This window comes from Kitasatospora sp. NPDC056184 (assembly GCF_042268405.1).
GTDB lineage: Bacteria > Actinomycetota > Actinomycetes > Streptomycetales > Streptomycetaceae > Kitasatospora.
Map to the genome: position 1 here is coordinate 151585 of NZ_JBHJUI010000012.1, position 54745 is coordinate 206329.

General features: G+C 73.0%; 56 protein-coding genes and 1 tRNA gene (2 of these 57 running past the window's edge). 22 read left to right on the top strand and 35 right to left on the bottom strand.

What is annotated here, in order from left to right:
* Positions 1-359, top strand: partial view of a carotenoid oxygenase family protein gene (locus ACFC0B_RS24205; RefSeq protein WP_376089377.1) — the 3' portion only. Its footprint begins 1024 nt before the window's first position; 359 of the gene's 1383 nt are visible here — the last part of the coding sequence; the start codon falls outside the window, past its left edge; its stop codon occupies positions 357-359.
* On the opposite strand, the gene ACFC0B_RS24210 is transcribed toward ACFC0B_RS24205, so the two are convergent.
* Both ACFC0B_RS24210 and ACFC0B_RS24215 read right to left on the bottom strand, forming a co-directional pair.
* The gene (locus tag ACFC0B_RS24210; RefSeq protein WP_376089380.1) at positions 345-776 is read right to left on the bottom strand and encodes a hypothetical protein; all 432 of its coding nucleotides are present in this window, start codon (positions 774-776) and stop codon (positions 345-347) included. The two genes, ACFC0B_RS24205 and ACFC0B_RS24210, sit on opposite strands and share 15 nt — an antisense overlap.
* A gap of 353 nt (positions 777-1129) precedes the next feature.
* Entirely contained in the window at positions 1130-1492 is a 363-nt protein-coding gene (locus ACFC0B_RS24215; RefSeq protein WP_376089383.1) for an ATP-binding protein, read from the bottom strand.
* Between the two features lie 215 nt (positions 1493-1707).
* Here ACFC0B_RS24215 and ACFC0B_RS24220 point away from each other — a divergent pair, with 215 nt between their 5' ends.
* Complete coding sequence (locus ACFC0B_RS24220) at positions 1708-2559, top strand: helix-turn-helix domain-containing protein (RefSeq protein ID WP_376089386.1); 852 nt, start codon at positions 1708-1710, stop codon at positions 2557-2559.
* Between the two features lie 3 nt (positions 2560-2562).
* The gene (locus ACFC0B_RS24225) at positions 2563-2748 is read left to right on the top strand and encodes a DUF397 domain-containing protein (protein ID WP_376089389.1); all 186 of its coding nucleotides are present in this window, start codon (positions 2563-2565) and stop codon (positions 2746-2748) included.
* Between the two features lie 89 nt (positions 2749-2837).
* Here ACFC0B_RS24225 and ACFC0B_RS24230 read toward each other — a convergent pair whose 3' ends face one another.
* Together ACFC0B_RS24230 and ACFC0B_RS24235 are read right to left on the bottom strand one after the other, a co-directional pair.
* Positions 2838-5591 (bottom strand): tetratricopeptide repeat protein, encoded by a 2754-nt coding sequence (locus ACFC0B_RS24230; protein ID WP_376089392.1) that lies wholly within the window; start codon positions 5589-5591, stop codon positions 2838-2840.
* A complete protein-coding gene (locus tag ACFC0B_RS24235) occupies positions 5588-5980 on the bottom strand; it encodes a hypothetical protein (RefSeq protein WP_376089395.1) in 393 nt (130 codons plus the stop codon). Before ACFC0B_RS24235 ends, ACFC0B_RS24230 begins: the two co-directional genes overlap by 4 nt.
* Positions 5981-6135: 155 nt before the next feature.
* Here ACFC0B_RS24235 and ACFC0B_RS24240 point away from each other — a divergent pair, with 155 nt between their 5' ends.
* The 3 genes from ACFC0B_RS24240 (at position 6136) to ACFC0B_RS24250 (ending at position 8595) form a co-directional block, all read left to right on the top strand.
* A complete protein-coding gene (locus ACFC0B_RS24240) occupies positions 6136-6765 on the top strand; it encodes an RNA polymerase sigma factor (RefSeq protein WP_376089398.1) in 630 nt (209 codons plus the stop codon).
* Complete coding sequence (locus tag ACFC0B_RS24245; RefSeq protein ID WP_376089401.1) at positions 6762-7814, top strand: CU044_5270 family protein; 1053 nt, start codon at positions 6762-6764, stop codon at positions 7812-7814. Before ACFC0B_RS24240 ends, ACFC0B_RS24245 begins: the two co-directional genes overlap by 4 nt.
* Positions 7815-7929: 115 nt before the next feature.
* Positions 7930-8595, top strand: coding sequence for a peptidase inhibitor family I36 protein (locus tag ACFC0B_RS24250; RefSeq protein WP_376089404.1), 666 nt, complete (start codon positions 7930-7932; stop codon positions 8593-8595).
* 123 nt (positions 8596-8718) lie between these two features.
* On the opposite strand, the gene ACFC0B_RS24255 is transcribed toward ACFC0B_RS24250, so the two are convergent.
* Entirely contained in the window at positions 8719-10236 is a 1518-nt protein-coding gene (locus ACFC0B_RS24255) for an MFS transporter (RefSeq protein ID WP_376089407.1), read from the bottom strand.
* 162 nt (positions 10237-10398) lie between these two features.
* Here ACFC0B_RS24255 and ACFC0B_RS24260 point away from each other — a divergent pair, with 162 nt between their 5' ends.
* The gene (locus ACFC0B_RS24260; protein WP_376089410.1) at positions 10399-11127 is read left to right on the top strand and encodes a TetR/AcrR family transcriptional regulator; all 729 of its coding nucleotides are present in this window, start codon (positions 10399-10401) and stop codon (positions 11125-11127) included.
* 95 nt (positions 11128-11222) lie between these two features.
* Here the strand turns inward: ACFC0B_RS24260 and ACFC0B_RS24265 are convergent, their stop codons facing one another.
* The 9 genes from ACFC0B_RS24265 to ACFC0B_RS24305 all read right to left on the bottom strand — a co-directional run bounded on the left by ACFC0B_RS24265 (position 11223) and on the right by ACFC0B_RS24305 (position 20977).
* The gene (locus tag ACFC0B_RS24265) at positions 11223-12059 is read right to left on the bottom strand and encodes a DUF4097 domain-containing protein (RefSeq protein WP_376089413.1); all 837 of its coding nucleotides are present in this window, start codon (positions 12057-12059) and stop codon (positions 11223-11225) included.
* Positions 12060-12148: 89 nt separating this feature from the next.
* The gene (locus tag ACFC0B_RS24270) at positions 12149-12715 is read right to left on the bottom strand and encodes a hypothetical protein (protein ID WP_376089416.1); all 567 of its coding nucleotides are present in this window, start codon (positions 12713-12715) and stop codon (positions 12149-12151) included.
* 146 nt (positions 12716-12861) lie between these two features.
* Positions 12862-13929 (bottom strand): adenosine deaminase, encoded by a 1068-nt coding sequence (locus ACFC0B_RS24275; protein WP_376089729.1) that lies wholly within the window; start codon positions 13927-13929, stop codon positions 12862-12864.
* Between the two features lie 90 nt (positions 13930-14019).
* Entirely contained in the window at positions 14020-15315 is a 1296-nt protein-coding gene (locus ACFC0B_RS24280; RefSeq protein WP_376089419.1) for a DUF445 domain-containing protein, read from the bottom strand.
* 123 nt (positions 15316-15438) lie between these two features.
* The gene (locus ACFC0B_RS24285; RefSeq protein ID WP_376089422.1) at positions 15439-16785 is read right to left on the bottom strand and encodes a nucleotide sugar dehydrogenase; all 1347 of its coding nucleotides are present in this window, start codon (positions 16783-16785) and stop codon (positions 15439-15441) included.
* Complete coding sequence (locus tag ACFC0B_RS24290) at positions 16782-18149, bottom strand: glycosyltransferase family 2 protein (RefSeq protein ID WP_376089425.1); 1368 nt, start codon at positions 18147-18149, stop codon at positions 16782-16784. Before ACFC0B_RS24290 ends, ACFC0B_RS24285 begins: the two co-directional genes overlap by 4 nt.
* A 180-nt stretch (positions 18150-18329) precedes the next feature.
* Entirely contained in the window at positions 18330-19289 is a 960-nt protein-coding gene (locus tag ACFC0B_RS24295; protein ID WP_376089428.1) for an ATP-binding cassette domain-containing protein, read from the bottom strand.
* A gap of 31 nt (positions 19290-19320) precedes the next feature.
* Positions 19321-20184 (bottom strand): ABC transporter permease, encoded by an 864-nt coding sequence (locus tag ACFC0B_RS24300; RefSeq protein WP_376089431.1) that lies wholly within the window; start codon positions 20182-20184, stop codon positions 19321-19323.
* Positions 20177-20977 (bottom strand): ABC transporter permease, encoded by an 801-nt coding sequence (locus ACFC0B_RS24305; protein ID WP_376089732.1) that lies wholly within the window; start codon positions 20975-20977, stop codon positions 20177-20179. The genes ACFC0B_RS24300 and ACFC0B_RS24305 overlap by 8 nt, the downstream gene beginning before the upstream one ends.
* Positions 20978-21302: 325 nt before the next feature.
* Here ACFC0B_RS24305 and ACFC0B_RS24310 point away from each other — a divergent pair, with 325 nt between their 5' ends.
* A complete protein-coding gene (locus ACFC0B_RS24310; RefSeq protein ID WP_376089434.1) occupies positions 21303-23726 on the top strand; it encodes a transglycosylase domain-containing protein in 2424 nt (807 codons plus the stop codon).
* Positions 23727-23745: 19 nt separating this feature from the next.
* Here the strand turns inward: ACFC0B_RS24310 and ACFC0B_RS24315 are convergent, their stop codons facing one another.
* From ACFC0B_RS24315 to ACFC0B_RS24325, 3 genes are all read right to left on the bottom strand, one after another.
* Positions 23746-24924 (bottom strand): winged helix DNA-binding domain-containing protein, encoded by a 1179-nt coding sequence (locus tag ACFC0B_RS24315; RefSeq protein WP_376089437.1) that lies wholly within the window; start codon positions 24922-24924, stop codon positions 23746-23748.
* A gap of 203 nt (positions 24925-25127) precedes the next feature.
* On the bottom strand, positions 25128-25430 hold the full coding sequence (locus ACFC0B_RS24320) for a co-chaperone GroES (protein WP_078881937.1): 303 nt from the start codon (positions 25428-25430) through the stop codon (positions 25128-25130).
* Between the two features lie 203 nt (positions 25431-25633).
* The gene (locus ACFC0B_RS24325; protein ID WP_376089440.1) at positions 25634-25984 is read right to left on the bottom strand and encodes a DUF3618 domain-containing protein; all 351 of its coding nucleotides are present in this window, start codon (positions 25982-25984) and stop codon (positions 25634-25636) included.
* Between the two features lie 131 nt (positions 25985-26115).
* Between ACFC0B_RS24325 and bcp the strand changes: the two genes are divergently transcribed.
* Together bcp and ACFC0B_RS24335 are read left to right on the top strand one after the other, a co-directional pair.
* Positions 26116-26592, top strand: coding sequence for a thioredoxin-dependent thiol peroxidase (gene bcp / locus ACFC0B_RS24330; protein ID WP_376089443.1), 477 nt, complete (start codon positions 26116-26118; stop codon positions 26590-26592).
* A gap of 183 nt (positions 26593-26775) precedes the next feature.
* Entirely contained in the window at positions 26776-27447 is a 672-nt protein-coding gene (locus ACFC0B_RS24335) for a hypothetical protein (protein ID WP_376089446.1), read from the top strand.
* An 86-nt stretch (positions 27448-27533) separates the two neighbouring features.
* Here ACFC0B_RS24335 and ACFC0B_RS24340 read toward each other — a convergent pair whose 3' ends face one another.
* On the bottom strand, positions 27534-29897 hold the full coding sequence (locus ACFC0B_RS24340) for a chitinase C-terminal domain-containing protein (protein ID WP_376089735.1): 2364 nt from the start codon (positions 29895-29897) through the stop codon (positions 27534-27536).
* A 362-nt stretch (positions 29898-30259) separates the two neighbouring features.
* On the opposite strand from ACFC0B_RS24340, the gene ACFC0B_RS24345 reads away from it, so the two are divergent.
* Positions 30260-30346 (top strand) — tRNA-Leu (locus ACFC0B_RS24345).
* Between the two features lie 69 nt (positions 30347-30415).
* Here the strand turns inward: ACFC0B_RS24345 and rdgB are convergent.
* The 4 genes from rdgB to ACFC0B_RS24365 form a co-directional block, all read right to left on the bottom strand.
* On the bottom strand, positions 30416-31021 hold the full coding sequence (gene rdgB, locus ACFC0B_RS24350; RefSeq protein ID WP_376089448.1) for an RdgB/HAM1 family non-canonical purine NTP pyrophosphatase: 606 nt from the start codon (positions 31019-31021) through the stop codon (positions 30416-30418).
* A gap of 38 nt (positions 31022-31059) precedes the next feature.
* Positions 31060-31449 (bottom strand): hypothetical protein, encoded by a 390-nt coding sequence (locus ACFC0B_RS24355; protein ID WP_376089450.1) that lies wholly within the window; start codon positions 31447-31449, stop codon positions 31060-31062.
* Between the two features lie 194 nt (positions 31450-31643).
* Complete coding sequence (gene rph / locus ACFC0B_RS24360) at positions 31644-32378, bottom strand: ribonuclease PH (RefSeq protein WP_376089452.1); 735 nt, start codon at positions 32376-32378, stop codon at positions 31644-31646.
* A gap of 167 nt (positions 32379-32545) precedes the next feature.
* Positions 32546-32779 (bottom strand): glucose PTS transporter subunit EIIB, encoded by a 234-nt coding sequence (locus tag ACFC0B_RS24365; RefSeq protein ID WP_063349220.1) that lies wholly within the window; start codon positions 32777-32779, stop codon positions 32546-32548.
* 404 nt (positions 32780-33183) lie between these two features.
* On the opposite strand from ACFC0B_RS24365, the gene ACFC0B_RS24370 reads away from it, so the two are divergent.
* From ACFC0B_RS24370 to ACFC0B_RS24385, 4 genes are all read left to right on the top strand, one after another.
* Positions 33184-34473 (top strand): PTS transporter subunit EIIC, encoded by a 1290-nt coding sequence (locus ACFC0B_RS24370; protein ID WP_376089455.1) that lies wholly within the window; start codon positions 33184-33186, stop codon positions 34471-34473.
* Between the two features lie 408 nt (positions 34474-34881).
* Positions 34882-36159, top strand: a complete 1278-nt coding sequence (locus ACFC0B_RS24375) for a PTS transporter subunit EIIC (protein ID WP_376089458.1) — start codon at positions 34882-34884, stop codon at positions 36157-36159.
* 456 nt (positions 36160-36615) lie between these two features.
* A complete protein-coding gene (locus ACFC0B_RS24380) occupies positions 36616-37674 on the top strand; it encodes an LLM class flavin-dependent oxidoreductase (RefSeq protein WP_376089461.1) in 1059 nt (352 codons plus the stop codon).
* Complete coding sequence (locus ACFC0B_RS24385) at positions 37671-38960, top strand: LLM class flavin-dependent oxidoreductase (RefSeq protein WP_376089464.1); 1290 nt, start codon at positions 37671-37673, stop codon at positions 38958-38960. Before ACFC0B_RS24380 ends, ACFC0B_RS24385 begins: the two co-directional genes overlap by 4 nt.
* Before the next feature lie 18 nt (positions 38961-38978).
* On the opposite strand, the gene ACFC0B_RS24390 is transcribed toward ACFC0B_RS24385, so the two are convergent.
* Complete coding sequence (locus ACFC0B_RS24390) at positions 38979-40025, bottom strand: LuxR C-terminal-related transcriptional regulator (protein WP_376089467.1); 1047 nt, start codon at positions 40023-40025, stop codon at positions 38979-38981.
* A 142-nt stretch (positions 40026-40167) separates the two neighbouring features.
* On the opposite strand from ACFC0B_RS24390, the gene ACFC0B_RS24395 reads away from it, so the two are divergent.
* Complete coding sequence (locus ACFC0B_RS24395) at positions 40168-41085, top strand: branched-chain amino acid transaminase (RefSeq protein WP_376089470.1); 918 nt, start codon at positions 40168-40170, stop codon at positions 41083-41085.
* A gap of 31 nt (positions 41086-41116) precedes the next feature.
* Here the strand turns inward: ACFC0B_RS24395 and ACFC0B_RS24400 are convergent, their stop codons facing one another.
* From ACFC0B_RS24400 to clpS, 9 genes are all read right to left on the bottom strand, one after another.
* Positions 41117-41863 (bottom strand): MBL fold metallo-hydrolase, encoded by a 747-nt coding sequence (locus tag ACFC0B_RS24400; protein ID WP_376089473.1) that lies wholly within the window; start codon positions 41861-41863, stop codon positions 41117-41119.
* Between the two features lie 186 nt (positions 41864-42049).
* Positions 42050-42241 (bottom strand): MerR family transcriptional regulator, encoded by a 192-nt coding sequence (locus ACFC0B_RS24405; protein ID WP_376089476.1) that lies wholly within the window; start codon positions 42239-42241, stop codon positions 42050-42052.
* Positions 42242-42400: 159 nt separating this feature from the next.
* Positions 42401-43369, bottom strand: coding sequence for a PLP-dependent cysteine synthase family protein (locus ACFC0B_RS24410; protein ID WP_376089479.1), 969 nt, complete (start codon positions 43367-43369; stop codon positions 42401-42403).
* Between the two features lie 96 nt (positions 43370-43465).
* Entirely contained in the window at positions 43466-43744 is a 279-nt protein-coding gene (locus ACFC0B_RS24415) for a MoaD/ThiS family protein (protein WP_350544771.1), read from the bottom strand.
* A gap of 104 nt (positions 43745-43848) precedes the next feature.
* Entirely contained in the window at positions 43849-43968 is a 120-nt protein-coding gene (locus tag ACFC0B_RS24420; RefSeq protein ID WP_376089482.1) for a putative leader peptide, read from the bottom strand.
* 149 nt (positions 43969-44117) lie between these two features.
* On the bottom strand, positions 44118-44549 hold the full coding sequence (locus ACFC0B_RS24425) for a Mov34/MPN/PAD-1 family protein (protein WP_376089485.1): 432 nt from the start codon (positions 44547-44549) through the stop codon (positions 44118-44120).
* Between the two features lie 54 nt (positions 44550-44603).
* A complete protein-coding gene (locus ACFC0B_RS24430) occupies positions 44604-46061 on the bottom strand; it encodes an amino acid permease (RefSeq protein ID WP_376089488.1) in 1458 nt (485 codons plus the stop codon).
* A gap of 245 nt (positions 46062-46306) precedes the next feature.
* Entirely contained in the window at positions 46307-46891 is a 585-nt protein-coding gene (locus ACFC0B_RS24435) for a DUF2017 domain-containing protein (protein WP_376089491.1), read from the bottom strand.
* 100 nt (positions 46892-46991) lie between these two features.
* The gene (gene clpS, locus ACFC0B_RS24440) at positions 46992-47285 is read right to left on the bottom strand and encodes an ATP-dependent Clp protease adapter ClpS (RefSeq protein WP_376089494.1); all 294 of its coding nucleotides are present in this window, start codon (positions 47283-47285) and stop codon (positions 46992-46994) included.
* A 200-nt stretch (positions 47286-47485) separates the two neighbouring features.
* On the opposite strand from clpS, the gene ACFC0B_RS24445 reads away from it, so the two are divergent.
* Positions 47486-48802 (top strand): nicotinate phosphoribosyltransferase, encoded by a 1317-nt coding sequence (locus ACFC0B_RS24445; protein ID WP_376089497.1) that lies wholly within the window; start codon positions 47486-47488, stop codon positions 48800-48802.
* 257 nt (positions 48803-49059) lie between these two features.
* Positions 49060-49650 (top strand): isochorismatase family protein, encoded by a 591-nt coding sequence (locus tag ACFC0B_RS24450; protein ID WP_376089500.1) that lies wholly within the window; start codon positions 49060-49062, stop codon positions 49648-49650.
* A gap of 48 nt (positions 49651-49698) precedes the next feature.
* Here ACFC0B_RS24450 and ACFC0B_RS24455 read toward each other — a convergent pair whose 3' ends face one another.
* Positions 49699-50766, bottom strand: a complete 1068-nt coding sequence (locus ACFC0B_RS24455) for a hypothetical protein (protein WP_376089503.1) — start codon at positions 50764-50766, stop codon at positions 49699-49701.
* Between the two features lie 256 nt (positions 50767-51022).
* Between ACFC0B_RS24455 and ACFC0B_RS24460 the strand changes: the two genes are divergently transcribed.
* A complete protein-coding gene (locus tag ACFC0B_RS24460) occupies positions 51023-51760 on the top strand; it encodes a hypothetical protein (RefSeq protein WP_376089506.1) in 738 nt (245 codons plus the stop codon).
* A 555-nt stretch (positions 51761-52315) separates the two neighbouring features.
* Positions 52316-52798 carry an RNA polymerase sigma factor gene (locus ACFC0B_RS24465; protein WP_376089509.1) on the top strand — a complete coding sequence of 161 codons (483 nt, stop codon included), beginning with the start codon at positions 52316-52318 and terminating at the stop codon, positions 52796-52798.
* Positions 52799-52847: 49 nt separating this feature from the next.
* Here ACFC0B_RS24465 and ACFC0B_RS24470 read toward each other — a convergent pair whose 3' ends face one another.
* Both ACFC0B_RS24470 and ACFC0B_RS24475 read right to left on the bottom strand, forming a co-directional pair.
* Entirely contained in the window at positions 52848-53420 is a 573-nt protein-coding gene (locus tag ACFC0B_RS24470; RefSeq protein WP_376089512.1) for a DinB family protein, read from the bottom strand.
* Entirely contained in the window at positions 53417-53893 is a 477-nt protein-coding gene (locus ACFC0B_RS24475; protein ID WP_376089515.1) for a winged helix-turn-helix transcriptional regulator, read from the bottom strand. The genes ACFC0B_RS24470 and ACFC0B_RS24475 overlap by 4 nt, the downstream gene beginning before the upstream one ends.
* A gap of 137 nt (positions 53894-54030) precedes the next feature.
* Here ACFC0B_RS24475 and ACFC0B_RS24480 point away from each other — a divergent pair, with 137 nt between their 5' ends.
* Positions 54031-54678 carry an NAD(P)-dependent oxidoreductase gene (locus ACFC0B_RS24480; RefSeq protein WP_376089518.1) on the top strand — a complete coding sequence of 216 codons (648 nt, stop codon included), beginning with the start codon at positions 54031-54033 and terminating at the stop codon, positions 54676-54678.
* Between the two features lie 58 nt (positions 54679-54736).
* A protein-coding gene (locus ACFC0B_RS24485; RefSeq protein WP_376089521.1) for a GNAT family N-acetyltransferase crosses the window boundary here: on the top strand, positions 54737-54745 show its 5' portion. The gene runs 561 nt beyond the window's last position; 9 of the gene's 570 nt are visible here — the first part of the coding sequence; its start codon is at positions 54737-54739; the stop codon falls past the right edge of the window.

Here is a 54745-nt window from a genome sequence, read left to right on the forward strand (position 1 = left end):
CCGCCGCCGTCGAGCTGTACGCGCCGCCCGCCGGGCCGGAGGACAACCGCCCGGACGAGGGCTTCAGCAGCGCGCTGCTGAAGCACGACCTGCTGCGCGGCACCACCGAGGCGCACGAGTTCGGGCGCTTCGGGGCCGTCGGCGAGGGGGTGTTCGTGGCCGCCGAGAACCCGGTCGCGGAGGACGACGGGTACGTGATGGCCTACGTCCACGATCCGGAGCGCGGCGCGGCCGACCTGGTGATCCTCGCCGCCCAGGACTTCACCGGCGAGCCGGTCGCCCGCATCCACCTGCCAGCCCGGGTGCCGCTCGGCCTGCACGGCAACTGGGTGCCGGACGGCGGGTCAGGGCCGCACTAGCGTCCACTCGGTGGCGAGACGGCCGTACCGGAGGGTGTGCTTTCCGCCCTTCTGGACCGTGTTTGCCAGCATGATGTGACACTTCGTCGGACCGACGAAGTCGATGTGCACCTGGTATCCGGCATCCGTCTCCCTGGAAGCCTCCCAAGTGCCGTTCGTGATCTCCCAGAGGTCGTCGATCGCCGGCGAGGTCGAATCCTCCCGGCAGACGGAGGCCGGTATCACGGAAGGACCGAGCCGCCCGCCGTCCACCAGTTCCAGGCGGGTGCTGCTGGGCCCCTGGCCCACCCGCCACTGACCGACCACGCTCGGCGGCGGGTGGGGGGTGAGGAGAGCCTGGAGGCCGAAGAAGGCCGCGAATACGAGCAGGAACGCCAGGGCGACGGCTGGGATGGCGTACTTCGCGGCGCTTTCCACGGCGGGACCGTAGCACCAGGGTGATCACCGGAGCCAGGGCTGCGCTCACAGGAGGAGCGGCGACCCGCCGATCGGCAGATGGACGGCGGCAGTTCGGCACCGGGACGATGATCGGGCCGGGGTCCTCGCCGCCCCTGCCCGCCCCTGCGGCGGCGATGGCGGGGCAACGTCCACGGCACTGGCGTCCGACCTGGCCGACCGGGCAGCCGGTCAGGTCGGTCGCGCGCCCCGGGCCTACTCGGGTATGTGGTGGTCACGGTCGCGGTGGCGATCGCGGAGGGAGTCCGAGCGGAGCCGGCAGACGGCGCCGACGACGGCTGCCGTGATGATGAGGGCCAGGAGACCGAGCGCGGTCACGCGGCGGCGTCGAGCTCGAACCAGACCAGCTTGCCGCGCTTCTGCGGGTCGGCGCCCCAGCGGTGGGTGAGGCCCTGGACGAGCTGGAGGCCCCGGCCGGATTCGGCGAGTTCGGCGGGGGCGCAGGGGGCGGGGAGGTCGGAGGAGTCGTCGGCGACCGAGACGCGGAGCGTCCGGTCGGCGATGAGGACCACGACGACGGGCGCGGCCGTTCGGCCGTGTCGCCAGGCGTTGACGATGAGTTCGACGAGGGCGAGTTCGGCGTCCGCGATGGCGTCGGGCGGGAAGCCGGCGTGGTCCATGGAGGAGCGGAGGGCCTCGCGGGCGACGGTGAGGGAGGGGGTGTTGCGGTTACACATGGGGACACTCCCAGCGGTGCAGGTGGGGCGCACCGGATGGAGGCATGAGGGCGCCAACTGCCCGAGTGAGGGACGTTGATGACGATCCGTCCGGTGAGCGGTGCATCACAGACTGTAGAGCAGAGGTGGCACATGTGCGGGCACTCTTCCCACCTTTGTCACTCGATAGAGGTGCTGCTGGACCCGCCGATGAATCAAGGTGGATGCTTGAGGGCATGCCACCACGAACCACCCCGACGGTCAGGCAGGAACGGGTCGGTATCGAACTGCGGAAGATGCGCGACAGCGCCAGCCGCACGACTGCTCAAGCCGCTGCCCTGTTCGGCCTCGACAGAACAAAGATCACGCAGATCGAGAAGGGCTACTATCCCGTCACGCCAGATCGTGTTCGGGCCCTCGCCGCCGAGTACGAAGAGAGCGATGCCGACTACATCGATGCGCTCGCGCGGATGGCCGGCGAGCGACACAGGGGATGGTGGGAGGAGTATCGAGGGTCCGTCCCCGCCGGCTTCCTTGACACTTCGGAGCTTGAGTTCTTCGCCCAAGGCATGATGACCTACCAGATCTGCCACCCGCCTGGGGCGATGCAGACCGAGGAGTACAGCAGGGCGGTCTTCCAGGAGGCCTATCCGCCACTGAGGCCAAGGCTCTTGGAATCGCGCGTGGAGAACCGACTGCGTCGCTCGGAGATCCTCATGGAGCAGGGCGTCCATCCCTACACGGCCGTGGTCCATGAAGCAGCTCTCAGAATGCGCTTCGGCGGGCCCGAAGTCAGTCGAAGGCAGCTTGAGAAGATTCTGGAGTTCACCCAACTGCCGCACGTGACCGTCCATGTCGTCACCTTCGAGGCGGATGGCTTCAAAGGCGCAGGGCAAGCAATCGTCCACGCAAAGGGACCGGTCCCGCGGCTCGACACCGTCCAACTCGACGCGGTCGGCGGCCCGGTGTTTCTCCATGAACGCAACCAGGTGGACAACTATCGGAAGATCATAGACCGAATGATCGAGCGATCACTCTCTCCGAAGCATTCACGCGATCTGATCAACCGCATCAAGAAGGGAATCTGAGTCATGGAACCGCTGGTCTGGACCCGGCCGTCTGCGTGCGCCGACTCCACCAACTGCCCGGAGGTGGCCATCACCAATGACACCGTCTATGTCCGGAGTAGCCTTCAGCCCTTGTCCATAGCCCAGCTGACCATCAAGGAATGGCGCGACCTCGTGGCCGGCATCCAGAACGGCGAATTCAACACCTGACACGCATCCCCCAACCGCGCCCTTCGCCGAACCGCGAAGGGCGCGACCCAGATGCAGCAGCCGCTGCCCCGCTCGTGCCGACAGCACGACTACTCGTCGGCCTTGCTCAACGCCTCCTCGGCTTCCTCCACGGCGCCGCATGCCCGATATGCCGCCGCCGAGACCTCTCGCATGGCCCGCACCTCAGCAGCGGGCCGGTGGGCGGCGAGGAGGGTGTCGGCGAGTTCGTCAGAGGCCTCCCCCAGCCGACGTCCGTCGTCCAGGCTCTCAAACAAGCCGATGGCCCGCTCACCAGCGTCAATCGCCTCAACCATCTTCCCTCGAATCCGCAGGGCGGTGCCGAGGTTGTTCCAAGCAATGGCTTCGTCGTAATGATCGCCAAGTTCCTGGAATTGGACGAGGGCGGCACGGTGAGCCGCCTCAGCCTCGTCGAACCGCCGCAGATCCCGCAGTGTGCCGCCCAGGCCACTCAAGGCGACGGCTTCGCCGTGGTGGTCGCCGAGTTCCTGGTACTGGGTGAGGGCGGTGCGGTGAGCTGCCTCAGCCTCGTCGAACCGCCGCAGATCCCGCAGTGTGCGGCCGAGGCTGCTCCAGGCGATGGCTTCCCTGTTGTGGTCGCCGAGTTCCTGGTACTGGGTGAGGGCGGTGCGGTGAGCCGCCTCAGCCTCGTCGAACCGCCGCAAAGCCCACAGTGTGCTGCCCAGGTTGTTCCAGGCGATGGCTTCGTTGTGGTGGTCGCCGAGTTCCTGGTACTGGGTGAGGGCGGTGCGGTGAGCCGCCTCAGCCTCGTCGAACCGCCGCAGATCCCGCAGTGTGCGGCCGAGGCTGCTCCAGGCGATGGCTTCGCCGTGGCGGTCTCCCAGTTTCTGATGCTGGGTGAGGGCGGTGCGGTGAGCCGCCTCAGCCTCGTCGAACCGCCGCAAAGCCTGCAGTGTGCGGCCGATCTCGTTCCAGGCGATGGCTTCCCTGTTGTGGTCGCCGAGTTCCTGGTACTGGGTGAGGGCGGTGCGGTGAGCTGCCTCAGCCTCGTCGAACCGCCGCAAAGCCCACAGTGTGCTGCCCAGGTTGTTCCAGGCAACGGCTTGGTTGTGATGGTTGCCGAGACGCTGGTGCTGGGTGAGGGCGGTGCGGTGAGCCGCTTCAGCCTCGTCGAACCGCCGCAAAGCCCGCAGTGCGATGCCCAGTTCGTTCCAGGCGGTGGCCTCCCCGGCAGGGGTGTGGCTGTCGCGCGCTGCATCCAGGGCGATTCTCGCGATGTCCAGATGGTCTTCGAGTCGGCGGCGCAGGTTGAGGTAGGAGCCGAGGTGGGAAGTGAGATGCCGGGCAGCTTCGTGGTGACCAGCCGTGTAGGCGGCATGGACAGAAGCGACGAGGTTGGCGCGCTCGACGTCCAGCCATGCCAGCGCCTCGGCCCGGCCATTGAATTGCTTTCCCACGCCGATTTTGTGTTCGACCGGATTCATACGCGCCTCTGCCTCGTGGGTGGTGAAGGCGTAGTGGTCCAGAAGTCGCTGCAGAGCTGCGGCGGCATGGACGGGGTGTCGGGCCGCTTGTTCGCCGGCGTAGGCGCGCACCAGGTCGTGCATGTGCCAGCGCTCGGTGTCGGGGTCCTGGCGAATCAGGCTGGCCCTGGACAGTGCGACGAGTCGGGCCCGGACGTCCTTGAGCTTGCTGACGCTGGTAACCGCGGCGGCGGTCTCGGTGGCCAAGTCCGGTCCCGGGTTGACTGCGAGAAGGCGGAACAACTCGGCGTGGGGTAGAGACAGCCGCTGGTAGGAGCGTTCCAGCACAGTGCGAACGGCCCGCGGCCCGTCCTCCAGGACATCGAGGCGCTCACCCAGGTCCTGCATGTCGTCGGCGAGTCGACTCAGTTTGAGGCCGCGCTCGGCAACCAACTGGGCGGCAGCGATCTGCAGGGCGAGGGGCAAGTGGCCGCACAGCTTGGCGACCCTGGCGGCGCCGTCGGGCTCATCGGCGATCCGCCGGTCCTTGGGCAAGGTGCGGCGCAGGGCGGTGGCCATGAGAGCGACCGACTGCTCGGGGTCCAGGACGTCCAGGTCCACCAACCGGGCGCCGAGAGCGGCAGTGAAGTCGTCACGGGAGGTGACAAGGAGCCGGTGGGGACCGGCACCGGGGACAAGGTGCTGGACCTGTTCGAAGGCATTGGCGTTGTCCGCGAGGACGAGGACGCGTTCCCCGATCTGCGCCCGCGCGGCCAGCTGGATTCGGTAGAGGGCCGCGCGTTGGTCGGCCCCCGGCGGAATCCGCTCGGGGTCGGTTCCCAGCGCGCGCAGGGCGGCATCGAGCGCCTGGTCGGCGTCGAGGGTGGTGTCGTCGTAGCCGTGCAGGTCCAGGAACAGCACGCCGGTGAACAGGCCACGCCCGATCGCCTCTCTGGCAACCGCGAGGGCGAGGGTGGTCTTGCCCATCCCGCCCATCCCCAGCACCGACGCCACCACCACGGGATCCGCCGACGCGTCGTCGGAGCCGGCAGCGGGGTGCAGCAGATCGAGGAGGCCGTCCATCTCCTCGGTCCGACCGGTGAAACCCGCCGGGACGGCCGGAGGAGGAGCCAACGCCGCCGGCGCCGACTGTGCAGGAGAAGGCGTCGGTGCGTGGTGGTGCTCGTGGTAGTGGAGGTCCCGGCCCGCCTGGTGGATCCTTCCCCTGCTGCCGCCGCTGTCGGCCCGCAACTCGGTGTGCTCGACACGGCTCTGCTCACCGAGTGCGGAATGGGCGATGTCACCACCTGCGCCGACCGCGCCCTCGCCGGAGGCCGCGACCTCCCTGCTGGTGATCGGCTTCCCGGTACGCGGCTTCTTCCACGGTAGTTCACGGGTCACGAGCGCCGCCCGTTCAGGTCGATGCCGACGATGTCCCCGCCCGCGGCGATCGAACCGGGCCCGGTGGCGCGCACCTCACGCTTGTCGACCCCGTCCACGGCGCCGCCCCCGGGAGCAGAACCGCCGGCGGTGATGCTGCCGGCCGCGGCGATGCCGCCCTGCGCGGCCCGCACCCGCACCTCCCGCACGTTCCCGTCCGGAGCGGCAGACCCGGCAGACCGCCGCAGTCCGAGCAGGGTCAGCGGAACGCCGACCAGCGCGACGACGGCACCAGTCACGCTCGCGATCTTGTCCGCGCTGTCCAGACCCCCCAGCACCGCGACCGCCACCAGGCCGATCCCCACCGCCGCGCAGACCGCGGCCGCGGCCCACCACACCCACCGGCGCACCCGCGCCACCCCCAACTCACCGCATCCGGCAATTCTTGTGACCGAATATCATCCCACCCTCAGCGCCGGCCTTCTCCTCTTCCTCTCCCGCCCCTCCTCAAACTTCTTTGGAACCACCCCCGCCTTGCGGACACCAGTTCTGCGTGGAGTCCTCCTTGTCCAGTAAGCAGACGCAGGCCGGCGAGCGGCAGCTCTTCGCCGAGCTCTACGATCAGCACGCTCGCACGGTCTTCGCGCACGCGTACAGATCCACCGGGGACCGCGACCTCGCGGACGACATCGTCTCCCTCACCTTCCTCGAAGCCTGGCGGCTCCGCAGGAAGCTCCGCGACGAGGTCCTGCACCCCCGCGCCTGGCTGCTGGCCATCGCCACCAACGTGCTCCGCAACACCGCCCGCACCGCGCGCCGGCACCGGGACGCGATGTCCCGGCTCCCCCGCCGCGATCCGATCCCCGACTTCGCCGACGAAGTGGTCAGCCGGATCACCGACGCCAGCACGGCCGCGGCCGCCGTCCGCGCGCTCGACCAGCTCGGCGGCCCGGAGCGGGAGGTCTTCACGCTCGTCGTCTGGTCCGGGCTCGGCTACGCCGAGGCCGCCCAGGCCCTGGGCATACCCGTCGGCACCGTCCGCTCCCGGCTCTCGCGGGTCCGGGACAAGCTCCGCCGGATCGTCGACGCCGAGGATCCGCCCGCACCACGCCGGCCTCCCTGCGCCTCCTCCGCTCCCGCCGGCCTCGCCATCAGCCATCAGTCCGTGGGCCACCACCAGGAAAGGCGGCCATGAGCAACACACGCACCGACCACTCCGAGTGGAACGAACACAGCGAGCGCCGTGAACTCGCCCGGCTGCTCCCCCCGCCACCCCACCCGGAGCCCTCCCCCTCCCAGCTGGCCGCCCGCCGTGACGTGCTGCTCGCCGAGTTCGGCCGGCCCCGCTCCTTCTCCTCCCTCACCGCCCTCACCGCCCGCTGGCGCGGCCTGGTCGTCGTGGCCGCCGTCGCCACGGCCGCCGCCGTCACCGCCGTCACCCTCACGCCGGACGCCTCCTCCACGCAGGACCCGCCGACCCCCGCCACCGCCGCCTCCGTCGAACTCCTCGACCGGATCGCCAAGGTCGCCTACGGGCAGCCGCAGGTCCCCGCCCAGGACAGCCAGTTCACCTACCTCAGGACGGTCGCCCACACCACCACCCTGTCCGAGGCCTCCGACGGCGCCATGGCACCCACCGCCACCACCGCCACCACCGAGCGCTGGACCGCCGTGGACGGCGGTCGCGCCGGTCTCCAGCGCCGCGACGGCGCCGAGGCCCGGCTCCCCGCCGTCGACCGCGGCTCGCTGAACTCCCCGACCTACCGCCTGCTGTCCACCCTGCCGACCGACCCCGACGCCCTGCTGAAACTGGTCTACGCCGACGCCCGGCCGAACCACGGTTCCGGTTCGGCGTCGACCGCCGGCGCGGACCACGAGGCCTTCATCGCCATCGGCGACATCCTGCGCGACTCGGTCGTCCCGCCCCAGGTGGGCTCGGCGCTCTACCGCGCCGCCGCCCGGATCCCCGGGGTGGTGGCCATGGACGACGCGGTCGACGCCGCCGGGCGGCACGGGGTGGCGGTGGCCCGGGTGAACGACGGCCGGCGCTTCGAGTGGATCTTCGACCGGGCGACCCTGCGACTGCTCGGCACCCGCACCGTCCTGGTCCGGGACAGCGCGTGGGGCAAGGTCGGGGACGACGTGGAGTCCACCGCCGTCCTCGCCCAGGGCATCGTCGACGCCCCCGGCGAGGCGGCTCCCGGGAAGGCGGCTCCCGGGGAGGCCGCGGAATCAAGCCACTGAGCCAATTCGGCCAGCCATTGACCGGTCCTCGTCGGAACTATTGTGCGATCGGCCGATCCGGCGTTGGGTCGTGGCAGCACAGTCCTGCCACGACTCATCAGGGGAGAACTTGACCGTGCGTTCCTTCCGCATGCTCGCCGTCGTCACCGCGGCCGCCGGCGCGCTCGCGCTGGCGGCCCCGGCGGCCACGGCGACACCCGCGCCGACGGCTCCGTCCGCCGACGCCCAGCAGGCCGCCGGCTCGACGAAGGCAACGCCGTCCAAGCCGGTGATCGCCACCTACAAGGGCCGGCAGATCGACCTGGCCAAGGGCTGGGACGGCGCCCGCGTCTGCACCGAGGTGACCGGCGGCGCCGTCTACTGCCACGACAGCGTCGCCGAGGCCGACAAGGCGCTCGCCACCATCGACCCGGCGCTCGCCCAGGCCACGAAGGCCGCGAAGGCCGCACCGGCCGCGGCCTCCGGCGTCGTGCTGTCCCCGCAGGCGACCTCCGACTGCGGCTCCGGCTGGGCCTGCCTCTGGGAGCACACCAACTACTCCGGCTCCCTGCTCCGCTGGTCGCAGCCGGGCACCAAGTACCTCTCCGACTGGTCGTTCCGCGACATGGCCAGCTCCGCCTGCGTGTTCCGCTCCAGCGGCGACCTGACGGTCTACGACGACCGCACCCTGCAGCCGGACCCCTCGGTCTACCTGTGGAACGGCAACTGCTACGACTTCACCAGCCTCGGCTACCCGTACGGCGGCAACTGGAACGACAAGGCGGACTACGTCGTCCTGTAGCCGCGCCCGGCGCCCGCGCCGACGCCCGAAGGCCGGCCCCCTCCCCGGGGTGCCGGCCTTCGTCGCGGTCTCCCGCCGCTGTCACCACAGCGCTACCACAACGGCGCTGTCACAACGGCGCTGTCACACCGCCAGCTCGGCGACGTCCTCCTTCGGCGCCTCCGGGGCCTGCGCGCCGCCCACCTTCTTGTTCCGCAGCACCACCGCCGCCAGCAGGGCCGCCGCCACGACGCCCGCCGCGCTGAACGTGAGGGTGGTGGACATCGCCGAGGTGAACGCCTCCCGGGCCTCGTGGGCCAGGCCCGCGTCGCCCTTGGCACCGGCCTCGGTCAGCGCGCCGAGGATCGACGCCTTGGCCTGCTCGGAGGAGCCGGCCGGCATCTCGTCGGCGTAGCCGCTGGCCAGCAGCGAGCCGAGGATCGCGATGCCGAGCGCGGTGCCCGCCTGCTGGATGGTGTCGTTCAGGGCCGAGCCGACGCCCGCCTTCTCCGGCGGGATCTCCCCCATCAGCGCGCCGACCGCGGCCGGCATCGCGAGGCCGGCGCCCAGGCCGAGCAGGGCCAGCGCCACCGCCGGGACGGTGAAGCCGGTGTCCGCGTCGACCGTGCTGAGCAGGACGAACGAACCGGCCATCAGCCCCATGCCGACCAGCACCAGCGGCCGGAATCCGATCTTGGCCGTCAGCCCGGCGCCGGCGCCGTTGCCGATCAGCGCGGCGACCGCCATCGGCACGAAGGCCAGGCCCGCCTTGAGCGGCGAGTAGTCCAGCACGAACTGCAGGTACTGGGTGAGCACCAGCAGCAGGCCGCCGTTGCCGATCTGGACCAGGGTCAGCGAGAGCGAGCCGCCGCTGAAGTTGCGCTTCTTGAACAGCGCCAGCGGGACCATCGGCTCCGCCGCCACGTTCTGCCAGACCACGAAGCCGCCGAGCGCGAGGACCGCCGCCACCAGGGAGATCAGCGAGTTGCCGCCGAACGCGCCGTGCTTCGGGATCTCGATGATCCACCAGATCAACGCGGTCATGCCGACCGCCGAGAGGACCGCGCCCAGCGGGTCCGGCTTCTGCCACGGGCCCTTGGACTCGGGCATCAGGACCAGCGCGGCGGTGATCGCCAGCACCACCACCGGCACGTTGATGAAGAAGATCGAGTGCCAGGAGAAGTGGTCGATCAGCACGCCGCCGAGCACCGGGCTGCCGACCAGGCCGAGCATCGAGACCGAGCCCCAGGCCGCCATGGCCTTGCCCCGCTCGTCCTCCTCGAAGACGGTGATGAGGATCGACAGGGTCGAGGGCATGATCAGCGCGCCGCCGACGCCCATCGCCACCCGGCTCGCGATGACCTCACCGGGGTCGGTGCAGACCGTCGCCGCCAGCGAGGCCGCTCCGAAGAGCAGCAGGCCGAGGATCATGATCTTCCGCCGGCCGAACCGGTCGCCGAGGCTTCCGGAGGTCAGCAGCAGGCCGGCGAAGACCAGGATGTAGGAGTCGAGGATCCACTGCGTGTCCTGTGCGGTGGCCTTCAGGTCCTCCGTCATCGACGGCACCGCCACGGTGAGCGCCATGCTGTCGACCACCAGGACGAGCGTGCTGAGGCACAGCACGATCAGGATCCACCAGCGCCGCGGGTTACGGCCTTCCATGATTTCTTCCCCTCCGAAGTACGACGCTGCGTACGCTGTTCCGTCGATGCGCACACTGTACGCAGCGAGGAACAGTGTGCGCAATCCTGTTTCCTGTACGCTTCCTGCGAACGGTGTACGCAGGGATGTCCTGAGCCGATTCCAGCAAGGGAGGACCGGCCGATGGCCGCCGAGACGAATCCGATCCCGTCCGTGTGGGCCCGCCGGCAGCGCGAGCCCGAACAGCCCGCGCTCAACCGGGGCGCGATCGTCCGCGAGGCGATCGCCATGCTCGACTCCGACGGGGTCGAGGCGCTCTCGATGCGCAAGCTGGGCGCCCGCCTGCACGCCGGCGCGACCTCCCTCTACCGGCACGTCGCCACCAAGGACGAGCTGATCGAGCTCGCGCTGGACGAGGTCTTCGGCGAGATCCCCGTCCCGGACCCGCGCGCCTCCGACTGGCGGGCCGACATCATCGCGACCTGCGAGGCCTTCCGGGCCACCACGCTGCGCCACCGCTGGCTGGGGTCCGTCATCGGCCAGGCCGGGCTCGTCTACCTGGGCCCCAACCTGGTCACCGTCTCCGAGCGGATGGCCGCGCTGTTCTCGGCCGCCGGCTTCCCGGAGCCGTCACGGGCCATCGACACCGTGCTCTCCTACGTGCTCGGGATGAGCACCACCGAGGCCGCCTTCCTCACCACCGTCATGCGGAGCGGCCAGACCGAGGCCGAGTTCATCGCCCGCCTGATGCCCTCCGCCCGGGAGGCGGTGGCCGGGCACGAGTTCCTCTCCGAGGCCTTCGCCGACGCGGTGGCCAGTGCCGTCACGGACCCGGCCGCCCTGCGGCACCAGAAGTTCGCCTACGGCCTGAACGTCATCCTCGACGGCCTGGCCCTCCGACTCCCCCGCTAGCCCCCGCCGGCCCCCGTTCGGGCGCATCCGGGGTCCGCGGCCGCCGCCCGTCCCGGCGGCCGCCGACCCCGGACGGCCGGTCGTGCCGACGGCCGTCAGGCGCGCCGGATCACGACGTCTCCGAGCTGCGTCCGGGCCCGCACCTCGACCGTCTCCCCCGACCCGCCCGGCGCGTCCGAGGCCTCCAGCGCGGAGCGGACGCCGCCGACCTTGGTGTGCACGTCCAGCCAGGCGGCGGTGCCCTCCCGGATGCCGACCTCCAGGTCCCCGACGGAGGTCTGCAGGACGGTGCGGCCGCGGACCACCTCGCCGATCCGGATGCTGCCGTGGGCGGACTTGGCGTCGACCCCCGCCTGCGCGATGCCGACGGTGATGGAGCCGTTGGAGGAGTTGGCGCGCAGCTCCCCGCCGACCTCCCCGACGACGGTCTCGCCGTTGAGGTTCTTGACCGTCACCGAACCGGCGACGGTGCCGAGTTCGATCCGCCCGGAGGCCGACGCCTCGGCGTCGCCGTCGGCCCGCCCCAGCCGGACGTCCCCGTGGTCGGTCCGCAGCCGGACGGTGGCCGCCTCGTCGACCTGGATCCGGCCGACCGAGGTCTTCAGCCGGCAGTCGCCGAAGACGCCCTCCAGCAGGAAGTCGCCCATCGGCGCGTCACCCCGGACCTCCGAGCCGGCCGGAAGCTCGACGGTGACGTCGATGGACCCCGTCCGGCCGAAGATCGAGCGCTTCTTCGGGGCCTTGACCACCAGGACGCCATTGGCGCAGGTGATCCTGGTCTGCTCGGCGAGCCGCACGTCCAGCTCGGCGCCCGGGTCGGTCGGGCGCACCTCGACCACCGTGTCGGTGCGCTTGGACGCGGCGATCCGCACCGAGCCGATGTCGAACTCCAGGGTGGCGCTGATCGGGTTGGGGGTGTCGAAAGAAGGCATGACTGTCCCGTCCTCGTGGCTCTGCCGTGCGTTTCCGCAGGTGGAAGAAGGTGAGAGTAGGCGGATGGATGGTGCGGTGAGCGGACGGACTAGCGGACCCAGCCCGTGAAGCCCTGGCCGAGGCCGCGCCGGGGCCGCGGCTCGGACCGGGCGGGCGCGCCCGGGTCCAGCGCGGCGGCGACGGCCCGGACCAGCCAGGCGTTGACCGAGAGGCCCTCCAGCCCGGCGGCCTCCTCGACCCGGGCCTTGAGGTGGGCGGGCAGCCGGAAGTTGATCCGGGCGGTGTTGCCGTCGTCGGCCGGCTCTCCGGCACCGGACGGCACGGCGGACGGAGCGACGGATGGCGCCACGGACGGCGCCGGTGGCGCCATCGCGGGGCCACCCGGCTCCACGTCGTGGAACGCGTCCGCGCCCGGCGGCACCTGGACCACGAACTCCGGCTCCAGCCCGCGCAGCCGGACGTCCACCGAGCCCGGCGCCAGCTCCCGCGTCACCTCCCCCATGGCATCGGAGAGCGCGTTCAGCAGCGTGAGCCGGGCGGCCGATTCCAGGGGCAGGGTCAGGCGCTCGGCCAGGGCGCGGGCCTCGTCCCCGCCCGCGCCCGCGGCCACCGCGAGCTCGTGCCGGAGGTTGTCGACGTACGGCGTGAGATCCATGGCTAGAGGATGGCACACCGATGGCGCCATGTCGAGCCTTTTTGGCACCACAACATGGCGCCACTCGAACGAGTGAGCGGCACCATGGACGCCGAAGGCCCCGCCGGCATCCGCCGACGGGGCCCGGAGGCGCGCGGAAGCGCGGCTCAGACCTGGCGCCACCGCGCCAGGTGGGCGTCGATCTCGCCCGCCAGCCGGGCCTTGCCCGGCGCGTCGAGGAAGGACGCCTCGACCGCGTTCTTCGCCAGCGCGGCCACCCCGGCCTCGTCCAGGCCGAGCAGCCGGGCCGCCACCGCGTACTCGGTGTTGAGGTCTGTGCCGAACATCGGCGGGTCGTCGCTGTTGACGGTCACCAGCAGCCCGGCGTCGACCATCCGCTTGATCGGGTGGTCCTCGATCCGCTCCACCGCGCGGGTGGCGATGTTGGAGGTCGGGCAGACCTCCAGCGGGATCCGGTGCTCGCCCAGGTGGTCGAGCAGCGCCGGGTCGTCGACCGCCCGGGTGCCGTGGCCGATGCGCTCGGCGCCGAGCACCCGCAGCGCGTCCCAGACCGTCTCCGGCCCGGTGGTCTCGCCCGCGTGCGGGACGCTGCGCAGGCCGGCCGCCCGGGCCCGGTCGAAGTAGGGCTTGAACTGCGGGCGCGGGACGCCGATCTCCGGGCCGCCGAGGCCGAAGCTGACCAGGCCCTCGGGGGCGAGGTCGACGGCGAGCCGGGCGGTCTCCTCGGCGGCCGCCAGTCCGGCCTCCCCGGGGATGTCGAAGCACCAGCGGAGCACCACCCCGAGGTCCTTCTCGGCGCGCAGCCGGGCGTCCTCGATGGCCTCCATGAAGGCGACGTCCGGGATGCCCCGGCTGACCGAGGAGTAGGGGGTGACGGTCAGCTCGGCGTAGCGGATGTTCTGCCGGGCCATGTCCTCGGCGACGCCGTAGGTCAGGGCGCGGACGTCCTCGGCGTCGCGGACCAGGTCCACGACGCTCAGGTAGACCTCGATGAAGTGCGCGAAGTCGGTGAAGGTGAAGTACTCGGCGAGGGCCTGCGGGTCGGCGGGCACCCTGGCCCGGCCCTGGTGGCGGGCGGCCAGCTCGGCCACCACGCGCGGCGAGGCCGACCCGACGTGGTGGACGTGCAGTTCCGCCTTGGGCATCGCGGCGATGAACGCCTCGATGGAGCGGTCCGCGGGGGCCGCGGGGGTGCTGGCGCTGGGGGTTCCGATCCGACTTCCGTCCGGCTGGACCACGGGGGTGCCCTTCTCTGGGTTCTACGCGCGTTTCGAGCGGTGTTCGCAAGGATAAGCAGACCGGGCTCAGCCGCCGAGGGCGACGGCCGCGGTGTGGATCAGCAGACCGGCCAGCGCGCCGACCACGGTGCCGTTGATCCGGATGAACTGGAGGTCCCGGCCGACGTTGGCCTCGATCTTGCGCGAGGCGTCCTCGGCGTCCCAGCCCGCCACCGTCTCGGAGATCAGCGAGGTGATCTCGGCCCGGTAGGTGTCCACCAGGTACTGGGCGGCGTCCTGGAGCCAGCCGTCGACCTTGGCCTGGAGCTTGGCGTCGGTGGCCAGGCGCGCGCCGAAGCCGTGCACGCCCTCGCGGATGCGCCGGCGCAGCTCGCTCTCCTCGTCCTCGGCGGCGTTCAGCACCAGCGAGCGGACGGCGGCCCAGGTGGAGGCGATGAGGTCCTGCACCTCGGGCCGGGCGAGCAGTTCGCCCTTGGCCCGCTCGACCCGGGCGATGGTCTCCGGGTCGGTCTGCAGCTCGGTGGCGAAGTCGGCGAGGAACTTGTCGATCGCACCGCGCGCCGGGTGCTCCCGGTCGTCCCGTATGTCGGTGACGAACCGCATCAGCTCCTTGTAGACCCGCTCGCCGACTTGGTGGTCGATGAACTTCGGGGTCCAACCGGGGGTCTTCTGGGTGACCCGCTGGACCACCTCGGCGTGGTTCTCGGTGAGCCAGACGTGCGCCCGGACGGTGATCAGGTCGACCACCCCGTGGTGGCCGCCGTCCGCGACCACCTTGCCGAGCATCCGGCCGGCCGGCTCGGCGACCGAGGTGGCGGCGGCCCGGCGGGTGACCGCCTCGGCGACCACCGCCTGCACGTCGTCGTCGCGCAGCACCGCGAGCACCCCGCGCAGCGCCGCCGAGGCCTCCTTGGTGACCCGCTCGGCGCTGCCGGGCGCGGCCAGCCACTCGCCGAGCCGCCGGGCGATGCCGAGCGCGGCGAGCCGGCCGCGCACCACCTGGCCGGAGAGGAAGTTCTCGCCGACGAAGTCCCCCAGCGAACGGCCGAAGGCGTCCTTCTTGGTCGGGATGATCGCGGTGTGCGGGATGGGCAGGCCGAAGGGGCGGCGGAACAGCGCGGTCACCGCGAACCAGTCGGCCAGCGCGCCGACCATGCCGGCCTCGGCGGCGGCGGCCAGATAGCCCGCCCAGGCACCGGCGCCGGCCGCCTTCGCCCAGGTGGCCAGGGCGAAGACCAGGGTCGCGAGGGCCAGCAGGCCCGTCGCGATGGTCTTCATCCGGCGGACGCCGCGTCTCTTCTCCTCGTCGGCCGCGGTGAACCGCATCCCGGGGCCGGTCCCGCTGAAGGCTTCGTCGCTCACCCCGCAAGTCTGCCCGCTGCCCGGCGTGAACGGACGGCGCGCCCGGTTGTCGCGCGCCGGTCCGCTGTCGTGCCCGCCCGCGCGGCCCGTTCCCGGAGGCGGGGAACCCGCGCGGACGCGGCGTCACGCGCCCCCGAGCACGATCCGGCGCACCCCGTCCGCGCCCGCCCACCGGGCCGGATCGGTGCACCGCCGCCCGTCCAGCAGCACCCGGACGCCCGGCAGGTCGGCGGGCGCCAGCTCCCGGTACTCCGGGTGGTCCGCCTGGAGCACCGCCGCCGCCACCGGCTCGCCGCCGTACGCGGGCAGGCCGAGCGCCCTCAGCTCCCCGGCCGGGTAGAGCGGGTCGGCCACGTACGGCCGCGCCCCCGCCGTCCGCAGCGCCTCGACCAGCGGGAACACCCCCGAGTAGGCGGTCTCCTTGACCCCGCCCCGGTACGAGGCCCCCAGCACCAGCACGCCCTGCCCGGCGAGTCCGCCGTCCAGCGCGCCGTCCAGCACCCCGACCGCGTACGCCGGCATCTCCAGGTTGGCCGACCGGGCCGCGCGGACCACCGTCGCCGAGGGGTCGTTCCACAGGTAGAGCCGCGGGTAGACCGGGATGCAGTGGCCTCCGACGGCGATGCCCGGCCGGTGCAGGTGGCTGAACGGCTGCGAGTTGCAGGCGTCCGCGACGGCCGCGAAGTCCACCCCGATCCGGTCCGCGTACCGGGCGAACTGGTTGGCCAGCGCGATGTTGACGTCCCGGTAGGTGGTCTCGGCGAGCTTGGCGAACTCGGCGGCCTCGGCGGACTCCAGCTCCCAGACGCCGTTGGGCCGGCCCAGTGCGGCCAGCTCGGGGCGCGGGTCGAAGTCCAGCACGGCCCGGTAGAACTCGGCGCCGCGCCGGGTGGAGGCCGGGTCGATCCCGCCGACCAGCTTGGGGTACCGGCGCAGGTCGGCGAAGACCCGGCCGGTGCGGACCCGTTCGGGGCTGAAGACCAGCGCGAAGTCCCGCCCGGGGGCGAGGCCGGAGCCGGCCGCCAGCCGCGGCGCCCAGCGGCCCCGGGTGACGCCGACCGGCAGGGTGGTCTCGTAGCTGACCAGCGTGCCCCGGCGCAGCCCGGCCGCGACGGCGTCGGTGGCGGCGTCGAGCAGGGTGAAGTCGGGCGTGCCGTCGGCGGTGGTGACCAGCGGGACGACCAGGACGACGGCCTCGGCCCCGGCGACGGCCGCCGCGGTGTCGGTGGTGGCGCGCAGCCGCCCGTCGGCGACCACCCGCTTGAGCGCCTCGTCCAAGCCCGCCTCCCGGGGGAACGGGGGCCGGCCCCCGTTGACGGACTCGACGACCGGCGGGGCGACGTCGGCGCCGGTCACCCGGTGGCCCATGGCGGCGAACTGGACGGCGAGCGGCAGGCCGAGCTTGCCGAGGCCCACCACGCAGATGTCGAGCGGGCGGTCGGCGGGCGGCCGGACGGCGAGCGGGTTCACCGGCGGCCCCCGTTCGCGGCGGCACCGGTGCCGGAGCCCGTGCCGGAGCCGGAGCCGATGCCGGAGCCAGAACCGGTGCCGGAGCCCGTGCCGGAACCGGAGCGGGCCACCGCGTTCGCCAGCCGGCGCCAGGCCGGATAGCGGCGCAGCCTGCGGCGCACCTGGACGGGCACCACGCCTCGCCACAGCTGCTGCACCAGCGTGGGCGCCACCGCCGCCCCCGCCGACGCGGGCTCGACCGCCCCGGACGGCACGGGCGCCGCCTCCTCCCCCAGCAGGAACAGCTCGTCCGCCAGCCCCACCGCCCCGTCCCGGAACGCGGGGTACCCCGCGTACCGCCGCCGCACCCCGTCCGCCCCGTCCTCGGTCACCACCGGCGGCGCGCCGTGCTCCGCATCGTGGGCGATCAGCTCGCACAGCGCGTCGTACTTGCCGCCGGCGGCCAGCTCCAGCCGGACCCGGTCCGCCGCCGCGAGCCGGTGGTACACCTCGTGCGCCGCGAACCGCCGGACGAGCTCGCCGACCCCGGCGCAGACCTCCTCGCGCAGCCGCGCGTCGAGCGCCAGGAAGTCGGCCCGCAGCAGTTGCGGCACCTCCCACCCGAAGTGCCGCGCCTTGATCGCGTCCAGCTGCCCGCCGGGCGCGGCCAGCTCGGCGGCCACCCGCTGCACCGCCGCGACGCCCCGGATCCGGTCCAGCGCCCCGGCCCGCTGGGTGACGTTGCCGCGGTCCTCGCGCAGCACCAGGAAGTAGTGGTCGTAGTCGGCGAGCACCGAGATCCGGCGGGCCCGCAGGCAGGCCGCGAGGGTGAAGGGCTGGTCGGAGTAGACCTTCAGCTCCTCCTCGCGGGCCAGGTCGTGCCGCCGGATCAGGTCCAGCCGGAACAGCTTGGTGTCGGCGAGCGCCCAGGCCAGCGCAGAGTCCTCGAAGCCGACCGAGGCCGCGGTGGTGTCGAAGATGCCCTGCGGGACCAACCGCCCGTTCACCCCGACCTGCTTGGGGATCAGCACGTCGGAGTCCCAGGCGTCGGCGGAGCCCACCATCCGCTCCAGCGCCTCGTCGCCGAGCCAGTCGTCGGCGCCGAGGAAGAGCACGTACCGGCCGCGGGCCAGCGCCAGGCCGCGGTTGGTCGGGGCGGCCGGGCCGCCGGAGTTGGCCTGGTGGACCACCCGGAACAGCCCGGGGTGGCGGGCCGCGTAGGTGTCCAGCAGCGCGCCGCCGCCGTCCGTGGAGCCGTCGTCGACCGCGACCACCTCCATGCGGGCGTGCCCGATGCTCTGCCGGACCAGGGAGTCCAGGCAGGCGGTCAGGTACGACATGGTGTTGTAGACCGCGATCACCACGGTCACATCGGGTACGGTCATCGGGCGCTGCCCTCCGGTGCGCGGGTCGGCCGGGACGGTGCCCGGCGCACGCCGCCCGCGGAACGGGGCGGGGCGGCGTGCGCCGGGCGATGCAACGGTCAACTAGGCAGCGCGGCACGGGGTCACGTCCGCCACCCGCACGAGCGAGCGGCTCCGGACACCCGCGTCCCGGTCGAACGCTCAGCCGATGGCGACCTCCGCGTACATCCGGGCGATCACGTCCTCGATGGCGGGCTCGCGCACCGAGAGGTCGACCAGGGGGTAGCGGGCCGCGACGGCCGCCACCACCGGCGCGGCGCTCTGCTCGGCGGGGAAGGCCAGCCACTGGCGCGGGCCCTCGACCCGGACCACCCGCGCGCCGGGCACCTCGATCGGCGGGCGCTCCTCGGCCAGGTCGACGACCAGGGTCCGCTCGCTGTCGCCGACCGCGTGCAGGCCGTCGAGACCGCCGTCGTAGACGACCCGGCCGTGGTCGATCACCATGACCCGGTCGCAGAGCTGCTCGATGTCGGTGAGGTCGTGCGTGGTGAGCAGCACCGTGGTGCCCTGGTCGCGGTTGACCTCGCGCAGGAACTCGCGCACCTTGCCCTTGCTGACCACGTCCAGGCCGATGGTCGGCTCGTCCAGGTAGAGCACGGCGGGGTCGTGCAGCAGGGCGGCGGCGAGGTCGCCGCGCATCCGCTGGCCGAGCGAGAGCTGGCGCACGGGCGTGTCGAGCAGCGCGCCGAGGTCGAGCAGCTCGACGCAGCGTTCCAGGTTGGCGCGATATCGGTGGTCGGGGATCCGGTAGAGCCGGCGGGCGAGTTCGTAGGAGTCGCGCAGCGGGAGGTCCCACCAGAGGGTGGTGCGCTGTCCGAAGACGACGCCGATCCGGCGGGCCAGCGCCACCCGTTCGCGGGCCGGGTCGACGCCGGCCACGCGCAGCCGTCCGGAGGTGGGGACGAGGATTCCGGTGAGCATCTTGATGGTGGTGGACTTGCCGGCGCCGTTGGGGCCGATGTAGCCGACGCACTCGCCGGCCCGGACGGTGAAGGTCAGTCCGTCGACGGCGCGCACCTCGCGCTTCTCCCGCTTCAGCCGGCCGGCCTTGGTGCGGACGGTGAAGGTGCGGCGGACGTCGTCGAGTTCGATCAGTGCCATGGGTCTTCCTCAGAACGGTGGGAAAGGAGGGTCAGCTGCCGGCGCCGCGGTAGGCGCGCAGTCCGGCGCGCCAGACCAGTCCGGCGGCGGACAGCGCGAGGACGGCGGCCAGCGGCGAGGCGAACTGGAAGGCGGCGGGCAGGCCCAGCGGGTCGGGCTTGTCGAGGATCCTCAGCGCGGGCAGCCAGTTGACGAAGGCCAGCGGCACGCCGAAGACGACACCCGCGACCAGCTCCTTGGCGAACACGGTCGGCGGGTACTGCAGCACGGTCGCGCCGCCGTAGGTGAAGGAGTGGTGCAGTTGCCCGGACTCGCCCCACCAGAACTGCAGGCTGGCGAAGGCGATGAAGACCGCCGCGAAGATGAGGCTGCCGCAGAGCAGCAGCACGGGAACCAGCAGCACCCGGTCCCAGGTCCAGTGGACGTCCAGCACGAACAGCGACCAGCCCAGCACGGCCACCGCCTGCGCGGGCCGTCCGATCCGGCGCAGCGAGAACCGCTCGGCGCAGACCTGGGCGAGCGCGGGCGCCGGCCGCACCAGCATGGTGTCCAGGGTGCCGCTGCGGATCCGCTCGCCGAGGGCGTCGATGGAGCCGACGAACAGGTTGGCCGTGCCGAGGGCGAAGGCGGAGGTGCCGTAGAGGAAGCCGAGTTCGGGCAGGTCCCAGTCGCCGAGGCTGTCGGTGTGCTGGAACATCAAGATGATCACGACGAAGTCGAGGAAGGTGATGACCACGTTGGCGAAGGTCATCAGGGCGAACGACGCCCGGTAGGACATCAGCGCCCTGGTCCACATGGCGGCGGTGAGCCACCAGGAGCGCAGCGCCCACGCCGTCCGGGCGGCCAGCGGCTCCCGGGGAGCCAGCGGTTCGCGGGAAGCGAGCAGCTCAGCCACCCTGGACCACCACCTTGCGGGTGGCGAGCAGCTGGACCAGCCGCCCCGCCGCGAGCAGCACCAGCGCCCAGGCCAGCTGGAAGGCCAGCGCGCCGAGCAGCCCGGTGCCGGTGACGCGCTCCAGGAAGACGTCGGTCGGCACCTTCACCAGCGCCGCCCAGGGCAGCACCGGGGCGAGTTCGCCGAGCCAGCCGGGGAAGAGCGCGAGCGGCAGCAGCATCCCGGAGAGGAAGATCGACAGCATCACCACCAGGGTCCGCACCCCCTCCGTGTCGTGCAGCCAGAAGCCGGTGAGCGAGACGAGGAACCGCACACCGTAGCTGACCACCACCGCGAGCAGCACCGACAGCAGGAAGAACACCCAGGTCAGAGGGTGTTCGGGCATCCTGGTGCGGAAGGCCAGGGCGCCGACCAGCACGGGCGGCACGCCCCGGGCGAACAGGTCGAAGGCGGCCCGGCCGAGGTCGGTGGCCAGCCACCAGCCCTGGAAGTCCACCGGGCGGTAGAGGTCGATGGCGATGTCGCCGCTGCGGAACCGCTCCTGGACGTCGTCCTGGAAGCCGCCGCCCATCACGGCCACCGTCATCAGCAGGGCCTGGCTGATCCAGATGTAGGTGACGGCGGCGCTCTCGTCGTAGCCGCCGAGGCCGGGGCGGGCCCGCCAGAGGGCGAGGAAGGTGTAGGCGAGGATGAAGCCGAAGACGGTGTTGGTGAAGGCGCCGGCCAGGGTGGCGGCCCGGTAGGTGGAGAAGCGGCGGAAGGCGCCGCCGACGACGGCGGCGTAGAGGCGCAGGGCGGCGCGCGCGCCGCCGGGATCGGGGGGACGGAGCTCGGCCTGCAACGGCCCAAGCTTCTGCATATTGTCTCCTTATCGACAAATGGCGGCACAGGGAGACCCTGTCCGCGTGTGCGCATGCCGGACCGGCCCCGACCGTCCCCTCCCCGGGGGTCCCGGGCCGGGCGGGCGGAGCTCGACGGGCCGAGCCCGAAGTGGCTGCGCTATGTGGTGTGCACCTTTCACCGTACTGCGGCGGATCCCCGCCCGCACCCGGTTTTCCCACCACCCGACCGGAGCCGTGCCGACCCTGATCCACGGTCAAATAGCACATAATCTCCGCATGACCCTGCGCACCAGCCGCCAGGCCAGACGGGCCGCCCGCCGCGAGGCGCGCCGCGCCCTGCCGCTCCGGCGACGGCTGCTGCCCACCTGGCGGGTCCTCCTCGGCGCCGTCCTCACCGCGCTGCTGCTCGCCGTCGGCGCCTTCGCCGTGCTCTACGTCGTCGTGCCGCTGCCCGACCCCAACGCCCAGGCGGTCGCCCAGAGCAACATCTACCTCTACGCCGACGGCGTCACCGAGATCGCCCGCACCGGCGCCGTCAACCGCACCGACGTCACCATCGACAAGGTCCCGATCAGCACCCGGCAGGCCGTCGTCTCCGCCGAGGACCGCACCTTCTACCAGAACCGCGGCATCGACCTGAAGGGCATGGTCCGGGCCGGCTGGAACAGCCTGACCGGCCAGGGCATGCAGGGCGGCTCCACCATCACCCAGCAGTACGTCAAGAACTACTACCTCACCCAGAGCCGGACCATCGAGCGCAAGGGCCGCGAACTCCTCATCGCCCTCAAGGTCGACCAGCGGCGCGACAAGGACGAGATCCTCGCCGGCTACCTCAACACCAGCTACTTCGGCCGCGGCGCCTACGGCATCCAGAGCGCCGCCCGCGCCTACTACGGCGTCGACGTCTCCGAACTGACCCTCCCGCAGAGCGCCTACCTCGCCGCCCTGCTCCAGGCCCCCAGCGCCTACGACGTGAAGACCGCCACCCCCGCCAACCGCGAACGGGCCGTCGCCCGGTGGCACTACACCCTCGACGGCATGGTCCAGCTCGGCTTCCTCGGCGCCACCGAACGCGCCGCCCTCGCCTTCCCCGACCCGATCGACCCGCAGCCCGCCACCGGCCTGGCCGGCCAGGCCGGCTACCTGGTCGGCGTCGCCGACGACTACCTGGTCGGCAGCGGCATCCTCGACAGCGCCACCCTCAAGGCCGGCGGCTGGCGCATCACCACCACCTTCGACCAGCGGAAGCAGGACGCCTTCACCCGCGCCGTCCACGACGAGCTCACCGAGGAACTCGACCCCGCCGCGCGGCCCGACACCGACACCGACGTCCGGGTCGCCGGCGCCTCCGTCGAACCCGCCACCGGCCGCGTCGTCGCCGTCCACGGCGGCCCCGACTACGCCCAGCAGCCCTACAACGACGCGCTGCGCCAGGACAACCAGATCGGCTCCACCTTCAAGCCCGTCGACCTCGCCGCCGCCCTCACCTCCAACCACAGCAGCGGCGACGGCCGCCCGATCACCACCGAGACCCGCTACGACGGCACCAGCGAACGCCCCGTCACCGACGGCCCCACCCCGTACGCGCCGCCCAACGAGGACGACATCGACTACGGCCCGGTCACCCTGCGCCAGGCCATGGTCAAGTCCGTCAACTCGGTGTACGCGCAGCTCGGCGTGGACGCCGGGCTCGACCACGTCCGGGAGACCGCCCTCCGGCTCGGCATCCCCGCCGACGTCTCCGGCATGGACCCGGCCAACACCTCGATGACCCTCGGCACCGCCACCCCCAGCGCCCTCGACCTGGCCGCCGTCTACGCCGCCCTCGCCAACCACGGCGGGGCCCACCGCCCCTGGTCGGTGGCCGGGCTGGAACGCATCACCCCCGGCACCGGCCCCGTCGACGCACCGGACCTGCCCGGACACGAGGCCGCCGCCGCCCTCGACCGGGGCACCGCCGACGCCGTCACCGACGTCCTGCGCGAGGTCATCAGCCCCCGCGGCACCGGCGCCGCCGCCCTGGGCCTCGGCCGGCCCGCCGCCGGCAAGACCGGCACCACCGACGCCAACCTCTCCGCCTGGTTCGCCGGCTACACCCCCGAACTCGCCACCACCGTCGGCCTCTTCCGGGAGAACCCGAAGACCCACGCCAAGGAACCGCTGGCCGGCACCGCCGGCTACGCCCGGATCAACGGCGGCGCCTTCCCCACCCGGATCTGGACCGCCTACATGGGCGACGTCCTGGAGGGCACCGCCGTCCAGTCCTTCGATCTCGAACCCGCCGAGGGCAACGGCCGGCCCGCCGGCGGCGGCCCGGTCGGCACCCCGGCCACCACCGCCCCGGCCTCCGCGAGCGCCACCCCCGCCGCCCCCTCCCCCGCCCCGGACGGCACCGTGCAGGCCCCTGCGGCCCCGGCCGCCCCGGCCGCCCCGGCCGTCCCCCGGCAGCCCACCGTCCCGGCGCCGGAACCCGGCCGCACCACCACCGCCCCCGAGCCGACCGGCCCCGTGGCGCCCACCCCGCAGGAACCCGCGCCGCCGCAGCCCACCCCCAGCACCCGGCCCACCGCCGACCGGCCCACCCCCGGCCCGCCGACCACCGCCCCCGGCAGGACCCCGGACCCGACCCGCACCCCGGTCCAGCCGCCCGCCACCAAGCCCCCGGCGACCGCCCAGCCCGGCACCCCGCCGCCGGCCTGAGGCGTGCCCTGAGGGTCTCTCAGGCCACCAGCTCGCGCTCCAGCGGTGTCCGGAACCGCGGCGTCACCCGGACCGCCCCCAGCCAGAGCGCCAACCGCCGCGCCTCCTCCGCGACCGCCGCCCGCGCCTCGGCCCCGGCGTCCCCGAACAGCCGCCACACCACCTCGCCGTCCGCCCGCTGCGCCCAGCCGCCGACCACCCGGCCGCACCACCACACCGTCGGCCCCGCGTTCCCCGCCCGGTCGAACAGCGCCGGCACGTCCTCGGGCCGCAGGTACCAGTCCCGGCCCCGCCAGCCCATCACCGCCGGATCCAGCGCCGGCAGCAGCGCCGCCCACGGCTCCGGCTCCGCCACCGGCCCCTCGTCCCCCGGCAGCACCAGACCCGCCGCCCCGCCGTCCAGCGCCGCCTCCACCGCGCCCGCGTCGGCGAGCGCCCTGCGGACGTCCCCCAGCGTCCAGCCGGTCCACCACTTCACGTCCTCGACGGTGCCCGGCCCGTACCGCGCCAGCCAGCGCCGCACCACCTCCGCCTTGGCCTCCCGCACCGGGACGTCCGGCCATGGCGGCACCAGCGCCCACGGATAGCTGCTGCTCAGCCACGAGCCGCGCGGCCGGCAGCGCCGCACGTGCCCGTCCGAGGCCAGCAGCCGCAGCAGCCGGCTCCCCACGCTCTGCTTCGCCTCGTAGGGCTTGCCCGCCGACATCAGCATCGTCTCGCGCAGCGCCGGTACGTCCGCGCCCAGCTCGGCCGTGGTCGCCTCGCCGCGCACCGCCAGCGCCGCCAGCACCGCCCGCTCGGTCTCCGCCAGCCGCGCCCCGCTCCACCCCTCGGCGAACTCCGCGAGGTGCTTCAGCAGCGTCGCCCGCTCCTTGGCCGCGATCTGCCGCGCCGCCGCCGCGCTCACGTACGGCGCGAACTCCTCGGTCACCGCGAAGATCGTCCGCCGCATCGACAGCAGCTTCACCAGCGAGACGTCCTCGTACAGCGCCCGCTCCACCTCGGCCGCGGACGGCTCGCCCAGCCGCGCGCACGCCGACAGGTACACCGTCGCGGCATCGCTGGCGTGCAGCCCGACGACCGCGTCGGCCACCTCCTCCGCCCGCGCCGCCCGCGCGGACGGCGCCAGCAGCAGTCGCCGCCCCAACCGCGCCCGCCGCTGCCCGTCGTCGATCGCGACCGCCCCGTTGATCACCATGGGACGGATCCTAGGGCGCCGCTCCGTCAGACGTCGGGCGACAGGATGAAGAGCGGGAACACCCGGCGCCGCGGGACGTCCCCCAGCTCCTCCATCCCCGCGTGGTGCCCCGGCGCCGCCGGGCCCTCCGGCACCGGCCCCCGGAGACACCGGTGGGCCGCCGCGCCCACGGCACGGCGGCCCACCGGAAGGGTCCGGTTCGACTACAGGTAGAGGCCCGTCGAGCCCTCGGTGTCGCCGAAGCGCATCGCGGCCACGGCGTGCAGGTCGCGCTCGCGCAGCAGCACGTAGGTGGCGCCGCGGACCTCGACCTCCAGCTTGTCCTCGGGGTCGTACAGCACCCGGTCGCCGGGCTCCACCGAGCGCACGCTCTGGCCGACGGCGACCGCCTCGGCCCAGGCGCAGCGCTTGGAGATCTCCGCGGTGGCCGGAATCAGGATGCCGCCGGTCGAGCGGCGCTCGCCCTCGCCGGCCTCGGTCTTCACCAGCACGCGGTCGTGCAGCATCTTGATCGGGAGCTTCTCGCCCAGCCGGTCGTGACGCGGCAGGTCGGCCTCGGCGGGGAGGGACTGCTTGGTCGGTTCGTCGTTCGTACTCACGGTCCCGAAGGTACCGCCCCCGGGCTCGGTGTGTGACGCCGGTCCGCCCAGCGGGCGGAACGCGCACGGGCCGGGCAGCGGGTGCCCGGCCCGGGAGGTGCGGTCGCGGCTCAGCCCTTGCGGCGCCTGCGCGCCGAGGCGACCAGCAGCACCAGGCCGACGCCGACCAGCGCGGCCGGGACGATCCGCTCCTTGCGCGGCTGCCCCTTCTCGTCCACGAACTGCGCGCGGGCCTGCTCGACCAGGCCGCTCGCGGCCACGTACGCCCGGCCGGCCTTCTCCTCGACGGCGGCCACGGCCTTCGCCTTCACCTGGGCGGAGACGGTGGTCGGGTGCACGCGCACGGCGAGCTCGTCCAGCGTCGCCGCCAGCTGGGTGCGGGTCCGGGAGATGTCCGCCTCGATCTGGGCGGTCGTCCGCGCCGACTTGTCCGTACTGCTCGCCTCGCCCACTCGGGCCACCCCATTCACGATGTTCGTCCTGTGCGACTGACCCAGTGTGTCAGCTAGCACGCGGGGCCGCGCGGCCCCACCCACCATCGGAGGTAAGTTTGCCGTGGTACGACCGCCCGTCCAGCACCAGGAGAAATCCCGTGAGTGAGCGTCTCCAGCCCGGCGACACCGCGCCCGCCTTCACCCTGCCCGACGCCGACGGCAACGAGGTGTCCCTCGCCGGCCACCTCGGCCGCAAGGTGATCGTCTACTTCTACCCGGCCGCGCTCACCCCCGGCTGCACCAAGCAGGCCTGCGACTTCACCGACAACCTGGAGGTCTTCTCCGGCGCCGGGTACGACGTCATCGGCATCTCGCCGGACAAGCCGGAGAAGCTCGGCCGGTTCCGCGAGGCCGAGGACCTCAAGGTCACCCTGCTCTCCGACCCGGAGAAGAAGGTGCTGGAGGCCTACGGCGCGTTCGGCGAGAAGAAGCTGTACGGCAAGACCGTCACCGGCGTGATCCGGTCCACCGTGATCGTGGACGAGCAGGGCAGGGTCGAGCACGCGCTCTACAACGTCAAGGCGACCGGCCACGTGGCCAAGCTGCTGCGCGACCTCAAGGTCGAGACGGCCTGACGCACCGTCCGGACACGGCGGCGGCGCGTGACGCTTCGTCACCGCCGTGTCCCGGTGCTGTCCGCGCTCTGCCCGGAACCTGTCGGCGGGCGACCGGTACCCCCTAGCGTTCTGCTCACCGGGGGCCGGTTCCCCGGGTTCCGCCCTTGCCACAGGAGTAGAGCCGTGCAGAGTGCCAGATCCGTGTCCACCGCCCGTGTCGCCGTCGCCGGCGCGATCGTCGCGGCGCTCGCGCTGACCGCCTGCGGACCGGAGAACGACGACACCGCCGCACCGCCGCCGGCCGGCGCGACCACGGCCGCCACCGCGGCTCCGACCGCGACCGCCACCACCGCTGCCACCACGGCCCCCGCCGCGACCGCCCAGCCGACCGCCGCCGCACCGGCCGGCAAGCGCCAGGTGGTCGAGGCCAGGACCGCCGGCGGGCTGGCGAAGACCATCGGCCGGGACGCGGTCTCCGACGTCGCCGTCGACCCGGGCGAGATGCGCGACAACATGCACATGGTGCTCGCCAACTTCGACCGCCCCGGCCAGACCTCCGGCCGCCGGATCCTGCTGATCGCCGTCGACAACGTCCCCGAGGACCCGGCCAAGCGCCGCGAGCACCTCTGGCGCGGCATGATCGACTACGCCCTGCGGAACGGCTCCACCGGCGAGCCGACCACCGCCGCCCCGTTCGCGGCCGGCCCGCTCGGCGGCTCGCTGGAGTGCCTGATGCTGCCGCAGGCGCCCACCACCGACGTCGTCTGCGGCTGGTCCGACGCCTCCACGGCCGGCGTCGCGCTGTTCCCGAGGACCACCCCGGCCGAGGCGGCCGCCCTGTTCGCCACGATGCGCGCCGACATCGAGAAGTAGGCGCGGGACACGAAGCAGCGGTGGCGGCGCACCCCCCGACCGGGTGCACCGCCACCGCCGTCTCTCACCTCAGGCGAGCGCTGTCATCAGCAGCTGCCGAGGTCGCTCCAGACACCCCAGGCGCCGCTGGCGCTCGGGTCGTCGCCCTTGGTCCACCACTTGTTCTGGTAGTAGTGGCCCTTCCAGGAGACCTTGGTCGGGGTGCCGTAGGTGGTGCCCGCGTCCCAGCTCGGCGCACCCGCGCAGCCGGCCGGCGTGGTCGGCGGCGTCGTGGGAGGCGTCGTGGGCGGGGTGGTCGGCGGCGTCGTGGGAGGCGTCGTCGGCGGGGTGGTGGGCGGGGTCGTCGGCGGCGTGGTCGGCGGGGTCGTGCCGCCGTCCACCGCGCCGCGGGTCAGGTCGCCCTTGAGGCCGTACAGCGTGCCGCCCACGTTGACCGTCCAGTTGGACGGGGTGGACACCGGCAGGTAGTAGACGAAGTCCATGTCGATCGACGCGCCCGGCGCGAGCGACTGCCAGCCCGGCAGCTTCACCGAGACCCGGTTGTAGGTGCCCTTGAGGCCGCCCACGTTGCCGGTGCCGGTGTGGTCCTGCTTGATCACGGTCAGGCCGAAGCCGGACTGGTCCTTGGCGTTGCCCGGGGCCGAGTTGCTGTAGTCGAACTGGAACTCGGTGCCGCCCGGCAGGGTCAGCGTCGAGTTGTTGACGATGTGGATCTTCGGGTTGATCGGGTAGTTCGAGTCACCCAGCGCGAAGTTGGTGAACGACACGTCGACCGGCAGGGTCTGCTGCGGCAGCGCGGTCGTCGAGCGGATCGCGCCGTACGGCGAGGACGCCTTGAACTTGTCGTACATCAGCGAGGTCAGCGTGTTGCCGGGCACGTACTGGCCCTTGCCGCCGTTGGCGGTGGCGTCCCACTTGTAGTCGCCCGCGAGCTCCCAGATCATCGCGCCGCCGGCGCCCTGGTTGACGATGTAGTCGGCCTTGGCGCCGACCGACTGCTCGTCCTCGGTGGACAGGAAGACCTTCTTGGTGTCGTTCCACAGCCACGGCGCCACCAGGGTGGAGCTGTAGTTGCGGACGTAGCTGCCCTGCAGGGCGGTGTCGGTCACGCCGTACTTGGAGAGGTAGTCGGGCACGATGCCCTTCTCCAGGTTCTTGGCGTGCCACATCGGGTTCGACCCGGCCGGGGACTCCTTGCCCGCGTCGTCCTTGTCGTTCCAGATGTTGTCGATGCCGACCGCGCCGTCACCGCACGCGGTCAGGCCGGAGCCGACCGGGCAGGTGGTCGCGGAGGCGGTGCCCCAGAGGCCGTTGGTGCCGCCCTGGACGTTCTTGAAACCGCGGGTGTAGTACGGCAGGCCGACGTTGATCCGGCCGCCGGGCATCGCGCCGCGGAAGTAGTGGTACGACCAGTCGGCGTTCAGGTAGCCGATGCCGCCGTACTGGCCGGTGCCGTAGACGTTGGCCGACGCCAGCTCGCCGTCCTTGCCGTCGTCGAACAGCGAGGCGTTCGGGCCGACGTACTTGTTCCAGGCGCCGTGCAGGTCGTACGACATGATGTTGACGTAGTCCAGGTACTGCGCGATCTGGAACGTCTCCATGCCGCGCAGCAGGTAGCCGGACGACGGGGCCGCGACCGACAGCAGGTAGTGCTTGCCGTCGGCGGCGCCGGCCCGGTCCAGCTTCTCGCGCAGCGTCTTCATCAGCGCGGCGTAGCCCTTGGCCAGCGAGCCGCGCTTGCTGTTGGCGAGCTGCCAGTCCAGCGGGTTGCCCGCGTCCTTCATCGAGGTCGGGTACTCGTAGTCGACGTCGACGCCGTTGAAGCCGTACTTCTTGATGAAGTCGACGGCCGAGGTGGCGAAGGTGTCGATGCCCGCCTGGTTGACGCTGCCGTCCGGGTTGACGGTCATCGAGTAGAAGCCGCCGGAGTTGACGCGCTTGCCGTCGTCCCCGAAGAACCCGCCGGTCTCGGTCCAACCGCCCACCGAGATCATCGTCTTGACGTTCGGGTACTGCTTCTTGTACTTCGTCAGCAGGTTGAAGTGGCCCTTGTAGGGCAGCGACGGGTCGAGCTCGGCGCCGGGCACGCCGGGGAAGGAGATCCCGGTGGCCTCGTTCTTGTCGTTGTCGGTGCCGACGGACAGCTTGTTGTCGGAACCGACGTGGCCGAACGCGTAGTTGAGGTGGGTGACCTTGTCCCACGGGATGTCGCTGACCAGGTACGGCGGGGTGCCGTCCTTGCCGGTGCGCCAGCCGGTGAAGTAGCCGATGATGCGGCGCTGGTGGTCCGCGCCCATCTTCTCGCGGCCGTTGGTGTCGTAGACGCTGCAGTACGGGACGTCGACGCCCGGCGTGGCGTAGAGGCCGTCGGGGCGACAGGCGGCGTTGTCGACGGTGGCGGACGCCTGGGAGGGCGCCGCGCCCAGCGTGGCCACCAGCAGGCCGGCCATCGCGGCCGCTGCCACCGAGGCCAGGCCGGCGCGGGCCGCCGGGCTCGTGGAACGACGGGCAGCGGTGGGACGCCGCTCCGCCGTGGATCGGATCAACACTCGGTCCTCCGGGCAGAGTGTCGGCGCGTGCCTGTGGGGGAGCACGCACGTGGGGGAAAGCAGATTGGCGCTGAAGCTATGTGGTCTGAACCACATAGGTCAATAGGTCTGTACCAATTGGTAATCCATTCCCCAACATCCCCGGTCGAACGGCTGGTTGTCGACGGTCATCCGACCCCCCTCGGCCGGCGCCCGCCACGGACCGCACCAACCGGGGAAATGACGTATCCACACCTCGGGCAACCCCCTAGACTGAAGGCCATGCGGCCTTGGCGGAATAGGTAGACGCCTGGGTTTTAGGTGCCCATGGGAGAAATCCCGTGAGGGTTCGAGTCCCTCAGGCCGCACCAGCCTAAGAACCGAAGGCCCGCCCGGAGTGATCTCCGAGCGGGCCTTCGGTCGTCCGCGGTGGGCGGGGCTCAGCCGATCAGGTCCTTCACGACCGGGGCGAGGGCGCGGAAGGCCTGACCGCGGTGGCTGATGGCGTTCTTCTCGGCGGGGGTGAGCTCGGCGCAGGTGCGGGTCCCGCCGAGGGGCTGGAGGATCGGGTCGTAGCCGAAGCCGCCGTCGCCCGCCGGGGCGGTGCGCAGGGTGCCGAGCAGCCGGCCCTCGACGACCCGCTCGGTGCCGTCGGGCAGGGCGAGGGCGGCGGCGCAGAAGAAGTGGGCGCCGCGGTGCTCGGCCCCGATGTCGGAGAGCTGGGCGAGCAGGAGGTCGAGGTTGGCGCGGTCGTCGCCGTGCTTGCCGGCCCAGCGGGCGGAGAAGATGCCGGGGGCGCCGTTCAGGACGTCCACGCAGAGGCCGGAGTCGTCGGCGACGGCCGGCAGGCCGGTGGCGCGGGCCAGCGCGTGCGCCTTGAGCAGGGCGTTCTCGGCGAAGGTGACGCCGGTCTCGGGGACGTCCGGGATCTCCGGGTAGGCGTCGGCCCCGACCAGCTCGACGTCCAGGCCGGCGTCGCCGAGGATGTCGCGCAGTTCGGCGACCTTGTGCTGGTTGCGGGTGGCGAGGATGAGTCGAGTGGTCATGGAACCACCCTAAACCGAGCAAACGGTGTGATCCCGCGTCAGCCGGTGCAGACCTTGGTGAGGTTCGAGGCGGCGTCGCCGAGCGGCTTGAAGTCCGGCACCTGCTTGTTGTTGACCGCCTGCTGGACCTTGTCGACCTGGGTGCCGAGGTCGGTGATCGCCTTGGCGACGTCGGTGTCCTTGGAGTTCTTGCCCAGCTGGTCGAGGTCGTTCTTCAGCTTCTGCAGCGCCTGCCCGGCGGCGGCCGCGTCGTTGCTCGCGTTGCTGTAGGCGTTGCTGACCTCGTTGATGTCGCCGGTGATCTTGACGGCGGTGTTGCCGCAGTCGATCGCCTTCTGGGCGGCGGAGCAACTGACCGCGCTGAGCGGGAGGATGGCGATCAGGCCGGCCACGGCGAGCATGGTGGGGCGGGCGATGTTCTGGGGCATCCGGTCCTCCTGGGTGCGCGGTATCCGGAAGGGAAGGACGCGCGCTGAGGGGTGCGCGGTTCCCGCAAACGGGTGCTGCGGGAACCGTACGGGCATCGGGCCCGGCCTGTACAGCGGCCGGGCCCGGCACCCGGGGTTTTCCGGAAACCGAAGCGGAACCGGTACCTCAGGGGGTGAGGAGCGGGCCCCCGGGGTCAGCCCTCCAGCTCGCCGAGGGCCTTGCGCTGGACCTCGTCGAGCTCGGCGCAGCCGAGGGTGCCCAGGTCCAGCAGCCGGTCGAGCAGCGCGCGGTCGAAGGGGGCGCCCTCGGCGGTGCCCTGGACCTCGACGAAGCGGCCGTCGGCGGTGCAGACGATGTTCATGTCGGTCTCGGCGCGGACGTCCTCCTCGTACTGGAGGTCGAGCATCGGGACGCCGTCGATGATGCCGACGCTGACGGCGCTGACCCCGCCGGTGATCGGCTTGCCCTTGGCGCGCAGCAGCTTGCGCTCGCGGGCCCAGTTGACGGCGTCGACGAGCGCGACGTAGGCGCCGGTGATGGCGGCGGTGCGGGTGCCGCCGTCGGCCTGGAGGACGTCGCAGTCGAGGACGATGGTGTTCTCGGCGAGGGCGCGGTGGTCGACCACGGCGCGCAGCGAGCGGCCGATGAGCCGGCTGATCTCGTGGGTGCGGCCGCCGAGGCGGCCCTTGACGGATTCGCGGTCGCCGCGGGTGTTGGTGGCGCGCGGGAGCATGGAGTACTCGGCGGTGACCCAGCCCTCGCCGCTGCCCTTGCGCCAGCGCGGGACACCCTCGGTGACGCTGGCGGTGCACAGCACCTTGGTGTCGCCGTAGGAGATGAGGACGGAGCCTTCGGCGTGCTTGCTCCAGCCCCGTTCGATGCTGACGGGGCGGAGCTGGTCGGGGGTGCGGCCGTCGATGCGTGACATAGGCACCGAGCGTAGTCGGTTTCGGCGGGTGCTCCGGGTACGCCCCGAGGCGTCCCGAGGCGTCCGGGTCTGCCCGGACGGGCCGCGCCCGGTGCCCGGACGTGCCACGGCCCGCCGCCCCGGGGAGGGGTCGGCGGGCCGGGTGTGCGCGAGCCGGCGGGCTCAGCTCACATCATGTCCTCGATGTCGGCGGCGATCGGGTCGGCGTCGGTGCCGATGACGACCTGGATCGCGGTACCCATCTTCACGACGCCGTGGGCGCCGGCGGCCTTCAGCGCGGCCTCGTTGACCAGGGAGGCGTCCTTGACCTCGGTGCGCAGGCGGGTGATGCAGCCCTCGACCTCTTCGATGTTGTCGATGCCGCCCAGACCGGCGACGATCTTCTCAGCCTTGCTGGCCATTGCTCTCTCCCTCTGTCTCGGCCCGTCGGCTGCTCTGCCGGGTGCCGTCCTGCGCGGTGACCTCGGTCGGTGACGCGGGGTCAGTGGTCGGTCGTGCCGTGGCGTGCTGCCGGAGCAGCGCGACCAGCATGACCCGAGCCGAACCGATATGCCACGTTAGTCCACTTTTGGCCCATTCCGGCGCGCAGACCCCGGATCGACGTCCGAGGATGACGAGCAGTGGGGCCGTCTCCCGGCGCGCGGCCTGCGTCCCAAAAGTGGTCTACACCAATATATGTGTACTCCGAGGAACGCAGGAAGCGACCCGGGTGTTCCCGGCCCCCGCCCGACCCCGCCCCGCCCCGCCCCGCCCGCGGGTTCCCGGCGGGGGCCACCGGCCGGCCACTGCACTCGGAGGGCGAAGGATGAGTTCGGCAGGCGCGACAGCACCGCGGACCACGTGGTGGCACACCTTCTACGGCGGCCTCCAGAAGATGGGCCGCTCGCTCCAGCTCCCGGTCGCGGTGCTCCCGGCCGCCGGCATCCTCAACCGGCTCGGGCAGCCCGACGTCTTCGGCAAGGACGGCCTGGGCTGGAACGACGTGGCCAAGGTCTTCGCCGCGGCGGGCGGCGCGCTGCTGGACTCCTCGTTCGGCCTGCCCATGCTGTTCTGCGTCGGCGTCGCGATCGGCATGGCGAAGAAGGCCGACGGGTCGACGGCGCTGGCCGCCGTGGTCGGCTTCCTCGTCTACTACCGGGTGCTGCACGCCTTCCCGGAGGACTGCAAGCCGCCGACCATCCTGGTGAGCGACCAGTGCGTGGACTACACCTCGGCGAAGGCGGCCGCCGCGGTCTACCAGAACCCCGGCGTGCTGGGCGGCATCCTGCTCGGCCTGATGTCGGCCTGGCTCTGGGTGCGCTTCCACCGCACCAAGCTGGTCGACTGGCTGGGCTTCTTCAACGGCCGCCGGCTGGTGCCGATGATCACCGCCCTGGTCGGCATGGTGCTCGCCGTGGTCGCGGTCTGGGTGTGGCCGCCGATCGGCCGCGTCCTCACCACCTTCAGCCAGAACCTCGTCGACCTGGGCTCGGGCGGCGCGGGCATCTTCGGCGTGGCCAACCGCGCCCTGCTGCTGATCGGCATGCACCAGCTGCTGAACACCTTCGTCTGGTTCCAGTTCGGCGAGTACACCAAGCCCGACGGCATGGTCGTGCACGGCGACATCCCGCGCTTCCTGGCGGGCGACCCGACCGCCGGGCAGTTCCAGTCGGGCTTCTTCCCGATCATGATGTTCGCGCTGCCGGCCGCCGCGCTGGCGATCGCCCACTCGGCGAAGCCGCACCGGCGCAAGGAGATCTACGGCCTGATGCTCTCGGTCGGCCTGACCTCCTTCGTGACCGGCGTCACCGAGCCGATCGAGTACTCCTTCGCCTACATCGCCCCCGCGCTGTACGGCGTGCACGCCCTGCTGACCGGCGCGTCGATGGCCGTCACCTGGGCGCTCGGGGTGCACGACGGCTTCAGCTTCTCGGCCGGCCTGATCGACTACGTGATCAACTGGGGCCTGGCCACCAAGCCGTGGCTGATCATTCCCATCGGCCTCTGCTTCGCCGCCGTCTACTACGCCCTCTTCCGCTTCATCATCGTGAAATTCGACCTGAAAACCCCGGGGCGCGAGGCCGAGAGCGAGGTCGAGGACGTGACCAAGGCATAAACCGAGCGTCACCGCGCAGAATCCGAAAAGGCCCCCGGACCACCGGTCCGAGGGCCTTCGGCATATCCGGGCCGGGCCGATGGTCCCGGCGCGAACACCCGCCGGCCCGGCGCGGACGGGCCGTCGGTGACCGGCCGGTGACCTGCCGTGGAGCATCGGGCCGCCCCGGCTTTTTGTTGCGCAAATAGCCAAAATGCCAATCACGGCGGGTAATCAAGATCGCTGATCCACAAGTAGGTTTCGATTTCATAGCGCTTCCCAGCTGCGGCGCTTTCAAGGGTTCCCCGCCTCCTCTCCCCGTGCTACAAAACTGGTCTACACCACGTGTGGTGTAGACCAGTTCGCGGTTCGGCCCCCTGTGCACCCTCCCCCCGACCGACCCGCCCTTGCCGTTAGGAACCCACCCCCATGAGTCAGTCAGCGCAGGCACCGGCGCCCGCCACGGCTCCGGCCACACCCAGTCCCGCCAAGAAGTTCGGCCAGAACCTGCTCCAGGGTCTGCAGAAGATCGGCCGCAGCCTCCAGCTGCCCATCGCCGTCCTCCCGGCCGCCGGTCTGCTGATGCGTCTGGGCCAGGACGACGTCTTCGGCAAGGACGGCCTCGGCTGGAACAAGGTCGCGGCGGTCTTCGCCACCGCCGGCAACGGCGTCTTCGACAACCTGCCGCTGCTCTTCGCGGTCGGCATCGCCATCGGCTTCGCCAAGAAGGCCGACGGCTCGACCGCCCTCGCCGCGCTGGTCGGCTTCCTGGTCTACAAGAACGTGCTGACCGCGTTCCCGATCACCGAGGGCCACATCGCCGACGGCAAGTGGGTCCCCGCGACCTACCAGAACCCCGGCGTCCTCGGCGGCATCGTGATCGGTCTGCTCAGCGCCGTGCTGTGGCAGAAGTACCACCGCACCAAGCTGGTCGACTGGCTCGGCTTCTTCAACGGCCGCCGTCTCGTCCCGATCATCATGGCCTTCGTCGGCACCGCCGTCGGCGTCCTGTTCGCCCTGACCTGGGGCCCCATCGGCGACGCGATCAAGAGCCTGAACGACACCCTGATCGGGGCCGGCGCGGTCGGTGCCGGCGCCTTCGGCCTGGTCAACCGCGGTCTGCTGCCGGTCGGCATGCACCAGTTCGTGAACTCCTACGCCTGGTTCCAGACCGGTGACTTCACCAAGGCCGACGGCACCGTCGTGCACGGCGACCTGACCCGCTTCTTCGCCGGCGACCCGACCGCCGGGCAGTTCATGTCGGGCTTCTTCCCGATCATGATGTTCGCCCTGCCGGCCGCCGCCTTCGCCATCGCCCACACCGCCAAGCCGCACCGCCGCAAGGCCGTCACCGGCATGATGCTGTCGCTGGCGCTGACCTCCTTCGTGACCGGTGTCACCGAGCCGATCGAGTTCTCCTTCGTCTTCATCGCCCCGCTGCTGTACGTGATCCACGCCGTCCTCACCGCCGTCTCGATGGCCGTGACCTGGGCGCTCGGCGTGCACGACGGCTTCACCTTCTCCGGCGGTCTGATCGACTACCTGCTCGCCTGGAGCAAGGCCACCGACCCGTGGATGATCATCCCGCTCGGCCTGGCGTTCGCCGCCCTGTACTACTTCCTCTTCCGCTTCGCGATCGTGAAGTTCGACCTCAAGACCCCGGGTCGCGAGGACGACGAGGAGATCGAGGACGTCACCAAGGCCTGACCCCCGGAACCACCGCACGCCGCTCACGGCCCCGCCCCGCCACCCGCTCCCCCGGGTGGCGGGGCGGGGCCGTTCCGCGTGCCCGGCAGGCCCGCCCGGGTGTCCGCCGCGGCGGCCGTCCGCTGAGACGGTGGTTGACGAACCCGCGGACCCGCTGGTCAACTGAAGCCGTGAACGCCCCCCGTCCGCTGGTGACCCGCAGCCACATCGACTTCGGTCGCGTGTGGTCCGCGGCGTGTCGCGGCTGACCCGAGCGTTCCCCCGCCGCCGCCCGGCTGACGTCCCCGCCGCGCGCCCCGGCCTCCGCCCCACCCCGTAACCCGCGCCCGCCGGTCCCCGGACCGGGCCGGCCCGTACCCGCGCGCACCCGCTCGCCCGTCCCCGTCCCCCGGGGCCGCGGGCCGGTCCGCGACCGCCGCCCGCACCGCTTCCCTCCCAGGAAAGTCAAGGCCGCCCATGCCCCGCCAGCTGCATCTTTCCGCCGCCCTCGACAGCCCCGGCCACGTCGACGCCGCCCACTTCACCACCCTCGCCCGGCTCGCCGAACGGGCCGCCCTCGACTTCGTCACCCTCGACGACTCCTACGCCCCCGAACCGCGCCGGCTCGACGCGCTCGCCACCTTCGCCCGGCTCGCCCCGGTCACCCGCGGCCTCGGCCTGGTCCCGACCGTCACCACCACCCACACCGAGCCGTTCCACACCTCCCTCTCGGTCAACACCCTGGACTGGGTCAGCGAGGGCCGGGCCGGCTGGCTGGTCGGCGTCTCCGACACCGAGGCCGAGGCCCGGGCCTTCGGCCGCAAGGGCACCGCCCCGGCCGACGAGCTCTGGGCCGAGGCCGCCGACGCCGCCGAGGTCGCCACCCGGCTCTGGGACAGCTGGGAGGACGACGCCGAGATCCGCGACACCGCCACCGGCCGGTTCGTCGACCGCGCCAAGCTCCACCACATCGACTTCGAGGGCCCGTACTTCTCCGTCCGCGGCCCCTCCACCACCCCCCGACCGCCGCAGGGCCGCCCGATCGTCGCGGTCACCGTCGCCGCCGCCGACCTCGCGCCGGACGCCGGCCCCGGCGGCCGCGCCCGGGTCGCCACCGCGGCCCGCTACGCCGACGTCGTCCTGCTCGACGCCCCCGACCGGGCCGCCCGGCTCACCGCCGCCACCGAACTGCGGCTGCGCGGCGGCGAGGCGCTGCGGATCCTGGCCCGGATCCCGGCCGCGCTCCCCGACGACACGGCGATATCCGCCCTGCTCACCGAGGTCACCGAGGGCGGCGGCGGGGTCGACGGCTTCCACCTGGTGCCCGCCGACCCGACCCGGGACCTCACCGCGCTCGCCGACCGCGTGGTGCCGGAGCTGCGCGAGCGCGGACTGTTCCGCGCCGGCTACACCGGCCGCACCCTGCGCGAGCACCTCGGCCTGGCCCGCCCCGCCAGCCGCTACGCGCTCGCCGCGACCATCGCCGCCCCGACCTCCCCCGCCGTGACCACCGTGACCGCCGAGGTGACCCGATGACGGACCGCCCGCTCAAGCAGATCCACCTCGCCGCGCACTTCCCCGGCGTCAACAACACCACGGTGTGGAGCGACCCGGCCTCCGGCAGCCAGATCGCCTTCGAGTCCTTCCGCCACCTCGCCGCGACCGCCGAACGCGGCCGCTTCGACTTCTTCTTCCTCGCCGAGGGCCTGCGCCTGCGCGAGGTCAAGGGCCGGATCCACGACCTGGACGTGGTCGGCCGCCCCGAGTCGATCACCGTGCTGGGCGCGCTCGCCGCCGTCACCACCCACCTCGGGCTGGCCGCGACCGTGAACGCCACCTACAACGAGCCCTACGAACTGGCCCGCCGGTTCGCCTCCCTGGACCACCTCTCCGGCGGCCGCGCCGCCTGGAACGTGGTCACCTCCTCCGACGCCTTCACCGGCGAGAACTTCCGCCGCGGCGGCTACCTCGACCGCGCCGACCGCTACACCCGGGCCGCCGAGACCGTCGCGCTCGCCCGGGAGTTCTGGGACGCGGCGGGCACCGGGACGGTCCGCCACCGGGGACCGCAGTTCGACGTCGAGGGCACCCTCTCGCTGCCCCGGCCGCCGCAGGGCCACCCGGTGGTCATCCAGGCCGGCGACTCCGACGAGGGCCGCGAGTTCGCCGCCGCCACCGCCGACGTCATCTTCAGCCGGCACTCCACCCTGGCCGCCGGACAGGCCTTCCACGCCGACGTCAAGCGCCGGCTGGCCGCGTACGGGCGCAAGCCGGACGAGCTGAAGATCATGCCCGGGGTCACCTACGTGCTGGGCGACACCGAGGAGGAGGCCGTCGAGCGCGCCGCCGCGATCCGCCGCGCCCAGGTGAGCCCGGCCACCGCGATCAACTACCTGGAGCAGGTCTGGGGCATCGACCTCTCCGACCACGACGTGGACGGCCCGCTGCCGGCCGTCGACCCGGTCTTCGACTCCGCCCTCGTCCAGGGCCGCACCTCGCTCGGCGACCCGCTGAAGGTCGCCGCCGAGTGGCGCGCGGTGGCCGCCGAGAAGGGGCTCAGCAGCCGTGAACTGGTGATCGAGGCGACCGGCCGGCAGAGCTTCATCGGCACCCCCGCGAGCGTCGCCGCCCAGATCGACCACCACGTGCAGAGCGACGCCGCGGACGGCTTCATCCTCGTCCCGCACCTCACCCCCGGCGGGCTGGACGACTTCGTCGACCGGGTGGTGCCGCTGCTCCAGGAGCGCGGGGTGTTCCGCACCGAGTACTCCGGCACGACGCTGCGCGACCACCTCGGCCTGCCGGTCCCCGGACGGCACTGACCCCCGGGCGGGCGGCGGTCAGACCCGGCCCAGCCGGGCGGCGTGCACGCCGGCCTGGAAGCGGCTCTCCGCCCCCAGGCCGGCGGTCAGTTCGGCGACCAGCCGGCGCACCGTGCGCTCGGACAGCTCCAGCTTGCGGGCGATGGCCGCGTCGGTCCGGCCGGCCGCCAGCAGCCGGAGCACCTCGGCCTGCCGCTCCGTCATCGCCTCGGCCTCGGGCAGGAGTTCGGCGGGCGTCCAGGCGGCCGACCAGAAGTACTCGAACAGTTCGGCCACCAGCGCGACCAGGGCCGGCTCGCGCACCACCACGGCCGCCTCCGCGACCGGGGCGTCCCCGCCCGGCCCGGCTCCCGGGGCGGGCAGGATCGCCAGCCGGGCGTCCACCACGATCAGCCAGAGCGGCAGCGAGTGGGCCACCCGGATCCGCGCCCCGGCCGCGGTCAGCTCCCGGACGTGCCCGAGCACGGCCGGGCGGCGCAGCGCGGCCGCCGGGTGGATGGTGCGCAGCGCGGCGCCGTGCGCGAGGGCGAGGCGCTCCCGGGCGAGCTTGCCCGCCAGGGCGGGGCCGGAGAGGTCCTGGCCGGGGCGCAGCGAGAGCGCCTCGGTGCGGGCGCCGCGGGCGGCGTCCTCCAGCAGGGCGGCGATCCGCCCGGCGCCGCGGACCACCTCCAGCGCGGTGCCCGACCGGTGCCGCTCCTGGATCGGGAGGTAGCCGGTGTGCAGCCGGTCCACCGCCCGGCGGGCCCGGTGCAGGGCGCCGACCAGGTCGGCGACCTGCCGGTCGGCGTCGAGCAGCAGCTGCCGGACGGCGGTGTCGACGGAGACGGCGGCCCGCTCCGACGCCGGGTCAGGGTTAGAAGCCGGGTCCGGGTCCGGGTCCGACGCCGGGTCAGGGGAGCGGCCGGCCGCGGCGGGTTGGAGCAGGCCGAGGGCGAGCAGTTCGGCGGTGGCGGCGGCGAGCCGCCGGTCGTCCCAGTCGGGGAGCAGCGCGCCCGGCGGGCGGCCGGGTTCGGCGAGCAGGCGGGCGTAGAGCCGGGTGGCGTCCCGGTCGGCGGGGCTCTCCATCGGCGCAGCCTAGTGAGGCCCCGCGCCCGCCCGCCCGGGGTTTCCACCCTGCGAGACGGGCCGCTTCCGCTCCCGGCCATGGCCGGTTCCGGCAGCCGTCCGCGTACTGACCCGCGGCGCCGCGGTGGCCAGGATGGCGCCCATGACCGCTCTTCCCGAGGCTTCGACGATCTGGCTGGACGGCGCGCTGGTGCCCTGGCACACGGCGACCACGCACGTCCTCACCCACGGCCTGCACTACGGCACCGGGGTGCTGGAGGGCACCCGGGCGTTCGCCACGGCGGACGGCCCGGCCGTGTTCCGGCTGCCCGAGCACCTGCGCCGGCTGGACCGCAGCGCGCGCATGCTGCGGATGGAACTCCCCCACGGCACGGCCGAACTGGCGGAGGCCACCGTCGAGCTGGTGCGGGCCAACGGCCACCGCTCCTGCTACCTGCGGCACTTCGCCTTCCTGGGCTACGGCGCGATGGGCCTGGACATGCGCTCCTCGCCGACCAGCACGGCGATCGCGAGCTGGGAGTGGCACTCCCAGCTCCCGGACGCGGAGGGCGGGATCAGGCTGAAGACGAGCAGCTGGCGGCGGACCGACCCGAACGCGGTGCCGCCCGCCGCCAAGGCGACCGGCCCGTACCTGAACTCGGTGCTGGCCCGCCGGGAGGCGACCGACGCGGGCTACGACGAGGCGCTGCTGCTCGGCCCGGACGGCACGGTGAGCGAGTGCACCGGCGAGAACGTGTTCGCCGTCCGCGACGGGGTGCTGCGCACGCCCCCGACGAGCGCGGGCGCCCTGGAGGGGATCACCCAGGACACCGTGCTGACGCTGGCCCGGGACCTGGGCGTGCCGGTGCGGGTGGAGTCACTGCTGCGCTCGGACCTGTACGCGGCGGACGAGGTGTTCCTGTGCGGCACGGCGGCCGGGGTGGTGGCGGTGCGCTCACTGGACGACCGCGAGCTGTCGGCCGCCCCGGGTCCGCTGACCGCGCGGCTGCGCGCGGCGTACGAGGCGGCGGTGACCGGCGCGGACGAGCGCTACCGGCACTGGCTGACGTACACGGGGTGAGCGTTCGCCCGGTGGGCGTCCGCGGGGCGGGTCAGAGCTCGTAGACCGCGCCGGGCCGGGCGATGTCGACCGGTCCGGCGTAGGCGGCGGCCGCGTCCCGCCGGTTCAGCTCGGCGTCCGTCCACGGCGGGATGTGGGTGAGGACCAGCCGGCGGGCGCCGGCCGCGGTGGCGTGCTCGCCGGCCTCGCGGCCGTTGAGGTGGACGGCCCGGTAGGTGTCGCGGCCGTCGAGGTAGGCGGCCTCGCACAGGAAGAGGTCGGTGTCCCGGGCGAGCTCGACGAGATCGGCGCTCTCGCCGGTGTCGCCGGAGTAGACGAGGCTGCGGCCGCCGTGTTCGAGCCGGAAGGCGAAGGCGTCGACGGGGTGGTTGACCTGGGCGACGTCGATCCGCAGCGGGCCGAGCTCGAAGCGGCCGGGGGTGAGGGTGCGGAACTCGAACACCTCCTTCATCCCCGGGTTCTCGGGCATGTCGTAGGCGCGGGCCATCCGGGCGGCGGTGCCGGCCGGGCCGTAGACGGGCATCGGGTCGGGACAGCCCTCGGCCCGGTAGTTGCGGGCGACCCAGTAGGCGCACAGGTCGACGCAGTGGTCGGCGTGCAGGTGGCTGAGCAGGACGGCGTCGACGTCGTAGATCGAGACGTACTTCTGCAGGGCGCCGAGCGCGCCGTTGCCGAGGTCGAGCACGACGCGGTAGCCGCCGGCCTCCACCAGGTAGCTGGAGCACGGCGAGTCGGCCGACGGGAAGCTCCCAGAGCACCCCACCACGGTCAGTTTCATCCGAGCCCCTCCGCCCCGACACGTCCTGGCTGTCGCTGGTCATGACAGCGGGCCGGGAGTACCGGCCGGAGGCGCTGCCCTGCGCGTGTTGTCGAGGGTAAGGGCGGACCGGCACTTTGCCCCCGTCTCCGTGCCGTGCTGTGGCTGGAATCACCAGAACGCCGGGGAGGCGGGGGCGACGGCGCGTCAGCGGTGGCCGGGGCGCCGCCGGGCCCAGCCGCGGATGGTGGCGGGGTACCAGCGGGGGTGCCCGCCGGCGTCGACCAGGTCCGGTTCGGGCAGCAGGCCGTGCCGCCGGTAGGTGCGCACGGTCTCGGGCCGGACGTTGATGTGGCGGGCGATCTCGGTGTACGACCACAGGTCGGAGCCGCGGCTCACGGGTCACCTCCGCGGGTGCGTGGGGGGACGTTCGTGAGCAGCCTTTCCGCACGGCCCGGGAACCCCGGCCCCGGACCGGACGCCGTGGCCGTACCGTGACGAACCGGGAGCAGGACCCGGACAAATCCCCGGTCCGTCACGACCGGGGCCGCGGGCGCCTCAGGCCCAGAGCTGGCCCTGCAGCGCCTCGACGGCCGCCTCGGTGGACTCGGCGGTGTAGATGCCGGTGGACAGGTACTTCCAGCCGCCGTCGGCGACCACGAAGACGACGTCGGCGCGCTCGCCGGCCTGGGCGGCCTTGCGGCCGACCCCGATCGCCGCGTGCAGGATCGCGCCGGTGGAGACGCCGGCGAAGATGCCCTCCTGCTGGAGGAGTTCGCGGGTGCGGCGGACGGCGTCGGCGGAGCCGACCGAGAAGCGGGTGGTGAGCACCTCGGCGTCGTACAGCTCGGGGACGAAGCCCTCGTCGAGGTTGCGCAGGCCGTAGACCAGGTCGTCGTAGCGCGGCTCGGCGGCCACGATCCGCACCCCGGGGACCTTCTCGCGCAGGTAGCGGCCGACGCCCATGAGGGTGCCGGTGGTGCCGAGGCCGGCCACGAAGTGGGTGACGGTGGGCAGGTCGGCGAGGATCTCGGGGCCGGTGCCGGTGTAGTGGGCGCCGGCGTTGTCGGGGTTGCCGTACTGGTAGAGCATGACCCAGTCGGGGTGCTCGGCGGCGATCTCCTTGGCGATCCGCACGGCGGTGTTGGAGCCGCCGGCGGCGGGCGAGGGGATGATCTCGGCGCCCCACATGCGGAGCAGTTCGCGCCGCTCCTCGCTGGTGTTCTCGGGCATCACGCAGACCATCCGGTAGCCCTTGAGCTTGGCCGCCATGGCCAGCGAGATCCCGGTGTTGCCGCTGGTGGGTTCGAGGATCGTGCAGCCGGGGGTGAGCCGGCCGTCGGCCTCGGCGCGCTCGATCATGTGCAGCGCCGGGCGGTCCTTGATGGAGCCGGTGGGGTTGCGGTCCTCCAGCTTGGCCCAGAGGGTGACCAGGCCCTCGGTGTTCCCGGGCACCGCGGCGGACAGCCGGGGCAGGCGGACCAGCGGGGTGTTGCCGACGGCTTCGAGCGGGCTGTCGTAGCGCAAGGGGTCCTCCGGCGGGCGGCGGTGGGGTTCGGTACGGGCGGACCCGCACCGTCCCGTCCCGGACGGTGCGCGGGACGGGACGGCGCGGGCGGGTGGTCAGCGGGCGCCGCCGGCCACGGCGGGCAGGATGGTGACGCTGTCGCCGTCGGCGAGCGCGGTGGAGATGCCCTCCAGGAAGCGGACGTCCTCGTCGTTCAGGTAGACGTTGACGAAGCGGCGCAGCTCGCCGCCGTCCAGCAGGCGGGCGGCGATGCCCGGGTGGCGGGCGTCGAGGTCGTGGAAGAGTTCCCCGAGGTTGCTGCCGGTGCCCTCGACGGCCTTGGCGCCGTCGGTGTAGGTGCGGAGGATGGTCGGGATGCGGACCTCGATGGCCATGGGTGCGCTCCTGTGCGAGTCGTGAGGTGGGTGGGCCGCAGCGGGCGCGGCAGGGCGTTGCGGCCCGGGGCGGTGGTCTCCGCGGGCGGGCCGGTCGGGGCGGCTCAGCGCGAGCGCGCCGGCGTGCCGGGACAGATCGCACCGGCGAGCCGGCACAGGTCGATGTGCAGGCGCGCCACGAGGCGGATGCCCGGGGCCTGGGTGCTCACATCGACGGAACGCATGGGCTCATCGTATAGATTCCCGGGCCCGCTCCTCCATGCCCGTCTCGGGATACGGATGAGTTCGTCCCCCATGTCGAGACGGGCCGGAAACGCAAGGGCCCGCCGACCGCTCGCGGACGGTCGGCGGGCCTCGCCCAGGTGGGTGCGGGTCAGGCCGGGTAGGCCTCGACGACCTGGACGTCTTCCTCCGTGATCACGCCGTCCACGATGCGGAACGAGCGGAACTGGTACGGGTCCTCGGGGCCGTTGCCCTCGGCGGTCGAGACCAGGACGTAGTGGGCGTTCGGCTCGGAGGCGTAGCTCACGTCGGTGCGCGAGGGGTAGGCCTCGGTGGCGGTGTGCGAGTGGTAGACGATCACCGGCTCCTCGTCCCTGTCGTCCATCTCGCGGTAGAGCTTGAGCAGGTCACCCGAGTCGAACTCGTAGAAGGTGGGCGAGCGGGCGGCGTTGAGCATCGGGACGAACCGCTCGGGGCGGCCGCTGCTCTCCGGTCCGGCGACCACGCCGCAGGCCTCGTCCGGGTGGTCGGCACGGGCGTGGGCGACGATCGCGTCGCGCAGTTCTCGGGTGATGGTCAGCATGGCGCCAGGATAGCCACGCCCCGGCGGTGGGCCGCCGGGGCGTCCGAGGCGCGGTCAGCGGGCCCCGGTGCCGCCGTCGCCCGGCACGTGCAGGTGGTCGTGGGCGACCGCGTGCACCGCGGCGGGGGCGCGGCGGCGCAGCCCGCGGTAGCCGACGACCAGCAGCACGGCCCAGACCGGGAAGACGTACAGCGAGATCCGGTTGGACTCGTCCAGGGCGATCAGGACGACCACCAGCACCAGGAAGGCCAGCGCGGCCCAGCTGCTCCAGGCGCCGCCGGGGGCCTTGAAGGTGGGCGGCGGCAGGTGGCCGCCCTTCCAGGCCCGGCGGTAGCGGATCTGGCAGACGAGGATCATCGCCCAGGTCCACAGGCCGCAGACGGTCGCGACCGAGGTGATGTACTCGAACGCCTTGGCCGGGACGAGGTAGTTGAGCACCACGCCGACGCCCATCAGCAGCGAGGAGGCGGTGATCGCGGCGGCGGGGCTGCGGTGCCCGTTGAGCCGGGTGAGCCGCCCGGGGGCCTGGCCGCGCAGGGCGAGGTCGCGCAGCATCCGACCGGTGGAGTACATGCCGGAGTTGCAGGAGGAGAGCGCGGCGGTGAGCACCACGAAGTTGATGATGCCGGCCGCGGCGGGGATGCCGATCTTGCCGAAGGTGGCGACGAACGGGCTGACGCCGGGCTGGAACTCGGTCCACGGCACGAGCGAGAGGATGACGACCAGGGCGCCGATGTAGAACAGCGCGATCCGCCACGGCAGGGTGTTGATGGCCCGCGGGAGGGTCTTCTTCGGGTTCTCGCTCTCGCCCGCGGTGACGCCGACGAGTTCGACGCCCAGATAGGCGAACATGACGATCTGCAGGGTCATCACGGTGGCGCCGATGCCCTTGGGGAAGAAGCCGCCGTCCTGCCAGAGGTGAGTGATCGAGGCGGTGTCGCCGGCGTCGCTGAACCCGAGGGTGAGCACCCCGATGCCGATCAGGATCATGCCGATGATCGCGGTGACCTTGACCATGGAGAACCAGAACTCGATCTCGCCGAAGATCTTCACCGAGATCAGGTTGGCCCCGTAGAGGAGCACCAGGAAGCAGAGCGCGCAGAGCCACTGCGGGATCTCGGGCGCCCAGAACTTCACGTAGACGGCCGCGGCGGTGGTTTCCGCCATGCCCGTGACAACCCAGAAGAGCCAGTACGTCCAGCCCGTCACATAGCCGGCGAAGGGGCCGAGGAACTCCCGCGCGTACTCGGCGAAGCTGCCGGCCACCGGGCGGTAGGTGAGCAGTTCGCCGAGCGCCCGCATGATCGCGAAGATCACCACGCCGGCGACCGCGTAGGACAGGATCAGGCTGGGGCCGGACTTCGAGATCGCGGTGCCCGCGCCGAGGAAGAGGCCGGTGCCGATCGCACCGCCGATCGCGATCATCTGGATCTGGCGACTGCCCAGACCCCGGTGGTAGCCCTCCTCGTCCGGCTGGGTGTCGACGACCTCGTCGTAGAGCTGTTCGGCCATGCTGCACCGTCCTGGATGGGGTTTCGCGGCTGGGACTCGTGGGGGTGGGGGGAGGTGCAGTCGTACCACGCACGATCCGGATACCGGTGTCCATCTGAGCGATATTTGAGCATGCCCCGATAGGGTTTCGCCCGTTTTGCACGGAAAGGCCCCGACCATGCGTCCAGCATGCGGACGAGTGGTCGGGGCCTGATCCGAACGGGGGGTGACCCGCTCCGGGCGCGTGCCCGGAGCGGCGGCGGGCCTCAGCCGGCGACCGCCTCCAGCAGCGACTCCTGCAGGGCGCCGAGCCACAGGTAGGCCATCACCAGCGGCTTGCGGTCGTCGGTGTCCGGCAGGGCGTACAGGCCCTGCTCGTCCTCCTCGGTGATCTCCAGCCGCACGCCCAGGGTCAGCCGCAGGTCGTTGAGCGCTCCCAGCCAGCGCCGGCACGCGGCGCCGTCCAGGCTGACCGTGCCGCCCTCCCCGCCCAGGCCGTCCAGCGCCCGCACGACGTGCAGCGCGTCATCCCGCTTGCGGGCGCGCAGGTCCAGCTCGGTGTAGCGGCGGAACTCCCCGGAGGCCTCCCGGGACTCCGCGTCGGCCGGCTCCGCCGGATCCCCGTAGGCGTCCGGGAAGAGCCGGGCCAGCGCCGGGTCGTCGGGCGCCTTGGTCGGCCCCTCGGCGAACAGCGCCGCCAGCGGGTCGCCGGACCCCTCCCCGTCGCCGCCCGGGCCGGGGCCGATCAGCTCCAGCATCTGCACTTCCAGCGAGCGCAGGATGGAGGCCTCCAGCTCGTCCAGCGCGAGCACCGCGCCCCCGCCGCCGGCACTCTCGAACAACCCAGCCATCGGTATCGGTCAGCCCGTCCTCGTCGGTTCCAGTGGTCCGCGGCCGCCCGGGCCGCCGGTACGGCCGGCCGCACCCTCGGTCGGGCGGCCGGCCGCACGGTCAGTCGTGCTGCAGGGTCGCCCAGAGGCCGTAGCCGTGCATCGCCTGCACGTCGCGCTCCATCTCCTCGCGCGAGCCGCTGGAGACCACCGCCCGGCCCTTGGTGTGCACCTCCATCATCAACTTCCGGGCCTTCTCCTTCGGGTAGCCGAAGTAGGCCTGGAAGACGTACTGGACGTAGCTCATCAGATTGACCGGATCGTTGTGGACGATGGCGACCCACGGGGTGTCCGGCTCCGCCACCGGCACGCCCTCGACCTCCGGGCGCTCGATCTCCACGGGCGCGACACTCACCGCCGGATCCCTCCTGCCGCTCAGTTCGGTTCCCGGGTGGCTCCCACCCGGCCGTCACGTGACTTCCACGTGCCCCTCCTGCCCCATGCTGCCATCCGGGGGACCGGCGGGCGATTCCGCCCCGGGGCCGCGACGCGCTGGACGGATCCCCCGGCCGAGAAATCGTCACACTGACGCTAAGGGGTAGTAGCATCATCCGCATGGACGCCACTTCCGTGCTTGCGGCCGGCTCGACCGCGCTGCTCACCGACCGCTACGAGCTCACCATGCTGCAGGCCGCCCTGCGCAGCGGGGCGGCGCACCGCCGCTCCGTCTTCGAGGTGTTCACCCGCCGGCTGCCCGCCGGGCGGCGCTACGGCGTGCTGGCCGGGACCGGCCGGGTGCTGGACGCGGTGGAGAACTTCCGCTTCACCTCCGCCCAGCTCGGCTGGCTCGCCGACCAGCGGATCGTCGACGAGGACACCCTGCGCTTCCTCGCCGACTACCGGTTCACCGGCGACATCCACGGCTACCCCGAGGGCGAGGCCTACTTCCCCGGCTCGCCGCTGCTCACCGTCGAGGGCAGCTTCGCCGAGGCGGTGATCCTGGAGACGGTGATCCTCTCGATCCTCAACCACGACTCGGCGATCGCCGCCGCCGCCTCCCGGATGACCTCGGCGGCCGGCGGCCGCCCGGTGATCGAGATGGGCGCCCGGCGCGCCCACGAGCAGGCCGCCGTCGCCGCCGCCCGCGCCGCGTACGTGGCCGGCTTCGCCGCCACCTCCGACCTGGAGGCCGGCTTCACCTACGGCATCCCGACCACCGGGACCGCCGCGCACGCCTTCACCCTCGTCCACGACAGCGAGCGGGACGCCTTCCGGGCGCAGATCGACTCGATGGGCCGGGGCACCACCCTGCTGGTCGACACCTTCGACCTGCGCGAGGCCGTGCGCACCGCCGTCGAGGTGGCCGGGCCCGAGCTGGGCGCGGTCCGGATCGACTCCGGCGACCTCACCCTGCTCGCCCACCGGGTCCGCCGCCAGCTCGACGAGCTCGGCGCCACCGGGACCCGGATCATCGTCACCTCCGACCTCGACGAGTACGCGATCGCCGCGCTGGCCGCCGCCCCGGTGGACGGCTACGGCGTCGGCACCAGCCTGGTCACTGGCAGCGGGGAACCGACCTGCGCGATGGTCTACAAGCTGGTCGCCCGCGCCGCCGGGCCCGACGGCCCAATGGTCCCGGTCGCCAAGCGCGCGGCCGGCGGCAAGACCAGCATCGGCGGGCGCAAGTGGGCGGCCCGGCGGCCCGACGCGGACGGCGTCGCCGAGGCCGAGGTCGTCGGCACCGGGCCGGTCCCGGACGCGCTGGAGCCGCACCTGGTGCAGGTGCCGCTGGTCAAGGCCGGCGAGGTGGTCGGCCGGGAGCCGCTGGAGGCCGCGCGCGAGCGGCACGTCCGGGCCCGGGCGGCGCTGCCGCTGTCGGCCACCCAGCTCTCCAAGGGCGACCCGGTGCTGGTGACCGAGCTGCACGTGTGAGGCCGCCGGCCGCCGCGACGGCCCGCGTCCGCGGCGCGGACCGTTCGCGGGCGGTCCGCAGGCGGTCCGCAGGCGGTTCACGGACGGTTCGTGGACGGTTCGTGGACGGGGGAAGGGCCGGGAGCGCCCCGGGCCTTCCGCCCCCGGATGCCACTGCCTACAGTCGACCGTAGAGTTCCCCCGTACGGACCGTGAGGCCCCCTCACGTCCGCTCCCCCGTCCTCCGCAGGACCCCACCAGACCGAGGAATGCCAGCCATGCACCGGGCACTGATCGTCGTCGACGTGCAGAACGACTTCTGCGAGGGCGGCAGCCTGGCCGTCGCCGGCGGGGCCGAGGTGGCCGCCGCGATCACCGACCTCATCGCCGAGTCCGCGCCCGGCTACCGGCACATCCTCGCCACCCGCGACAACCACATCGACCCGGGCGACCACTTCTCCGACGACCCCGACTACGTGCACAGCTGGCCGGTGCACTGCGTCGCGGGCACCGAGGGGGTCGGGTTCCACCCCAACTTCGCCCCGTCGGTCACCTCCGGCGCGATCGAGGCGGTCTTCGACAAGGGCGCCTACACGGCGGCGTACAGCGGCTTCGAGGGCGTCGACGAGAACAGCCTCGGACCGACCGAGTGGCTGCGCGAGCGGGAGGTCACCGAGGTGGACGTGGTCGGCATCGCCACCGACCACTGCGTCAAGGCCACCGCGCTGGACGCGGTGCGGGCCGGGTTCACCACCCGGGTGCTGCTCGACCTGACCGCCGGGGTGGCCGCGCCGACCACCGCCGCCGCGCTGGACGAGCTGCGGGCGGCCGGGGTGGAGCTGGTCGGCACGCCGGTCGTCGGGGGCTGAACACCCGCGCCGGCTCCGGCTCCGGCTCCCGTTCCGACCCCCGGGCGCTCACCACCCGGTGACCAACAGCTCCACCACGTCGGTCCCGCCCAGCCGGAACGCCTCGCGCAGTTCGGCGCCGACCGCGTCCGGGGCCTCGGCCAGCCGCGCGCCGGAGACCTGCACCACCCGCACCCCCAGGTACTCCATCCGGTGCCGGCCGCCCCGCGCCCAGGCCGCCTCGCCCTCGCTGACGCAGCGCAGCTCCGGGTCGACCTCGACCGCGACGCCCGCCTCCGGCCAGTAGAGGTCCGGGACGGCGACGTAGGTGCCGCCGCGCATCCGCAGCTCCGGGCCGGTCAGCGGAACGGGCAGCAGCCACTCGTCCGCCAGCTCGCCGACCCGCTCCCGCACCCGGTCCCGCTCGGCGGCCAGCAGGCCGTCCAGCACGGCCCGCACCCGGGGGTCGGCGACCAGCCCGGCCTCGGCCAGCTCGGTGGCCAGCTCGCGCACCGGGCAGCGCAGCTCGGGGCGGCGGACGGCCTCGCAGAGCACCTCGCGGACCGGCACCGGCCGGACGGCCACTCCCCCGCCGCCCCGCTCGCCGCCGCACTCGCCGGCCCGGTCGCCGGACGTCCACTCGCGCAGCGCGTCGGCGACCGCCCGGGCCACCGGCGCGCAGGCCAGGCCGTGCACCGAGCGGGCCACCAACTCCCGCTCGGTACGCCGGATCCGCACCTCACCGGCGTCCTTCAGCCGCCGCTGGCGGGGCACCAGCACGTCCACCCCGGTGACGGCGGGCAGCCGGGGCACCGCGGCGAAGCCGTACAGCGCGAGCGCGGCCGTGCCGGTGATCACCGCGCCCTCGCGGCGGCCGCCCTCCCGGCCTCCTTCCCGGCCGCTCTGCGCCGCGTACAGCAGCGCCGCCCACATCCGCTGCTCCGGCGAGGGACCGCCGGACTGCAGCAGGTAGACCCGGGGCAGCAGCCGCTGCCAGGGGCCGCCGCGGCGGCAGTGCTCGCTGATGATCCGGGCCGGCACACCGCGGGCGCGCAGCTGGCCGGCGGTGAGGACGTTCTGCTGACGGCGCGCCAGTTCCTCCAGGGACGGCGGCGGCAAGGGAATCCGGTAGTTCATGCCGACACCATCCCCAACGCCCCGGAGCGAGTCGCGGCCGCCTGACGCACTGTTACCCAACCGTCGCGAAACCGGGATCAGGCTGCACTAAAGTCCTCATACCCTCACCCATTCGGAGGAATGGGCGATCAGCTGCTTGTCATATTCGATCATCATCGATCGACCACCAGGCCGTCTGACCCTGCGTGATCAAGCACATACGGCGAAGTCACCTCCGGGCGTCACTCCAGCCCGCCGGATTGCCTACCCTTAGTACATGTCACGTGACGAGACCGCCGGCCTCCGCGCGGCCCAGCTCCGCCTCGGACGCCTGCCCGGATACGTCCGCCGGCCGGACCCGGCCCGCCGTAGCGGCGCACAGGGCCATACCTACAAGAAGGGTTGGGAGGTCCGCTTCACCGCGCGCAGCGAAGCGGAGATAGCCGAGATCCGCGACCTCGTGGTCGCCGCCGGATTCGCCCCCGCCCGCCCCTTCTTCAAGGGCCACCAGCTGATCCAGCCCGTCTACGGGATGGCCGCTGTCCAGGCCTACCTGGCGGCTAGACAGGCGGCCGAGGAACACGCGGCGCGCACCGCCCACGGGCGGGCCCGGCGGGGCTCCGGGGCGGCCCGCCTCCGCGCCGCCGCCAAGGCCGCACACGAGGCCGTCCACGACACCGTTCACGAGGCCGTCCACGAGGCGGCCCGTGAGGAACAGGAGGCCCAACAGGCCCAGCAGACCCAGGAGATCCGGAAGACCCGGCAGGACGCCGGGCGGGACGCCGTGGAGCACGCGACCGCGGAGCACGGGACCGCGGACGTCCGGGCGCGGGAGCACGAGCAGGAGCGGCTGAGCGCCGCCACGGAGGCGGCCGGGACCGCAGGGGCCGCGGCTGCGGCGGCCGCGCGACTCGCCCGTCGGCGGGCGGTCGAGGCGTTCCCCGCCCAGCTCGCCCGGGGCGCCTCGCCGGACGACCGGATCGCCTCGGCGGAGGGCCGCCGCACCAGTTCCTGACCGTTCGTCAACTTTCCACTCGTACACGGCGATCCACCGTCGACGGGCCGGGCACGCGGGATGCGTGCGACGGGGCCGGCCCACCGCTCCACCCCCTTCCCGGGGGCCGCCGCCACGGGCTCGCGCGCGGCATCGCCGCAGCCCAACGGGGTCCGGCGCGGCCCGACCAGCGCGTGAACGGTGGTGCGCCCGGTGGTGCGGGCGCGGCTTCGCGCCGCAGACGTGGACGAGAACCGCCGAACCGCCTACGGTGGCACATCACACCCTCTGCGGTGGCGCGCCGCCAGGCCGCCGCCACCGGCCGTGCCACCCCGCTGACCGGCCACGAAGCTCCGCACCCACGCCTCTGACACCACTGCGCACCACTCCCCGCCATCCCGCCACCGCCGCACCGCCCGACGGCACCCCTCCGCCCGGCCACCGCCGGAACCGGCCGCGCGGCGGCGCCTTCCGGGCAATCCGGCCGATTGGTCACCCAGCGCACCGAGCGCCTACCGTAGAGTGAGCACAGATGATCGACCGTCAGAAGCCCATCTCACTTGCCGAGAAGCCGAGATGACCCAACGTCAAGACAGCACCGCCGAGCCGCCGCCAGGGGCCGGTGAACCCGCCGTACCGCTGGAGTTCGCGGCGTTCTGCGAGCTGCACCGACCGCGGTACCTCAGCTATGCCCGGGTCTGGCTGCCCGACCCGGATCGGGCGGCCTTCGCCGTCCGCCAGGCCTTCGCCGAAATCGCGGTCCAGTGGCGCGAGTTGCTGGGCAGCTCCAACCCCACCGCGCACGCCTGGCAGATCCTGCGCGACACTGTCGGCGACCACACCCGGCCGAGCGGCCCGCCCTCCGGCCGCCGCCCCGACGCCCCGGAACGTCCCGACGCCCAGGACCGTCCCGGCCGGCCCGCCGACGACGACCTCGCCATCCTGCACTACGTCGTCGGCCTCGCCGCACCGGAGATCGCCGACGTCATCGGCACCGACACCGCCAGCGTGGCCGGGCGGCTCCGCCGCACCATGCTGCGCGAGGCCTCCGGCTGGTGAGTCCCCGACCGGGACGACCATGAGCCGGTGACCACCCCCGCCGGCTCCCTCAGACCCGCTCACCCGTGACGTCGTACAGGTGGTGGACCGGATCGTGGACCAGGTAGCGGGCGAAGGACTCCACCGTGAAGCGCGCCCCGTCGCTGCGGTTGCCGGTACGCGCCCACTGCGCGCCCGACACCCCCTCGAACGCCGCCGCCAGCACCTCCGCGGCCCGCGCCAGCTCCCCCGCCACCGCGGCCGGCGCCTGCTCCCCGTACCGCTCGGCGACGGCCGTCGCGTCCTGGTCCCAGTTGGGGAACAGCGGGTCGTCCTCGGCCAGCATCAGGTCCAGCCGGACGTGGAACAGCCGGAAGACGTCCCGGACGTGGCACGCGTACTCGAGGTCCGACCAGATCTCCGGACGCGGACGGCGGCGCAGCGCCTCCGGATCCCCGGCCAGCACCCCCGCCCAGCCCGCCGCGTTGGCCCGGACCATCCCGGCCACCTCCTCCCGGCCGACCGCGCCGGAGTCCAGCCCGCAGTCCGCGCAGGGGCGCTCCAGCACCCAGGTCCAGTCCTTGGTGTCGGGGACGATCGCGTCGTCGCCGGTCGTGCCGCTGAGGTGCTCGGAAGTGGTCATGCGCCCAGGATGGCCGGGCCCGCACCGCTCCCACCAGCGGTGTCAGCGCCAGGGGGCGCCGAAATCCTGCCAGCGCCGACCCCATCCCCGCCGCCCTCGCCGCTCTCGAAGGCCTCGCGGGCCGCGAGCAGCTCGGCCAGGTTGGCCCGGCTCCAGTCGCACACCGCGTCCATCGGCCCCAGCAGCGTCCGGCCGAGCGGCGTCAACGCGTACTCCACCCGTGGGGGGTTCTCCGCGTACTCCGTTCGGCTGACAGCTCCGTCCTGCTCCATCGACCGCAGCGACTCGGCCAGCACCTTCGCCGTGATCCCCACCAGCGGCACCCGCAGCTCCGAGAACCGGCGCGGGCCGCCCTCCAGGCAGCGCACGATCTTCCACGCCCACTTCCTGCTGCCCAGCACCGGGATCCGCTGCACCGGGCAGTGCGGATCGAAGAAGTCCGGCGGCAGCGGCGCGGGCGCGGTCCTCGTCATGCCCCGACGGTAACCGAACGGGCGTGCCCACCGGTACCGTTGAAGTAACCGGCACCCCCCGTTCTACCGTCACGGCAACGGCGGGCGGCGCTCGCGCCCCCGCCCGGCAAAACCCCTGACGAACGGACGGAGACCCCGTGAACCCCACCACCGATGTCATCGTGTTCGGCGCCGGCGGCCAGGTCGGCCGCGCCGTGGTCGCCGAAGCCCGCCGACGCGGCCTCACCGTCACCGCCGCCGTCCGCGCCCCCGAACGGCACGCCGACCTGGCCGGCCCCGGCACCGCCCTGGTCCGCTGCGACGTCACCGACCCCGCCGCCGTGGCCGACGCCGCCCGCGGCCACGCCGCCGCCGTCAGCACCGTCCACACCCCCGACGTCCCCTCCGGCGACTTCTACCCCGCCGCGGTCCGCGCCCTGGTCGCCGGCCTCGGCACGGCCGGCGTCCGCCGGCTCGTCCACGTCGGCGTCGCCACCACCCTGGAGACCGCCCCCGGCGTCGCCCTCCACGACGACCCCGCCTTCCCCGCGGCCCACCGCGCCTTCTCCCTCGGCCACGCCGCCGCCCTCGACCTCCTCCGGGACTCCCCCGCCGCCCTCGACTGGGTCGTCGTCACCCCGCCCCTCGACCTCGACCGCACCGCCCCCGGCACCGGCCGCTACCGGACGGGCGGCCCGCAGGTCCTCGGCCCACGGATCGCCCAGGCCGACCTCGCCGCGGCCGTCGCCGACCAGCTCACCGGCCCGGCCGCCCGCCACCGCGAACAGCTCGCCGTGGCCGAGTGACCCGCCGGCCCGCGAAACCAGTGGAGGGACGGGAGCGTTCCGGTCCATCCTGACCGCCATGCCGACC

What these genes read in the sequence shown, in the direction of transcription:
- ACFC0B_RS24385 (WP_376089464.1), top strand. Translation starts at nt 37,671, where the DNA reads ATGACGGACCGCCCGCTCAAGCAGATCCACCTCGCCGCGCACTTCCCC.
- ACFC0B_RS24215 (WP_376089383.1), bottom strand. Translation starts at nt 1,492, where the DNA reads ATGTGTAACCGCAACACCCCCTCCCTCACCGTCGCCCGCGAGGCCCTC.
- ACFC0B_RS24295 (WP_376089428.1), bottom strand. Translation starts at nt 19,289, where the DNA reads ATGGCACTGATCGAACTCGACGACGTCCGCCGCACCTTCACCGTCCGC.
- ACFC0B_RS24375 (WP_376089458.1), top strand. Translation starts at nt 34,882, where the DNA reads ATGAGTCAGTCAGCGCAGGCACCGGCGCCCGCCACGGCTCCGGCCACA.
- ACFC0B_RS24265 (WP_376089413.1), bottom strand. Translation starts at nt 12,059, where the DNA reads ATGCCTTCTTTCGACACCCCCAACCCGATCAGCGCCACCCTGGAGTTC.
- ACFC0B_RS24475 (WP_376089515.1), bottom strand. Translation starts at nt 53,893, where the DNA reads ATGACGAGGACCGCGCCCGCGCCGCTGCCGCCGGACTTCTTCGATCCG.
- ACFC0B_RS24390 (WP_376089467.1), bottom strand. Translation starts at nt 40,025, where the DNA reads ATGGAGAGCCCCGCCGACCGGGACGCCACCCGGCTCTACGCCCGCCTG.
- ACFC0B_RS24365 (WP_063349220.1), bottom strand. Translation starts at nt 32,779, where the DNA reads ATGGCCAGCAAGGCTGAGAAGATCGTCGCCGGTCTGGGCGGCATCGAC.
- ACFC0B_RS24395 (WP_376089470.1), top strand. Translation starts at nt 40,168, where the DNA reads ATGACCGCTCTTCCCGAGGCTTCGACGATCTGGCTGGACGGCGCGCTG.
- ACFC0B_RS24445 (WP_376089497.1), top strand. Translation starts at nt 47,486, where the DNA reads ATGGACGCCACTTCCGTGCTTGCGGCCGGCTCGACCGCGCTGCTCACC.
- ACFC0B_RS24470 (WP_376089512.1), bottom strand. Translation starts at nt 53,420, where the DNA reads ATGACCACTTCCGAGCACCTCAGCGGCACGACCGGCGACGACGCGATC.
- ACFC0B_RS24425 (WP_376089485.1), bottom strand. Translation starts at nt 44,549, where the DNA reads ATGCTGACCATCACCCGAGAACTGCGCGACGCGATCGTCGCCCACGCC.
- ACFC0B_RS24225 (WP_376089389.1), top strand. Translation starts at nt 2,563, where the DNA reads ATGGAACCGCTGGTCTGGACCCGGCCGTCTGCGTGCGCCGACTCCACC.
- ACFC0B_RS24430 (WP_376089488.1), bottom strand. Translation starts at nt 46,061, where the DNA reads ATGGCCGAACAGCTCTACGACGAGGTCGTCGACACCCAGCCGGACGAG.
- ACFC0B_RS24320 (WP_078881937.1), bottom strand. Translation starts at nt 25,430, where the DNA reads ATGCTGCACGACCGCGTGCTGGTGAAGACCGAGGCCGGCGAGGGCGAG.
- ACFC0B_RS24460 (WP_376089506.1), top strand. Translation starts at nt 51,023, where the DNA reads ATGTCACGTGACGAGACCGCCGGCCTCCGCGCGGCCCAGCTCCGCCTC.
- ACFC0B_RS24255 (WP_376089407.1), bottom strand. Translation starts at nt 10,236, where the DNA reads ATGGAAGGCCGTAACCCGCGGCGCTGGTGGATCCTGATCGTGCTGTGC.
- ACFC0B_RS24220 (WP_376089386.1), top strand. Translation starts at nt 1,708, where the DNA reads ATGCCACCACGAACCACCCCGACGGTCAGGCAGGAACGGGTCGGTATC.
- rdgB (WP_376089448.1), bottom strand. Translation starts at nt 31,021, where the DNA reads ATGACCACTCGACTCATCCTCGCCACCCGCAACCAGCACAAGGTCGCC.
- ACFC0B_RS24415 (WP_350544771.1), bottom strand. Translation starts at nt 43,744, where the DNA reads ATGGCCATCGAGGTCCGCATCCCGACCATCCTCCGCACCTACACCGAC.
- ACFC0B_RS24465 (WP_376089509.1), top strand. Translation starts at nt 52,316, where the DNA reads ATGACCCAACGTCAAGACAGCACCGCCGAGCCGCCGCCAGGGGCCGGT.
- ACFC0B_RS24370 (WP_376089455.1), top strand. Translation starts at nt 33,184, where the DNA reads ATGAGTTCGGCAGGCGCGACAGCACCGCGGACCACGTGGTGGCACACC.
- ACFC0B_RS24455 (WP_376089503.1), bottom strand. Translation starts at nt 50,766, where the DNA reads ATGAACTACCGGATTCCCTTGCCGCCGCCGTCCCTGGAGGAACTGGCG.
- ACFC0B_RS24435 (WP_376089491.1), bottom strand. Translation starts at nt 46,891, where the DNA reads ATGGCTGGGTTGTTCGAGAGTGCCGGCGGCGGGGGCGCGGTGCTCGCG.
- ACFC0B_RS24340 (WP_376089735.1), bottom strand. Translation starts at nt 29,897, where the DNA reads ATGGCCGGCCTGCTGGTGGCCACGCTGGGCGCGGCGCCCTCCCAGGCG.
- ACFC0B_RS24380 (WP_376089461.1), top strand. Translation starts at nt 36,616, where the DNA reads ATGCCCCGCCAGCTGCATCTTTCCGCCGCCCTCGACAGCCCCGGCCAC.
- ACFC0B_RS24315 (WP_376089437.1), bottom strand. Translation starts at nt 24,924, where the DNA reads ATGGTGATCAACGGGGCGGTCGCGATCGACGACGGGCAGCGGCGGGCG.
- ACFC0B_RS24420 (WP_376089482.1), bottom strand. Translation starts at nt 43,968, where the DNA reads ATGCGTTCCGTCGATGTGAGCACCCAGGCCCCGGGCATCCGCCTCGTG.
- ACFC0B_RS24450 (WP_376089500.1), top strand. Translation starts at nt 49,060, where the DNA reads ATGCACCGGGCACTGATCGTCGTCGACGTGCAGAACGACTTCTGCGAG.
- ACFC0B_RS24310 (WP_376089434.1), top strand. Translation starts at nt 21,303, where the DNA reads ATGACCCTGCGCACCAGCCGCCAGGCCAGACGGGCCGCCCGCCGCGAG.
- ACFC0B_RS24260 (WP_376089410.1), top strand. Translation starts at nt 10,399, where the DNA reads ATGGCCGCCGAGACGAATCCGATCCCGTCCGTGTGGGCCCGCCGGCAG.
- ACFC0B_RS24270 (WP_376089416.1), bottom strand. Translation starts at nt 12,715, where the DNA reads ATGGATCTCACGCCGTACGTCGACAACCTCCGGCACGAGCTCGCGGTG.
- ACFC0B_RS24245 (WP_376089401.1), top strand. Translation starts at nt 6,762, where the DNA reads ATGAGCAACACACGCACCGACCACTCCGAGTGGAACGAACACAGCGAG.
- ACFC0B_RS24290 (WP_376089425.1), bottom strand. Translation starts at nt 18,149, where the DNA reads ATGACCGTACCCGATGTGACCGTGGTGATCGCGGTCTACAACACCATG.
- ACFC0B_RS24400 (WP_376089473.1), bottom strand. Translation starts at nt 41,863, where the DNA reads ATGAAACTGACCGTGGTGGGGTGCTCTGGGAGCTTCCCGTCGGCCGAC.
- rph (WP_376089452.1), bottom strand. Translation starts at nt 32,378, where the DNA reads ATGTCACGCATCGACGGCCGCACCCCCGACCAGCTCCGCCCCGTCAGC.
- ACFC0B_RS24355 (WP_376089450.1), bottom strand. Translation starts at nt 31,449, where the DNA reads ATGCCCCAGAACATCGCCCGCCCCACCATGCTCGCCGTGGCCGGCCTG.